Annotated in this window: 61 protein-coding genes, 1 tRNA gene and 1 pseudogene (2 of these 63 only partly in view); 26 read left to right on the top strand and 37 right to left on the bottom strand. The window is 67.1% G+C overall.

Annotated features, from left to right (window positions below; all coding sequences use genetic code 11):
- The 10 genes from AC0CH8_RS13715 to AC0CH8_RS13760 all read right to left on the bottom strand — a co-directional run.
- Positions 1-402: the 5' portion of an aldose epimerase family protein gene (locus AC0CH8_RS13715; RefSeq protein ID WP_465240491.1), read on the bottom strand. It extends 708 nt beyond the left edge of the window; 402 of the gene's 1110 nt are visible here — the first part of the coding sequence; it begins with the start codon at positions 400-402; its stop codon lies beyond the left edge, outside the window.
- 161 nt (positions 403-563) lie between these two features.
- Positions 564-959, bottom strand: coding sequence for a hypothetical protein (locus AC0CH8_RS13720; RefSeq protein ID WP_204198614.1), 396 nt, complete (start codon positions 957-959; stop codon positions 564-566).
- Between the two features lie 118 nt (positions 960-1077).
- Positions 1078-1701, bottom strand: coding sequence for a TetR/AcrR family transcriptional regulator (locus tag AC0CH8_RS13725; RefSeq protein WP_465240389.1), 624 nt, complete (start codon positions 1699-1701; stop codon positions 1078-1080).
- A gap of 42 nt (positions 1702-1743) precedes the next feature.
- A complete protein-coding gene (locus tag AC0CH8_RS13730; RefSeq protein WP_465240390.1) occupies positions 1744-3315 on the bottom strand; it encodes a flavin-containing monooxygenase in 1572 nt (523 codons plus the stop codon).
- Between the two features lie 65 nt (positions 3316-3380).
- The gene (locus AC0CH8_RS13735) at positions 3381-4370 is read right to left on the bottom strand and encodes an alpha/beta fold hydrolase (RefSeq protein WP_465240391.1); all 990 of its coding nucleotides are present in this window, start codon (positions 4368-4370) and stop codon (positions 3381-3383) included.
- Between the two features lie 124 nt (positions 4371-4494).
- Positions 4495-4845, bottom strand: a complete 351-nt coding sequence (locus AC0CH8_RS13740; RefSeq protein ID WP_465240392.1) for a hypothetical protein — start codon at positions 4843-4845, stop codon at positions 4495-4497.
- Between the two features lie 142 nt (positions 4846-4987).
- Positions 4988-5326 (bottom strand): c-type cytochrome, encoded by a 339-nt coding sequence (locus AC0CH8_RS13745; protein ID WP_465240393.1) that lies wholly within the window; start codon positions 5324-5326, stop codon positions 4988-4990.
- A 16-nt stretch (positions 5327-5342) separates the two neighbouring features.
- Positions 5343-6089, bottom strand: coding sequence for a cytochrome b (locus AC0CH8_RS13750; protein WP_465240394.1), 747 nt, complete (start codon positions 6087-6089; stop codon positions 5343-5345).
- Positions 6090-6155: 66 nt separating this feature from the next.
- Positions 6156-8222 carry a TonB-dependent receptor gene (locus tag AC0CH8_RS13755; protein WP_465240395.1) on the bottom strand — a complete coding sequence of 689 codons (2067 nt, stop codon included), beginning with the start codon at positions 8220-8222 and terminating at the stop codon, positions 6156-6158.
- 132 nt (positions 8223-8354) lie between these two features.
- A tRNA-Ser gene (locus AC0CH8_RS13760) sits at positions 8355-8444 on the bottom strand.
- 123 nt (positions 8445-8567) lie between these two features.
- Here AC0CH8_RS13760 and hspQ point away from each other — a divergent pair.
- Positions 8568-8945 carry a heat shock protein HspQ gene (gene hspQ, locus AC0CH8_RS13765; RefSeq protein ID WP_204198606.1) on the top strand — a complete coding sequence of 126 codons (378 nt, stop codon included), beginning with the start codon at positions 8568-8570 and terminating at the stop codon, positions 8943-8945.
- A 241-nt stretch (positions 8946-9186) separates the two neighbouring features.
- Here hspQ and AC0CH8_RS13770 read toward each other — a convergent pair whose 3' ends face one another.
- Positions 9187-11820 carry a TonB-dependent receptor plug domain-containing protein gene (locus tag AC0CH8_RS13770; RefSeq protein WP_465240396.1) on the bottom strand — a complete coding sequence of 878 codons (2634 nt, stop codon included), beginning with the start codon at positions 11818-11820 and terminating at the stop codon, positions 9187-9189.
- Positions 11821-12087: 267 nt separating this feature from the next.
- Between AC0CH8_RS13770 and rplU the strand changes: the two genes are divergently transcribed.
- The 3 genes from rplU (at position 12088) to AC0CH8_RS13785 (ending at position 13412) form a co-directional block, all read left to right on the top strand.
- Complete coding sequence (rplU, locus tag AC0CH8_RS13775; protein ID WP_055842092.1) at positions 12088-12393, top strand: 50S ribosomal protein L21; 306 nt, start codon at positions 12088-12090, stop codon at positions 12391-12393.
- A gap of 27 nt (positions 12394-12420) precedes the next feature.
- Entirely contained in the window at positions 12421-12690 is a 270-nt protein-coding gene (gene rpmA / locus AC0CH8_RS13780) for a 50S ribosomal protein L27 (protein ID WP_055842088.1), read from the top strand.
- 176 nt (positions 12691-12866) lie between these two features.
- Positions 12867-13412, top strand: a complete 546-nt coding sequence (locus AC0CH8_RS13785; RefSeq protein WP_465240397.1) for a GNAT family N-acetyltransferase — start codon at positions 12867-12869, stop codon at positions 13410-13412.
- On the opposite strand, the gene AC0CH8_RS13790 is transcribed toward AC0CH8_RS13785, so the two are convergent.
- Both AC0CH8_RS13790 and AC0CH8_RS13795 read right to left on the bottom strand, forming a co-directional pair.
- A complete protein-coding gene (locus tag AC0CH8_RS13790; RefSeq protein WP_465240398.1) occupies positions 13409-14044 on the bottom strand; it encodes a phosphatase PAP2 family protein in 636 nt (211 codons plus the stop codon). The genes AC0CH8_RS13785 and AC0CH8_RS13790 overlap by 4 nt on opposite strands.
- Positions 14037-14867: a formate/nitrite transporter family protein gene (locus AC0CH8_RS13795; RefSeq protein WP_465240399.1), complete on the bottom strand. Its 831-nt coding sequence runs from the start codon at positions 14865-14867 to the stop codon at positions 14037-14039. The genes AC0CH8_RS13790 and AC0CH8_RS13795 overlap by 8 nt, the downstream gene beginning before the upstream one ends.
- A 65-nt stretch (positions 14868-14932) precedes the next feature.
- Between AC0CH8_RS13795 and trmB the strand changes: the two genes are divergently transcribed.
- The 5 genes from trmB to AC0CH8_RS13820 all read left to right on the top strand — a co-directional run bounded on the left by trmB (position 14933) and on the right by AC0CH8_RS13820 (position 17590).
- A complete protein-coding gene (trmB, locus tag AC0CH8_RS13800) occupies positions 14933-15613 on the top strand; it encodes a tRNA (guanosine(46)-N7)-methyltransferase TrmB (RefSeq protein ID WP_465240400.1) in 681 nt (226 codons plus the stop codon).
- A 202-nt stretch (positions 15614-15815) separates the two neighbouring features.
- Positions 15816-16286, top strand: a complete 471-nt coding sequence (locus tag AC0CH8_RS13805; protein ID WP_465240401.1) for a response regulator transcription factor — start codon at positions 15816-15818, stop codon at positions 16284-16286.
- A gap of 94 nt (positions 16287-16380) precedes the next feature.
- A complete protein-coding gene (locus AC0CH8_RS13810) occupies positions 16381-16632 on the top strand; it encodes a hypothetical protein (protein WP_465240402.1) in 252 nt (83 codons plus the stop codon).
- A gap of 36 nt (positions 16633-16668) precedes the next feature.
- On the top strand, positions 16669-17142 hold the full coding sequence (locus tag AC0CH8_RS13815) for a hypothetical protein (RefSeq protein WP_465240403.1): 474 nt from the start codon (positions 16669-16671) through the stop codon (positions 17140-17142).
- Complete coding sequence (locus AC0CH8_RS13820; RefSeq protein ID WP_465240404.1) at positions 17087-17590, top strand: hypothetical protein; 504 nt, start codon at positions 17087-17089, stop codon at positions 17588-17590. The genes AC0CH8_RS13815 and AC0CH8_RS13820 overlap by 56 nt, the downstream gene beginning before the upstream one ends.
- 16 nt (positions 17591-17606) lie before the next feature.
- Here AC0CH8_RS13820 and AC0CH8_RS13825 read toward each other — a convergent pair whose 3' ends face one another.
- Both AC0CH8_RS13825 and AC0CH8_RS13830 read right to left on the bottom strand, forming a co-directional pair.
- Positions 17607-17969, bottom strand: a complete 363-nt coding sequence (locus tag AC0CH8_RS13825; protein WP_204198597.1) for a response regulator — start codon at positions 17967-17969, stop codon at positions 17607-17609.
- 80 nt (positions 17970-18049) lie between these two features.
- Entirely contained in the window at positions 18050-19102 is a 1053-nt protein-coding gene (locus AC0CH8_RS13830) for a GNAT family N-acetyltransferase (protein ID WP_465240405.1), read from the bottom strand.
- A gap of 63 nt (positions 19103-19165) precedes the next feature.
- Between AC0CH8_RS13830 and AC0CH8_RS13835 the strand changes: the two genes are divergently transcribed.
- Both AC0CH8_RS13835 and AC0CH8_RS13840 read left to right on the top strand, forming a co-directional pair.
- On the top strand, positions 19166-19618 hold the full coding sequence (locus AC0CH8_RS13835) for a DUF2721 domain-containing protein (RefSeq protein WP_465240406.1): 453 nt from the start codon (positions 19166-19168) through the stop codon (positions 19616-19618).
- Positions 19615-20055: a DUF4345 domain-containing protein gene (locus AC0CH8_RS13840; protein WP_465240407.1), complete on the top strand. Its 441-nt coding sequence runs from the start codon at positions 19615-19617 to the stop codon at positions 20053-20055. The genes AC0CH8_RS13835 and AC0CH8_RS13840 overlap by 4 nt, the downstream gene beginning before the upstream one ends.
- Here AC0CH8_RS13840 and AC0CH8_RS13845 read toward each other — a convergent pair.
- Positions 19995-21584 carry an amidase gene (locus AC0CH8_RS13845; protein ID WP_465240408.1) on the bottom strand — a complete coding sequence of 530 codons (1590 nt, stop codon included), beginning with the start codon at positions 21582-21584 and terminating at the stop codon, positions 19995-19997. The genes AC0CH8_RS13840 and AC0CH8_RS13845 overlap by 61 nt on opposite strands.
- Positions 21585-21730: 146 nt before the next feature.
- Between AC0CH8_RS13845 and AC0CH8_RS13850 the strand changes: the two genes are divergently transcribed.
- Positions 21731-22978: an MBL fold metallo-hydrolase gene (locus tag AC0CH8_RS13850; protein WP_465240409.1), complete on the top strand. Its 1248-nt coding sequence runs from the start codon at positions 21731-21733 to the stop codon at positions 22976-22978.
- 76 nt (positions 22979-23054) lie between these two features.
- Here the strand turns inward: AC0CH8_RS13850 and AC0CH8_RS13855 are convergent, their stop codons facing one another.
- On the bottom strand, positions 23055-23441 hold the full coding sequence (locus AC0CH8_RS13855) for a VOC family protein (RefSeq protein WP_204198591.1): 387 nt from the start codon (positions 23439-23441) through the stop codon (positions 23055-23057).
- Entirely contained in the window at positions 23438-24772 is a 1335-nt protein-coding gene (locus AC0CH8_RS13860) for an amidohydrolase (protein ID WP_465240410.1), read from the bottom strand. Before AC0CH8_RS13860 ends, AC0CH8_RS13855 begins: the two co-directional genes overlap by 4 nt.
- Positions 24773-24854: 82 nt before the next feature.
- Here AC0CH8_RS13860 and AC0CH8_RS13865 point away from each other — a divergent pair, with 82 nt between their 5' ends.
- Positions 24855-25673 carry an arylamine N-acetyltransferase family protein gene (locus AC0CH8_RS13865; RefSeq protein ID WP_465240411.1) on the top strand — a complete coding sequence of 273 codons (819 nt, stop codon included), beginning with the start codon at positions 24855-24857 and terminating at the stop codon, positions 25671-25673.
- 56 nt (positions 25674-25729) lie between these two features.
- Here the strand turns inward: AC0CH8_RS13865 and AC0CH8_RS13870 are convergent, their stop codons facing one another.
- Positions 25730-26557 carry a ferredoxin--NADP reductase gene (locus tag AC0CH8_RS13870; protein WP_465240412.1) on the bottom strand — a complete coding sequence of 276 codons (828 nt, stop codon included), beginning with the start codon at positions 26555-26557 and terminating at the stop codon, positions 25730-25732.
- Between the two features lie 121 nt (positions 26558-26678).
- Between AC0CH8_RS13870 and uvrB the strand changes: the two genes are divergently transcribed.
- Positions 26679-28877, top strand: coding sequence for an excinuclease ABC subunit UvrB (gene uvrB / locus AC0CH8_RS13875; protein WP_465240413.1), 2199 nt, complete (start codon positions 26679-26681; stop codon positions 28875-28877).
- Positions 28878-28880: 3 nt separating this feature from the next.
- Here uvrB and AC0CH8_RS13880 read toward each other — a convergent pair whose 3' ends face one another.
- Positions 28881-29387: a hypothetical protein gene (locus AC0CH8_RS13880; protein ID WP_465240414.1), complete on the bottom strand. Its 507-nt coding sequence runs from the start codon at positions 29385-29387 to the stop codon at positions 28881-28883.
- Between the two features lie 8 nt (positions 29388-29395).
- The gene (locus tag AC0CH8_RS13885) at positions 29396-29767 is read right to left on the bottom strand and encodes a PRC-barrel domain-containing protein (RefSeq protein ID WP_055843864.1); all 372 of its coding nucleotides are present in this window, start codon (positions 29765-29767) and stop codon (positions 29396-29398) included.
- A gap of 112 nt (positions 29768-29879) precedes the next feature.
- On the opposite strand from AC0CH8_RS13885, the gene AC0CH8_RS13890 reads away from it, so the two are divergent.
- Positions 29880-30392, top strand: coding sequence for a hypothetical protein (locus AC0CH8_RS13890; RefSeq protein WP_465240415.1), 513 nt, complete (start codon positions 29880-29882; stop codon positions 30390-30392).
- Positions 30393-30861: 469 nt separating this feature from the next.
- Entirely contained in the window at positions 30862-32289 is a 1428-nt protein-coding gene (locus AC0CH8_RS13895) for a porin (protein WP_465240416.1), read from the top strand.
- 36 nt (positions 32290-32325) lie between these two features.
- On the opposite strand, the gene AC0CH8_RS13900 is transcribed toward AC0CH8_RS13895, so the two are convergent.
- Both AC0CH8_RS13900 and AC0CH8_RS13905 read right to left on the bottom strand, forming a co-directional pair.
- Positions 32326-32760: a DUF2501 domain-containing protein gene (locus AC0CH8_RS13900; protein WP_465240417.1), complete on the bottom strand. Its 435-nt coding sequence runs from the start codon at positions 32758-32760 to the stop codon at positions 32326-32328.
- 98 nt (positions 32761-32858) lie between these two features.
- Positions 32859-34379, bottom strand: coding sequence for a fumarate hydratase (locus AC0CH8_RS13905; RefSeq protein ID WP_465240418.1), 1521 nt, complete (start codon positions 34377-34379; stop codon positions 32859-32861).
- Positions 34380-34493: 114 nt separating this feature from the next.
- Here AC0CH8_RS13905 and AC0CH8_RS13910 point away from each other — a divergent pair, with 114 nt between their 5' ends.
- From AC0CH8_RS13910 to AC0CH8_RS13920, 3 genes are all read left to right on the top strand, one after another.
- Positions 34494-37091 (top strand): EAL domain-containing protein, encoded by a 2598-nt coding sequence (locus AC0CH8_RS13910; protein ID WP_465240419.1) that lies wholly within the window; start codon positions 34494-34496, stop codon positions 37089-37091.
- A 389-nt stretch (positions 37092-37480) separates the two neighbouring features.
- On the top strand, positions 37481-39379 hold the full coding sequence (locus AC0CH8_RS13915; protein WP_465240492.1) for a ribonucleoside-diphosphate reductase subunit alpha: 1899 nt from the start codon (positions 37481-37483) through the stop codon (positions 39377-39379).
- A gap of 152 nt (positions 39380-39531) precedes the next feature.
- Positions 39532-39924, top strand: coding sequence for an endonuclease domain-containing protein (locus AC0CH8_RS13920; protein WP_465240420.1), 393 nt, complete (start codon positions 39532-39534; stop codon positions 39922-39924).
- Positions 39925-39995: 71 nt separating this feature from the next.
- Here the strand turns inward: AC0CH8_RS13920 and AC0CH8_RS13925 are convergent, their stop codons facing one another.
- Positions 39996-40247, bottom strand: a complete 252-nt coding sequence (locus AC0CH8_RS13925; protein ID WP_465240421.1) for a DUF2171 domain-containing protein — start codon at positions 40245-40247, stop codon at positions 39996-39998.
- Between the two features lie 56 nt (positions 40248-40303).
- On the opposite strand from AC0CH8_RS13925, the gene AC0CH8_RS13930 reads away from it, so the two are divergent.
- From AC0CH8_RS13930 to AC0CH8_RS13945, 4 genes are read left to right on the top strand one after another with little or no spacing between them, the layout of a single operon-like run.
- Positions 40304-40504: a hypothetical protein gene (locus AC0CH8_RS13930; RefSeq protein WP_465240422.1), complete on the top strand. Its 201-nt coding sequence runs from the start codon at positions 40304-40306 to the stop codon at positions 40502-40504.
- Positions 40505-40550: 46 nt separating this feature from the next.
- Positions 40551-41609 (top strand): ribonucleotide-diphosphate reductase subunit beta, encoded by a 1059-nt coding sequence (locus AC0CH8_RS13935; protein ID WP_465240423.1) that lies wholly within the window; start codon positions 40551-40553, stop codon positions 41607-41609.
- A gap of 1 nt (position 41610) precedes the next feature.
- On the top strand, positions 41611-42147 hold the full coding sequence (socA, locus tag AC0CH8_RS13940) for a type VI toxin-antitoxin system SocA family antitoxin (protein ID WP_465240424.1): 537 nt from the start codon (positions 41611-41613) through the stop codon (positions 42145-42147).
- Complete coding sequence (locus tag AC0CH8_RS13945; RefSeq protein ID WP_465240425.1) at positions 42125-42853, top strand: hypothetical protein; 729 nt, start codon at positions 42125-42127, stop codon at positions 42851-42853. The genes socA and AC0CH8_RS13945 overlap by 23 nt, the downstream gene beginning before the upstream one ends.
- Before the next feature lie 118 nt (positions 42854-42971).
- Here the strand turns inward: AC0CH8_RS13945 and AC0CH8_RS13950 are convergent, their stop codons facing one another.
- The 3 genes from AC0CH8_RS13950 to AC0CH8_RS13960 all read right to left on the bottom strand — a co-directional run bounded on the left by AC0CH8_RS13950 (position 42972) and on the right by AC0CH8_RS13960 (position 44244).
- Complete coding sequence (locus tag AC0CH8_RS13950) at positions 42972-43139, bottom strand: hypothetical protein (RefSeq protein WP_465240426.1); 168 nt, start codon at positions 43137-43139, stop codon at positions 42972-42974.
- 50 nt (positions 43140-43189) lie between these two features.
- Positions 43190-43528: an HNH endonuclease gene (locus AC0CH8_RS13955; RefSeq protein WP_465240427.1), complete on the bottom strand. Its 339-nt coding sequence runs from the start codon at positions 43526-43528 to the stop codon at positions 43190-43192.
- Between the two features lie 269 nt (positions 43529-43797).
- Positions 43798-44244 (bottom strand): ExbD/TolR family protein, encoded by a 447-nt coding sequence (locus AC0CH8_RS13960; RefSeq protein ID WP_204198572.1) that lies wholly within the window; start codon positions 44242-44244, stop codon positions 43798-43800.
- 287 nt (positions 44245-44531) lie between these two features.
- Here AC0CH8_RS13960 and AC0CH8_RS13965 point away from each other — a divergent pair, with 287 nt between their 5' ends.
- Positions 44532-44732, top strand: a complete 201-nt coding sequence (locus tag AC0CH8_RS13965; RefSeq protein WP_465240493.1) for a hypothetical protein — start codon at positions 44532-44534, stop codon at positions 44730-44732.
- Positions 44733-44802: 70 nt separating this feature from the next.
- Here the strand turns inward: AC0CH8_RS13965 and AC0CH8_RS13970 are convergent, their stop codons facing one another.
- The 4 genes from AC0CH8_RS13970 to AC0CH8_RS13985 all read right to left on the bottom strand — a co-directional run bounded on the left by AC0CH8_RS13970 (position 44803) and on the right by AC0CH8_RS13985 (position 48042).
- Positions 44803-45405, bottom strand: a complete 603-nt coding sequence (locus tag AC0CH8_RS13970; protein ID WP_204198570.1) for an outer membrane protein — start codon at positions 45403-45405, stop codon at positions 44803-44805.
- Positions 45406-45652: 247 nt separating this feature from the next.
- Positions 45653-46387, bottom strand: a complete 735-nt coding sequence (locus AC0CH8_RS13975) for an MliC family protein (protein ID WP_465240428.1) — start codon at positions 46385-46387, stop codon at positions 45653-45655.
- A 4-nt stretch (positions 46388-46391) separates the two neighbouring features.
- Positions 46392-46736 carry a hypothetical protein gene (locus AC0CH8_RS13980; protein ID WP_204198568.1) on the bottom strand — a complete coding sequence of 115 codons (345 nt, stop codon included), beginning with the start codon at positions 46734-46736 and terminating at the stop codon, positions 46392-46394.
- A gap of 64 nt (positions 46737-46800) precedes the next feature.
- The gene (locus AC0CH8_RS13985) at positions 46801-48042 is read right to left on the bottom strand and encodes a multidrug effflux MFS transporter (protein ID WP_465240494.1); all 1242 of its coding nucleotides are present in this window, start codon (positions 48040-48042) and stop codon (positions 46801-46803) included.
- 111 nt (positions 48043-48153) lie between these two features.
- Here AC0CH8_RS13985 and aat point away from each other — a divergent pair, with 111 nt between their 5' ends.
- The gene (gene aat, locus AC0CH8_RS13990) at positions 48154-48879 is read left to right on the top strand and encodes a leucyl/phenylalanyl-tRNA--protein transferase (protein ID WP_465240429.1); all 726 of its coding nucleotides are present in this window, start codon (positions 48154-48156) and stop codon (positions 48877-48879) included.
- Between the two features lie 35 nt (positions 48880-48914).
- On the opposite strand, the pseudogene AC0CH8_RS13995 reads toward aat, so the two are convergent.
- The 5 genes and pseudogenes from AC0CH8_RS13995 to AC0CH8_RS14015 form a co-directional block, all read right to left on the bottom strand.
- Positions 48915-49148: pseudogene (locus tag AC0CH8_RS13995) on the bottom strand (DUF2155 domain-containing protein); the annotation flags it as partial.
- A gap of 206 nt (positions 49149-49354) precedes the next feature.
- On the bottom strand, positions 49355-49750 hold the full coding sequence (locus tag AC0CH8_RS14000; protein ID WP_204198565.1) for an NADH:ubiquinone oxidoreductase subunit NDUFA12: 396 nt from the start codon (positions 49748-49750) through the stop codon (positions 49355-49357).
- Positions 49751-49807: 57 nt separating this feature from the next.
- Complete coding sequence (locus tag AC0CH8_RS14005; protein WP_465240430.1) at positions 49808-50296, bottom strand: DUF192 domain-containing protein; 489 nt, start codon at positions 50294-50296, stop codon at positions 49808-49810.
- Positions 50293-50910: a cold-shock protein gene (locus tag AC0CH8_RS14010; protein ID WP_465240431.1), complete on the bottom strand. Its 618-nt coding sequence runs from the start codon at positions 50908-50910 to the stop codon at positions 50293-50295. Before AC0CH8_RS14010 ends, AC0CH8_RS14005 begins: the two co-directional genes overlap by 4 nt.
- A gap of 29 nt (positions 50911-50939) precedes the next feature.
- The gene (locus AC0CH8_RS14015) at positions 50940-51509 is read right to left on the bottom strand and encodes a regulatory protein RecX (RefSeq protein ID WP_465240432.1); all 570 of its coding nucleotides are present in this window, start codon (positions 51507-51509) and stop codon (positions 50940-50942) included.
- An 84-nt stretch (positions 51510-51593) separates the two neighbouring features.
- Here AC0CH8_RS14015 and AC0CH8_RS14020 point away from each other — a divergent pair, with 84 nt between their 5' ends.
- Positions 51594-53354 carry a fatty acyl-AMP ligase gene (locus AC0CH8_RS14020; protein WP_465240433.1) on the top strand — a complete coding sequence of 587 codons (1761 nt, stop codon included), beginning with the start codon at positions 51594-51596 and terminating at the stop codon, positions 53352-53354.
- A 74-nt stretch (positions 53355-53428) separates the two neighbouring features.
- Here the strand turns inward: AC0CH8_RS14020 and AC0CH8_RS14025 are convergent, their stop codons facing one another.
- Positions 53429-53432, bottom strand: the 3' portion of a protein-coding gene (locus AC0CH8_RS14025) for an acyl-CoA dehydrogenase (protein ID WP_465240434.1). Its footprint extends 1712 nt past the window's final position; only the last 4 of its 1716 coding nucleotides appear in the window; the start codon falls outside the window, past its right edge; its stop codon occupies positions 53429-53431.

Below are 53432 nucleotides of genomic sequence, written 5' to 3' on the forward strand. Positions count from 1 at the left end.
CGACACGATTTTCCACGGCTTGCGGCTGAACCCGTCGGTGCCGCCGTGCAGCGTGTTGACCTTGTCGTTCAAGGGCAGCTGGTACGTCTTGCCGTCCAGCGTGAAGCGGCCCTTGCCAATGCGGTTCGCGAAACGGCCGACGGTGACGCCGAAATAGTCGGGCTTCTTCAGATAGCCGTCGACGCCGTCATAGCCGATCAAGACATCCGCCGACTTGCCCTGACGATCGGGCGCCATCAGCGACAGGAGCGTCGCGCCATAGGTGATGATCTTCGCCGACACGCCGTTGGTGCCGGTCAGCGTGACCGCCTCGACCTTGGTACCGTCCGGCAGCGCGCCGGCGGCCTCGCGCCGGGCGGTCGCGCCCTGCGCCGTCGTGGCGAGCATCGTGGTCGCCAGCATTGCCGCGGACACCCAGGCCGTCTTGGTGGTTCGACCGATCATATCACCCTCTCCGGTTGGACGCGTCATCGTCGTCCGTTCGGTGATGCTATAATCGGACAAATCGAAGCCGCGCAAGCAATGGTATCAGGGTCTCGGCCAGTAGTTCGAAACCGCTGCAATCAGGCGCTCAGCCGCTCCTCGCGGTGCAGGCGATCCGCCTCGACGCTGTCGACGACCAGCTCGTACTGGTCGGGGGTGTAACCGGCGGCGATGAACGCCTTCACCTCGCGCGAGGGAACGGTGTAGCCGTGATGCCAGCTGAGCACCGCGATCCGGCGCAGCGCCTCCAACTGGGGATCGGCGAGCCGCGGATTGCGAAAGCCGCCGAACAGCGTGCCCATCGCCATCGAGATGCGGCCCGGCTCGCGCAGCGACGACAACCGGTCGTTCCGCGCCAGCGCGACGACCGACCATTCCAGAGCGGAGAGCCGCGCGGGGACCGTATCGGCCTTCGGAAGGGTGAGAACCCGGTCGGCAGCACCGGCGCATGTCTCGGCAAATGCAAGGTAAGCCATGAGTGTTCTCCCTTTCCGTCAGCTTCTATACCAAGCGGTATAGATGGCGGTCATGGGATGGTCAACGGCTTTTGTACCGCATGGTACGATTTCTCGTACCCCTGCGCTACCGGCGTGCCTACCGGCTCGGCCACATCGCCAGACTGGTGTCGATCAGCCGCTCCAGATCGCCGCGGCTCGCGCCCGATCCAGCCTGCACCGCCATGCCCTGCAACAGCGCGTAGAGGTAGCTGGTCAGCCCGGCCGCATCGACGTGCGCAGGCAGGTCGCCATCCTCCTTCGCCCGCTCAAACCGGGCGACGAGCGCGGCCTGCGACGAGGCGCGACGCGCGATCACGTCCGCCTTGATCGACTCGGCTTCCGCGCCGCACGCCATCGAGTGGATGACGCCAAGACAGCCTTTGGGATCGCCATTGCTGGTCTGGCTTTCGAGCGCGCCACGCATGTAATATTCGGCGACTGCGCGCGCGGTGGGCTGGTCGAGCGCGACGCGCGTATATCCCAGCTTTTCCTGTTCGTAGAGATCCAGCGCCTTGTGGAACAAGGCTTCCTTGTTGCCGAACGCCGCATAGAGACTGGGCTTGGTGATGCCCATCGCCTCCGTCAAATCGGCCATCGACGCGCCTTCATAGCCCTTGCTCCAGAACACGCGGAGCGCGGACGCCAGCGCCATGTCGGTGCAGAATTCCCGCGGCCGTCCCTTCGAGGCGATAGCGGGTGCAGGGCTGAAACTTGCTTCCATAACGGCCGGTATATAATGTCCATATCCGGCAGGGCAAGCACCCTAACCCTTCGGCCTGCCCCGAAACAGCAGCGCCAGCCCGCCGACGACGCCCACCCCGATGGCGAACGCGACCGCCGGTTTCAACCGCTCGGCCGGCGCTGCATCGACGACGGCCTCGCCCGGACGCGTGAACGCCATGACGCCGTCGTCCAGCGGAGCAGCGGAGAGTGCGGCGAGGTCGAGCAGGTAGTTCTGGTGCACCCGCCACGGCGCGGTCGCCCCCTGCTGCGGCAGGATCGCGGTTGCGCGCGTGACGTAGCCGCTGGTGAAGCCCAGCATCGGCTCCCGCGCCACCGCCCAGTCGCGACGCGGCGTGCAGGTGGTGACGCCCTCCCGGTCCATATGGTTGAGCAGGCGGCAGGCGTAGCGCGCGGTCAGGTCGCATTTCAGCGTCCACGAAGCGTTCGTGTAGCCGAAGGCGAGCACCAGATTCGGCACGTCGCTGAGCATCATGCCCTTGTACGCCATCCGCTCCGCCGGATCGACGGCGCGCCCGTCGACGACCATCTCGACGCCGCCGAACAGCTTGAGGACGAGACCGGTCGCGGTGACGACGATATCGGCGGCGATTTCTCGGCCCGAAGCGAGCGCCAGCCCCGTCGGCGTAAACCGCGTGATCGTGTCGGTGACGATCTCCGCCCGCCCAGATTTCAATGCGTGGAACAGATCGGCGTCGGGGACGAGGCAGATGCGCTGGTCCCACGGGGCGTAGCGGGGCTCGAAATCGCGCGCGATCTCGTAACCCTCGGGCAGTTGCGCGGCGACGTTGCGCAGGATCGCGGCCTTCACCGTCGCCGGTTTGCGGCGCGCGAAGCTATAAGTGGCGATGCCGAGCAGGATACTCTTCCAGCGCGTCGCCCGGCCGGCGAGCGAGGGCGGCAGTGCCTTCTGGACCGCCTGCGCGAAGCCGTCCTGCGACGGGCGCGACACGATGTAGGTGGGCGAGCGTTGCAGCATCGTGACGTGCGCCGCCGTCTGCGCCAGCGCGGGCACCAACGTCACCGCGGTCGCGCCGCTGCCGATCACGACGATGCGCTTGCCGGCGGTGTCTAGGTCGGCGGGCCAATGCTGCGGGTGAACGATCTTGCCCTGAAAGGCATCGACATCCTGCCACTCGGGGGTGAAGCCCGCTGCGTAGTCGTAATAGCCGCTGCCCATGTACAGGAACCGGCAGGTCAGCGTCGTCCGCCGTCCGCTCTCCTCGACATCCAGCGTCCAGATCGCGCTGTCGGTCGACCACGACGCGCGGACTACGCGCGTATCGAAGCGGATGCGGCGGTCGATACCGAACTCGCGGGCGGTGTCCTCGACATAGCTGCGGATCGAACCGCCGTCGGCGATCGCCTTGTCACCGGTCCACGGTCGGAACGGAAAGCCGAGCGTGTACATATCCGAATCCGAGCGGATGCCGGGATAGCGGAACAGGTCCCAGGTGCCGCCGATCGCGCCGCGCGCCTCCAGGATCGCATAGCTCTTGCGCGGGCATTCGGTCTGTAGCCGATAGGCGGCGTCGATGCCCGACAGGCCGGCACCGACGATGATGACGTCGTAATGGCTGGGGGCCGTGGCCATGCCTGCAATCCTTCTTGAACGATGCGTGCGCCTTAACAGGTGGCGGATCGGCGACAACCTCGCTGTCAGCGCCGCAGGGCGTCCAACAGCGCAGCATCGAACCGTGCCGCATCCTCGACCTGCGGCGCGTGGCCCAGCCCCTCCAGCGTCACCAGCCGGAAGTTCGGCCAGCGGCCCGCGACCTCCCGCGCCGCCTCCGGCACCGTCCGGATTTTCGCGCCCGCGTGCGCGCTGGTGCCGCGGAACGCCGTCGTGTCGCGGTTGCCGATCAGCAGCGTCACCGGTGCAGCCACCCGCGACAGTTCCGCCGCCACCGGCTGTGTCTCGATCATGTCCGACAGCCGCGCCTGCGCCTCCCGCACAGTATCGCCGCCGCGACTGGCATATTGCCCCGCCAGCATCGCGACCCAGCGGTCATAGTCGGGCCGCCACGTCCCGTGATAATAGGTGCGTAGCTGGTACGCCTTGATCGACGCCGCGTTCGTTTTCGCCTCCTCGGCGCGAAGCTTGGCGAGCGGCGCATAGGGCACGCCCTCGGCCATCGTGTCGTTGAGGCCCAGCGGGTTGACGAGCACCAGCGACGCGACCGCCTTGGGGTACAACAACGCATAACGCGCCGCGAGAATGCCGCCGGTCGAATGGCCGACCAGCGTCACCGGTCCGGTCACGCCCGCCTGCGCGATCAGATCGCGCGTCATCGTCGCCAGCGCGGCGAAGCTGTACTGAAACCCGGCCGGCTTGGACGATTTGCAGAAGCCGATCTGGTCCGGGACGATGACGCGGTACCCCTCCCCCGCCAAACGTTTGGCGGTGGCACCCCACGTCGCCGCGCAGAAGTTCTTGCCGTGCAGCAGCACCAGCGTGCGGCCATTCGCGGCACTGGTCGGCGCGATATCCATATAGGCCATGCGCGCGCCCTCGCCGGCGACGAACCAGCGCACCGGATAGGGATAGGCGAAATGTTCGAGGTCCGCGCCGACCTCCTGTCCGGCAGGAGGCGCGGTCACGGCGATCGGGGAGGACGCGGCGGCGAGGAGGGCGAGGATGATGCTCATCCCCGCCCAACGCCCGGACGCACAAAGCGACCCGACAGCGAACTGCCGGGTCGAGGCTACGCTAGGGAGCTTCCTGGCGTGTGGGAGGGGCGGTCGCCGCGAAGGAAGCGACCGCGCGAGAGGATTACTGGATGTTCGCGGCGACGCCGTTGTCGAGCGTCGCGGCGTTGTCGAGCGCGGGGTCCGCGAAGTTCGCCGCGGCGTTGCCCGGCTCCTCGCCCGTCGCCGTGCCGTTGTCGGCGAAGTCGTCGTCGGTGACCGTCAGATTGTCGGCGACGGCGGTGTTCGATGCTTCGTCGGACTTGGAGCATGCGCCCACCGACAGGGCGGCGACGGCCAGGAGGGACGCGGCGATGATCTTCATGGAGTGAACCCTTTCACGATAGAACCTGCGGGAGGCGCGAAATGCCTCGCAGCGGGAACGGCGCACCGCACCGATCCGGCCGACGCTGTCGCCACCCGGTTCGCCCGCCACCTGCGGACGATCGGATCCGCGGCCTTGGTATCGAACGACGTGTGCGACATGCGCCACCTCCCGCCGCCATTCATATCCCATCTATTCAGTAGGGATTGCAACTTCTGGTTTGCGTCGGGCAAGTTCCGGTTGCCGGAACCGCTCAGTGCACCTGCGCGGCGCCGGGTCCATGATGTTCCGCCAGATAGCGGACGACCGCATCGGCCTGCTCCGGCGACAGCTTTGCACCATAGCCGATCATGCGCTCGACCGTCGCGCGCCAGCCGTCGAGGTCCATCGGCGTTGCCGTCGCCTGCTCCAGCTCGTGGCAGCCGGCGCAGGTGTTCTCGAACAGCGCCGCCGGGTCCGCTGCGGACGTCGAGGGATGGACGGCAACCGGCGGCTGCTGCCCGGGTGCGATCGGCGCGCCTGCGACGACGGCACTCAACATAGCGGCACACGGCGCAACAGTGCCGAACACCGCCTGCAACCCGTACTTCATTCTCGATGCTTTCCGTTCAGATACCGGATTTCCGGCGGCGGCCGATGCTCATCCGCGCCAGCTCGCGTTCGCGATCGACGAACTGGTGCTTCAGCGCGCCGGCGATGTGCAGCACCAGCAGGACGAGCATCACCCAGCCGCCCAGTGCGTGGAACGTCTCGATGCGCTCGTGCAGCTCACGCTGCTCGGGCACGCCCGCGGCGGTCCGACCCATCTCGTTCACCGGACCGATCAGCGGCAGCGCGACGACACCCCATAGCATCGTCGGACCCCGCTTGCGCGGCGGTTGTCCGCCACCCTTGCCCTCACCGGCCGGCCCGCCCTTCGACGTCGGGTCGGGCTTCAGCGTCGGTGCGGGCGGCGGCGGTGCGGGACGGTTCGCGGCTGCCCAGTCCGCACCCGGCGACCCCGCCGGCGGATTGGCCGACACCAGCGCCCAGCCGGAAAACGGCAGCAGCAGCATCGCCGCGTACAACAGGAAATGGACGACATGCGCCAGTCGATGCTCCCACCGGGCCATCGGCAGTTGCGACGGCGGCCGGTGCGTCAGCCGCCATCCGACCCGCACGACCGTCAGCGCCAGAATCGTGATGCCCGACGAGACGTGGAACACGAAGAAGCCGCGGGGCAGCACCGGCCGCAACAGCCCCGATGTAAGATTGTAGAGGATCAGCGCCGCGATCGCCCAATGCAGCGCAATGGCGACGTTCGTGTATCGCAACCCGCGCGACGGACCGCGCTGCGTATGTGCCAAGGTCGCCATCGTCAGTCCCTCGCTCGTTGCGGCTCGGGAATGATCCTCCGTCGCGGCAGCGTCAACGCCGACGTGTCAGCTTGGTCGGTAGCGAAGCCCCAGCCACAGCGTCCGCGGCGTCGCGCGTTCCAGAATGTTCGCGCCGCTGATCCCCGCCTCGACCCGCTCGTCGAACAGGTTCTCCGCCCGCGCCTCGATCGCCAGCCCAGCGGTGACCGGGACCGCCAGATACCCGTCCAGCGTTGTCGCCGGTGCCAGGCTGCGGCTGTTCTGGTCGTCCTCGAACTGCCGTGCGACGTGCCGTACCGTCAGCGCCGCTGCGGCGTTGCGATAGCGTGCGTCGACCGTCGCGGACACCTGATCCCGCGGCGTCTGCGCCGGCCGCAACCCGTCGAGCGCCGCCGCCGCACCCGACGCCTTCACGCGCGGTTCGACATGGCTCCACGATGCGCGAAGCCCGACCGGGCCGGGCCGCCACGACGCGTCGATCTCGAAGCCGTCCGACGTCACCGCGTCCAGATTCTGGCGGACTCGGTAAGTGCCACCCGCTCCGACGAAACCCACCAGCGGAAAGTTGCCCGGCCCTGCACCGGCCGTGACGTTGGCGATGGCGTCGTCCAGCCGGTTGAAGAAATAGGTGGCGGCGATGCTGACCGTGCGCGTCGGTGCGATCGTAACGCCGCCCTCGACACCCTTCAGTGCCTCGGGCGCCAGTGCGGCGTTGGCGCCGGTCGCGTCCGCCCCGACGCGGAAGGGGCGGTACAATTCGTTCAGTGTCGGCAGGCGCCAGCCGCGATAGGCCGCCGCGCGCAACGTCACGCCGTCCACCGCTTCATAGGCCAGCCCGGCGCGGCCCGTCGCCTCCGTTCCGTCGCGATCCGGAAAGCGCAGGTCGTTGATCGTAGGCCCGATCGCGATCGGCCGTTCCACCAGCGAGCCCTGCGCGATCCGCCACCAGTCGACGCGTCCGCCCAGCGTCAGCGTCAGCCGCCCGGCCTCGATGCTGCCATCCGCGAACAGGCCTAGCGTTCGGTTCTCGCCACCGGCGACGCGGCGGCGCGTGGGGCTGCCCGCGACGAAGGTATAGAGTTCCTGCGTTCGGCCCTCGACGTTGCGCACGTCCGCGCCCAGCCGGAGGGCGATCGCCTCGCCCAGCGGCGGTGCGACCTCGATGCGTGCGCCGAGGCCGGTCGCCGGCGTGTTGTACTGATCCAGCGTCTGCGTCGCCGTCGTGCGCGCCGCGTTGATGCTGGCGAAGCTCGATTCAAACACCCGCGTCTGGAGGTAAGCGAGTGCGGAGAAGCCCCAGCGACCACGCCCGACCAGACGAATGCTGGCGTCCGCGCCCTGCGACCGGTTGTCCGTGAACGGCGTGCCCCGGTCGCGACTGTCGGTGAAGGCGGCGGCGTTGACCTGAAGCTCCGTCGCGTCGGCGACCCGGATCACGGTGCGTGCGGCGAGCGACGCCTGTTCGAACGGCGCGGGCCGGTCGATCGGCCCGCGGTCCTCCTCGACGGTCGGCGTGAAGCCGTCGCCCCGCGCATAGGCCCCCGACAGCGTCAGGAACCCATCCTGCCGCACCAGCGCCGCCGATCCGCGCGCATCCACCGAATCGCGGCTTCCGTACGCGACGCTGCCCCCGAACGGCGTGGTCGGCACGGCGCTGTCGAGTTCGATCGTGCCCGCCAGCGCGCCCGGCCCGAAAAAGCCGCTGCCGCCGCCGCGCGTGACGCGCACCCGCCCGATCCGGTCGGTCGCATAGGCGGGGAAGGCCACCCAGCCGCCGAACGGGTCCGCCTGCGGCACCCCGTCCAGCACCAGCAGCGCGCGGCTGGCGGCATTGCCGCCGATGCCGCGCAGCGTGATGCCCTGGCTGGTGGGATTGGCGCTGCGGCTATCGGACCGGCGGAACTGCTGAAGCCCGGCGACATCGGCAAGAACGCTCTCCAGCCGGCCGGCGGCGTTGGCCTCGATTCGCTCGCGGTCGATCGTCACCACGTCGAACGCACGGTCGCCGGGCTGGTCGTCCAGCCCGCGACCAGTGACGACGATGTCGGGACCGCCCTCCGCTGCCTGGGTTTGCGCCAGTGCCGGCGACGCGCAGCCGGCCAGCAACGCAAGAAACGAACGTCTGAATATCATGCGATCAGCCCTGGCAACCGCGACGGCGCGAGGCACCTTATGGCCCTGACCGTTCACGCGATGCCTGATGCCGCGCCCGAGCGTGTACGGCAACCGCGGATTACCGATCCTATAGGATTTATATGTAGAAACTGGCGGAGAGGGTGGGATTCGAACCCACGGTACCCGTGAGGGCACGCCGCATTTCGAGTGCGGTACATTCGACCACTCTGCCACCTCTCCGCGGAGGACGAACGAGCCTTCGAAAAAGGCCGGTCGGTCGGTCGAGGGCGCGCCTCTAACGCAACATCGCATGCCCTGCAAGCGCCTGCTTGTGCGGCGCGGCGGAAACACTAGATTGGGGTCATGGCTCCATCCGAACTTCCGGCCGCCGACGGCCCCGCCCCCATCGCACCGCCCGTCTCGCACGCCCGGTTTGCGATCGGGGATGTCGTGCGCCACCGCATGTTCGACTTTCGCGGCGTGATCTTCGACGTCGACCCCGTCTTTGCCAACAGCGAGGAGTGGTACGACGCGATTCCGGAGCATATCCGTCCGCGCAAGGACCAGCCCTTCTACCACCTGCTCGCCGAGAACATGGAGTCGAGCTACGTCGCCTATGTCAGCCAGCAGAACCTGATCCCGGACGACACCGACGAACCGGTCGATCACCCCGCGATCTCCGGCCTGTTCACGGAATATGCCGACGGTCGATACGCGCTGAAGCGGGAACATCGGCACTAGGGTTTGGGGCGTTTGGTATTACGTTCCCGTTGAACGCACGCGGCTCTCGTCAGACGTCGTAACCCTGCCCATCACCGTCACCCCAGCGAAAGCTGGGGTCTCGTCGTCGAGAGGCCTTCCCTTGCATGAGACCCCAGCTTTCGCTGGGGTGACGAGTGGTGGGTTGCCCCTGTCCGCCCGACACAAGAAAGGCGGCGGGATCGCTCCCGCCGCCTCTTCATGAGCCACGAGGCATCGAAGATCAGAAGCTGATCCCCGCCCGTGCGTACAGGTACCGACCGTTGAACCCGAACGGCGAGAAGCTGGAATACGGGATGAAGTAGTTGTTGATCGTCGCCGCCGTGCCCAGCACCGGCAGGCGGGTCGGGTATTCGTCGAACACGTTGTTCGCACCCACCGCCAGCTCGATCCCGCGATACTCGCCGCGAACCTCCAGGTCGGTGATCCACTTCGGCTCCAGCGTCACGTCGTTGACCGCGGTCGATCCCGGCGACAGCACCTTGCCGTACCGGTTAGTCCGGGCCGTCACGCCGATCGCGCCCAGCGACCAGTCGGCCCCGAGGTTGATCTTGGTGCGCGGCTGGCCCCTCTCCAGCCGCAGCGACTCCTGCCGCCCGAACAGCGTCAGCGTCGGTAGCGTCGGCAGCACCGCACGATCGGTGATCCGCGTCTTGTTGTAGTTGAAGCCGCCGGTCAGCGAGATCTTGCCGATACCCAGATCGGGCACCCGGTAGGTGCCGACCACCTCCACGCCCTGCGTCCGGGTGTCGATGCCGTTGATGAAGAACCGCGCGGAAGTGATGTTGTTGATCCCCGCCCCGCGCAGGATGGCGACCACGCCCGCCCCTTGCAGGTTCTCCGTCACGACGATGCGGTCGTCGATCTTGATGTTGTAATAGTCCGCCGTCAGCGTGAAGCCGCGGAACGGATCGAGCGTCACGCCGCCGCCCAGGTTGAGCGACTTCTCCGCCTTCAACCGCTGCGACCCGAGCGCCACCGCGACCGGATCGCTGACAGCGAAGGTGCCGACCTCGACCAGCGTACCATTCACGTTGTTGGTCGCGAAGGACGAGAAATATTGCTGCTGGAGGGACGGCGCGCGGAAGCCGGTGGAGACCGAGCCGCGCACGGCGATGCCCCGGATCGGCGCGAGGCGCGCGGCGAGCTTGCCGTTCACCGTGTCGCCGAAATCCGAATAATGCTCGTAGCGGCCCGCCGCCTGCACCGTGAAGGCGTCGCTGATGTCGGCGTCGGCCTCGACGTAGCCCGCGACGCTGTCGCGCGACCGGTCGACCGCATTGGCCGGACGGAAGCCGGGAAAGCCCTGCGCGCCGGCCGGGGCGTTGTTGGTCGTCGCGAACGGTCCGGCGGCGTAGCTCTGCACGTCGCCCGCCACCAGCTTGTAGTTTTCACGCCGATATTCCGCGCCCGCCGCCAGCGACAGGCTGGACAGGAAGCCCACCTCCACCTGCTTCTGGAGGTCGAGGTTCACGACGTCCTGCGCGAACCGCGTGCCGCCGGCGTCGAAGCCCTGGTTGCTGTTCGGCCCGAACGACGTGTTGTAGCTGTTGGCGATGTAGAAATCGAAGCTGTTGTGGCCGCGGACATAGGACAGGTCGTAGTTGATGCCGCCGCCGAACTTGCCCTTGATCCCGACCGCCGCGGAATAGTCCGTCGATTCGCTGGTGATGAGCGGCAGGAACCCATCGGCGTAGAAGGGCTGGCACGTACCCGTGGCGTAGTTGCAGTTGCGCAGGTCCTGGATCGTGCTTCCGAACGCCGTGTCGACGCCTGCCGCACGACGATAGAAGGCCGCGCTCTCGCCGTCGCGCTTGCCGAAGCTGCCGAACATATACAGTTCGGCCGACGCGCCGAGATCGGCGCCCGCGTTCACGAAGAAGTTCAGATCGTCGGTCTTCGCGTCGCCGTAGCGGTGGTTGAGCCGGTCGAAGGTCAGCTCGCGCGGATCGACCTGCCCGTTCGTCTGGCGCGGGTAGATGCGGCGGGGATCGTAGCCGGCGCGGTTCGTCGCGTCGCGCCCGCGATATTCGCCGGTGAAGTTCAGGTAGCCCGATTCGCCCACCGGCAAGCCGATGTTCGCGGCATAGGTGATGGTCTCGCCGTCACGCGCCTTGCGGTCGTTGCCCGTCTCGTTCAGCGCAAACGTGCCGTCGGACGCGCGCACCACCGGCTGGCCGTTGGCGCCGGTCTGCACGCCCGATACGCCGGACACGTCCTGCAACGATGTCACGTACTTGCCGTAGGTCGCCTGAGCGCGGCCGCCTTCACGCTTCTTCAGCTGGATGTTGATGACGCCGGCGATCGCGTCCGACCCGTACTGGGACGCGGCACCGTCGCGCAGCACGTCGATGCGCTCGATCGCCAACGACGGGATCGTGTTCAGGTCGACCGCCGCCGAACCGCGCCCGACCGACCCGTTGATGTTGAGCAGCGACGACGTGTGCCGGCGCTTGCCGTTGACCAGCACCAGCGTCTGGTCGGGCGACAGGCCGCGCAGCGTCGCCGGGCGCACCACGTCGGTGCCGTCGGTGATCGACGGCTGCGGGAAGTTGAACGAGGGCACCAGCTGGTTCAGCACCTTGGCCGTCTCGGTATAGCCGGCATTGACCAGCGCATCGCCGCCGATGACGTCGATCGGCACCGGGCTGTCGGCGACGGTGCGCCCCTGCGCACGCGTACCGATGACGAGGATCTCCTGCCCCGGTTCGGTCCCCACCGCTTCCGGAACGCTCGGGTCGGCCTGCTGATCGGCGGGTGCGATCGTGGTCTGCGCGAAAGCGGGCGCGGAAAACGCCAGCGTCGACAGCGCCAGCGTGGATACGGTCAATGACAGGACGATGGTATTACGGCGCATGAAACCCCCTGATGTGGCGGTCGAGTTCGGCTCGATCCGACGTGACACTTGTATGACGACGCTCGCCGGGCTCAATGCCGCATCGGCACGTCAGCGTCCTTTTGGCCGCAGCCTGTTGCCGCACCGCAACATCATCGAAGCCGCGTCGACAACCGGGAATCGGCGCTGAACGGTTGACATGCGGAACCGATCGCCGTAGCTGGCCCTTCTTCCCCGGCGGGCATGTGCGTCCGGCGTGGGCTACGCATTTGGAAAGTGATGAGGGCCATGTTCGCAGTGGTGCGCACGGGCGGCAAGCAATATCGCGTCGCCGCCGGAGACAAGATCGTCGTCGAGAAGATTGACGGTGACGCAGGTTCGTCGATCACGCTCGGCGACGTGCTGCTCGCGGGCGAGGGTTCGGATCTGAAGAGCGTCGACGGGCTGACCGTCGCCGCGGAGATCATCGCGCAGGCGAAGGCCGAGAAGGTCATCGTCTTCAAGAAGCGCCGCCGTCACAATTATCGCCGCAAGAACGGCCACCGCCAGAATCACACGATCCTGAAGATCGTGTCGATCGGCGCGCAGGCGTAACCGGCTAGAAAATCGGAGCTATTCGACATGGCACATAAGAAAGCAGGCGGTTCGTCGCGCAACGGTCGTGACTCGGCCGGTCGTCGCCTCGGCGTGAAGAAGTTCGGTGGGCAGGAATGCGTCGCCGGCAACATCCTCGTGCGTCAGCGCGGCACGAAGTTCTATCCGGGCGTCAACGTGGGCATGGGCACCGACCATACCCTGTTTGCGCTCGTCGATGGCCGCGTGGCGTTCAAGCAGGGCAAACTCGGTCGCAAGTTCTGCTTCGTGGAGCAGATTGCGCAGGCCGCAGAATAACGGGCGACCAACCGGGTTGCCCACCAGGGTGACCCGGGTTCCGCACTGGAACCAGCTCTAAAAGGGAGACGGGTCATCCCGGCTCCCTTTTTTCGTGCTCCCTCCCCCGCGCCTGTCGCTGTCCCGTCATCAAGACGTGGCAGGCCCGGCGCGACGCGACGAGGAGACACGACGACATGTTCGCGCGGACGGAGAGACTGTTGCTGCGCCCGGCCTGGCCGGAGGACGCAGGCGCACTGGCATCGGCGCTGGCCGATGCGCGCGTGGCCCGGATGCTGGCCCGCATTCCGCACCCCTACACGCTGGACGACGCGGTCGCGCGCACGCTGGAGCCGCGTGCTGCGCACGAACCGCGCTTCCTGATCGATTCGCTGGAGAGTGGGACGCCCGTGCTGGTCGGCGGCATCGGCATCGCCGATCGCGACGGCCAGGGTCCGCAATTCCATTACTGGCTGACCCCCGCCGCCTGGGGTCGCGGCTACGCCACCGAAGCCGGCCATGCGGTGATTGCGATGGCCTGCCACGCTCTACCGTTGGCGCGGTTGGGTGCATGGCACTTCGCGGACAATCCGGCATCCGGCAAGGTCCTGCGCAAGCTCGGGTTCCGCCCGACGGGGACGATGATGCAGCGCCCTTCGGCCGCGCGGAACGATCCGGCGCCGAGCATCGAGTACGCACTCGATCTCGACGAGGAGCGATGCCCGGTGGCGATCGCGGCCTAGGTGCGAGTGGCGAGGGCTGGCGGTTCGAGCCTCTCGGTTCGATCCAGCGCACCCTTCACCGTCGCCTCGGCGATTCGAAGACCCGCGTTCGCGACCCGCTCCGCCGCCCAGCCGATCGCGGCCCCCGCCAGCACGTCGCTCCAATAATGCTTGCCGCCGCTCGGCTGAAGCGCGGCGACGGCGATCGCCGCCGCCTGCAACGGCAAGCCGGCCCGCGGCGATTCGGTCGCGACCGCCTGCGCCACCGCTACGGCCCCAGCGGTGTGTCCCGACGGGAAGGAGTTGAGCGTCGTATCGTCGGCACCGTCGCCCTTGCCGATATGATGCCCTCCGCGCAGCGCGCGCGCCGGGCGGGTTCGATCGATCGAGGATTTCAGCACGGTCTTGACCCCCGTCGCCAGCAGATGGCTGGCCAGCATCCGCACACCGCTGCGCGTCACCGCCGGACGTCGCGCCAGCGCCCCTACCAATATCGTCACGACGGAAATCGCGATCAGTGGCGGCTGATCCGCAATTTCCGCCGCTTTGCCGGCAGCGTCGATCAAGGGCCCGTTCTTGCGACGCGCGGCACGGTGCGTCGACGCCCGCTCGGCGCGTCCGATCTTCTTGATCGTCGTCTTCGCCTTACCCACCCGGTGCATCCTCCACATCACTTTTGACCTGCGCATGCGCCAGCAGCGCGAACAGCCCCGCGCCGCCGACGAGATTGCCGAGCACGGCTGGCAGGATCAGCGCGAACAGCGTCTGGACCAGCGTCGTCTGACCGGCGAACAACAGCAGGAACGCCTCGTCCGAACCGACCACCGAGTGGCTGAACCCGGCGATCGCAACGATATAGGTGATCGCGAGAATGACCCAGAACGCCTGTTCGCGCGCGTTCGGCAGCGTCCACGCGATGATCGCGATCAGGAAGCCCGCCGGGATCGCGTTCAGGAACGTATCCCACGCGCCGAGTTCCAGAATGCGGGCCGAGATCGACAGCGCGGCGTGCCGCAGCTCGGTATTGCCCAGCAATCCGGCGTCGATCAGCGCCGCCGCCACCGCCGTCCCGACCAGATTGGCGGCCAGCACAATCCCCCACAGCCGTAGCGTCCGCGTCAGCGCCCAGCGCGACGGGCGCGTCACCAGCGGCAGCATCGCGGTCACGGTGCTTTCCGTGAACAGCTGCATCCGGCCAAGAATGACGATCAGGAACCCGATCGGGTAACCTAGCGCCACGACCAGTTCGCTCCACGGCTCCTGCGGCAGGGCGCGGTGGATCGCCGCTTCCGCGATCAACGACGTCGTGATCGCCAGACCTGCGACCAGCCCGGACCAGAACAACGCCGCCGCCGGCCGCTTCAACTCCTCTTCGCCGGTTTCGCGGACGGTACGGTGAAGCTCGCGCGCGTCGGCGGCTTTCAGGTCCTCGACATCGCCGGTTTCGTCGGGGTCTGGCGTGTCGTGTTGATCCATTGCGCGACGGTAACGGTCCGGCTCGTGCTTTGCTCCGGCGGACGGCCGCGCTAAGGGCCGCCGCCATGAACGATCCCGCCGTCATCCGCCGCCTCTATGGCCGTCGTCAGGGCCACAAGCTGCGCACCGGTCAGGCCGCGCTGGTCGAGGAGCTGTTGCCGCAGGTCGCCGTACCGGACACGGGACCGCTCGACGCCGCGACGCTGTTCGGCAACGACCGGCCGCTGCATCTGGAGATCGGCTTCGGCGCGGGCGAGCACCTCGCCGGCCAGGCCGCGGCGCATCCCGACGCCGGCTTCATCGGCTGCGAGCCGTTCCTGAACGGCGTCGTCGGCGCGCTCAACCACATTCGCGACGAGGCGCTGGACAATGTCCGCCTGCACATGGGCGACGCGCTGGAGGTCGTGGAGCGCCTGCCGGACGCCGCGCTGGAGCGGGTCTATCTGCTCCACCCCGACCCCTGGCCCAAGGCGCGCCATGCGAAGCGGCGGATGATGAACCACGGCCCCCTCGACGCCATCGCCACCAAGCTCCGGCCGGGCGGCGAGTTCCGGCTGGGAACCGACGACCCGACCTATTGTCGCTGGTCGATGATGGTCATGAACCAACGCCGCGACTTCGTGTGGCAGGCGACCAAGGCCGCCGACTTCCTGACCCGCCCCGCCGAGTGGCCCGAAACCCGCTACGAGCGCAAGGCACGGCGGCAGGGGCACGAGGTCTGGTATTTCCGGTACGTCCGCGTCTGACGTGACGGCCGACCCCTCGCGCTTCTGTCGAGACATGGGGCCAAGCCATGTGCAATGTGCCGACATTGTAAAAACTTGCAGTCGAAGCGAAGGTCAGCGTGGGGCTCGGGAGCGATCTTGAAGGATGGATAGTGGCGTCGCGGTCATGCGCCCGGCGAGACGCTGGCAGCGCGGATCGCGCGGCGGCTGTCCGCCTTCGCCCATGACCGACCCGAACTTCGATCGGCTGACCCCGCGCCAGCGCGATTGCCTGCGCGGGCTCGTCGCGCTCAAGTCGGCGAAGCGGATCGGCAACGATCTCGGCATTTCCGAATCCACCGTCTACGGCCATCTGGACAGCGCGACCAAGGTGCTGGGTGCGCCCGACCGCGCCACGGCGGCGCTCTGGTTCCAGGCGCACGAGCGGCTGGCGGACCCCCAAAATCCACCCGGTCAACCTTCGCGGGTGGTTCCGACCGCACCCGCGGCGGCAGGGAAGCCGGCGTCGGCAGCGAGCGGTTCGCTGCGGCTTCCCTTTCGCGCCAAAGGATCGGCCCATAATGACCTCAGCCCCCTCCAGCGTCTCGCGTGGATCCCACTTCTCGCGCTCGCCTTTGCGGTCGGTTTCGGCATGCTCGCCGCGGGCCTCCGCTTCGTCACCGACTTCGTCGTCGCCGTGCTCCACCAGGCATGAGGATGCGGGTGCGGCCCAGCGCCTGTACCTGCTGCTGCGGGAATTCGAACAGGCGCAGGACGCCGCTTTCGCGATCGGTGGCGAAGTCGCGACGATGCTCGCGGCGGCGCAGGCGGAGCAGCGGCTGGGCGCTGCGGTCGGGCAGCCCGCGTTCAAGGCGTTCAGCGAGGCGCTGGTCCACCTGTCCTCCGCCCGCGGATCGACCATCGACGGACATCGCTCGCTGGAAAAGATCGCGCGCGTCTTCGGCATCGACTTCACCGCCGCCGACGATTTTGGCGACAGCCGCAAATACCCGCCGAGCGGCATGGTCGGCGTGCGCGCCGGGTCCTCCGTCGCGGCCTGATGCGACGCCGGCCGTATCGCGGTGGGGAGCGCACTGATGCTTCACATCCTCGTCTTCAACGTCGCGCTGATCGCCGTCGCCGCCTTCGCCCTCTGGGGCGGGGGCGCGCCGGAGCGGTGGGTGGCCGGGCTGATGGTCGCCGCGAACGCGGCGACCGCATTGCTGCCCTACGATCCGGCATCGACGTTCCATTCGCTCGACTGGAGCGGGTTCGGAGTCGATGCGGTGCTGTTCGCCGCCTTCACGGCGGTGGCGCTCCGGGCCAACCGCTACTGGCCGATCTGGCTGGCGGCGCTGCAAATGATATCCGTCGCGATCCACGTCATCCGCATCGTCGACCGCGCGCTGGTGCCGCTCGTCTATGCGTGGAGTATCGGGCAGATCGCCTATCCGCTGATGGCGCTGCTCGTCGCGGGCACGATCCGGCATCGGCGGCGCTGTCGGGAATTCGGTCATGACCCGGCCTGGAACGTCGACATCCACCGACGTCCGCCTGATCCGGTGGCCTGAGGAGGACAGGGATGCCCTCCGGCGTCTGATCGAGGCGCTGCGCAAGGTGTCGATCGCCGTCGCGCACAGTCAGGAGGCGTCGCCGGAACCGTTCGGCCGGATGCCGGCGCAAGGCCCGGACCAGCCCACCGATCTGGAAAAGGCGCGTGCGCTCTATCATCAACGCCGTGACCGCGACGCCGCGTTCGGCCGCTTCACCGCCGTCTTCAGCGAACCCGCATGGGATATCCTGCTGGACCTGTTCATCGCCCATGAAGAGGGGGTGGCCCGATCGACGATGGATCTGATCGCACGCCACACCGCGCCGGCGAACGGCCGGCGGTGGTTGCTGGTACTCACCGAGTCGGGTCTCGCCCATCGCTGGACCGCGCCCGAGAGCGGCGAGGAGATGGTCGGCATCACGCCGACCGCCGTCGAATTGATGCTGCGCTATCTGGAGGGGGTGTAGACGCTCGCCCGTCGGTTCAGGGCAGCAACGCCTCGATCGCTCGCGCCAGCTGCTCGCTGCCGAACGGCTTTTGCAGCAGCCGGCTGTTCGCCACGCCCTCCAGTTCATGAGCGGAGGCGCTGTCGCCGGTGATGTAGACGATGGGGAAGTCCGGCGAGATCTCCCGCGCGCAGCGGGCGATCTCCCAGCCGTCGAGGCCCGCCCCGATGCGGATGTCGGCGACCAGGACGTCGATATCGTCGAGCCCGCTGTCGAGCACGCTCAGCGCCTCGCCACCACTGCGGGCGCTGAGCACCTCGTAGCCACGATCGATCAGTCCTTCTTCGAGGAAAGCGAGCACCGTCGGATCATCTTCGACGATGAGCACGGTGCAGGGCATTCTTCGATTCTCCTGTGCGACGGCTGGCCGTCGTTATACTGCGCCTAGCCAAAGGTCCTTAGTTTTTGGTTGCCAGCCACTTAAGTGGGTTGCGACGGAGCGTGCGCAGGATCGTGCTGGCCGCTGCCGGTCCATATACCCACCAGCCGCCGTGCCACCGCCGCCGACACGCCCGGCCGCACCAGCAGCCAGTCGCGCATCGCCGGACCTTGCACCGCACCGATGACCTGCTTGTACCCGCTGTCCCCCGCGCCCCAGTCGACCGTCGCGACCTCGCGCGCCAGCATCGCCGACAGGTTGCGCCAGTACAGCAGCTTGCCCGGGGAGTGCTTCGCGAAAGCGGGATCGTAACTGTTGGCGATCGCATAGCAGGTCGCTCCGACCGCCATGTCGAACGAGAATGCCGCCGGCCGTCCGTCGACCGTCAGCAGCGCCGCGCGCATCATCGCCGCCAGCACCGGGTCGCGCGCCGCCCCCCGCCACAGCGCCAGATGCCCGTCATGCGTGAACTTGGCGTCGCGGCCATCGGTCCGCGCTGCGATCCAGCTCTTCCGCTCGATCTCGCCCAGCATGTCGAATGCCGCCGGCCAGTCGTGGGTGCCGAGGAAGCGCCATTCCAGCGCGCCATGCTCCGCCAGATGCTTTTCGTGAAAGCGGTTCTTCTTCAGCGTCGACGTGCGCGGCCATCCCCCCGCCGTGCGTAACGCTGCGATGTCGAGCACCCAACTGTGCGCCACGAAACGGTCCAGCACCGCCCAGCCCGCCGCTTGCGCCGCTGCGACCAGCGGCGCGACGGCGGGGTCGCCGTCCGGCACCGGCCCGATCCGGATCGCCCGCGCGCCTTGCGCCAGCATCGGCAGCGCCACTCGAATCGCGGCCGCATCGATCAGCGGGAAACTGCGCAACGGCCAGTAACACCCCGGCACCTCGACCAGCCCGAACACGCGCGCGCCACGCGGCACGACCGGCAGCGCAAGCCCGCCGTCCACCACCAGCGTCCGCGCCCGGCCCCGCGCCGCGGCGGCATACCAGGCGCGGCGCAGGAACCGGCGCGAGGCTGGTGCATGCTCGGCGACGGCATCGATCGCCTCGGGCAGCCCGTCGTGCCAGATTGCGGAGGATGGACCGTTCATCGCGCACTCCCTAGACAGGAAGTCCTTACCAAGCCCCGCCATCAAGCCAAAAAGGCATTGCGCATGATCCCGACCCTGCCCGGCGTGACGACCGTCGCCCAGACGATCGCCCTGTCGCTGGCACCGGTGTTCCTCCTCGCCGGTATCGGTCAGCTTCTGAACGTCCTTGCCGGTCGCCTCAGCCGCGTCGTCGACCGCACCCGCGCGCTGGAGGTGCTTCACCCCCGCTCCAGCGGACCGGAGCATGACCGGCACGTTTGGGAACTGCGCCTGCTCGATCGCCGCATCTCGATCATCAACCACGCGCTGTTCCTCGCCGTGTCGAGCGCGATCATGACCTGCATCGTCATTGCCTGCCTGTTCATCGCGACGCTGGCGAAGCTGCATCTGGCGACGATCGTCGCGCTGTCGTTCATCCTCGCGATGATCCTGCTGGTGGCCGCGCTGGTCAGCTTCATGATCGAGGTCCGCGTGTCGCTGCGCGCGATCCACGTCCGCCAGGAATTGCTGAAATGATCGAGAAGCGCGCACTACAGGCGGTGATCCTGATCGCCTGCCTGCTGCCGCTGGTCGTCGGCGGACAGGGCATCGTTCACGGCCCCGCGCCGTTCGGCCACCTGACCGACGCTCCACGCGATCTCGACAGCCATTTCCGCTACATTTCCGGCATCTTCTTCGCGACCGGGCTCGGCTTCCTGTCCTGCGTGCCCGCCGTCGAAACGAAGGGGGCGCGCTTTCGCCTGCTCGGCGGCCTGATCGTCGTCGGTGGGCTGGCGCGCGGCGTGTCGCTGATCGCGGTTGGGGTGCCCTCGACCGGCCACGTCCTCGGACTCGGGATGGAGACGATCGTCGTGCCGCTGCTGATGCTGTGGCAGGCGGGCTTCGCGCGCCGTTATTTGGCCAGTGTCACCGCCCCGTCCAGCCCGGCCCCCACGTCCGCACTCGGCAGGTAACGGGGCGCGACCCGCGCCTTCGTCAGTTGTTCATACGCATATCCCGCGCCCAGCACCGTCGCCTCGCCATATTTGTGCGCGATGAACGACAGCCCCACCGGCAGGCCGCGGACGAGCCCCATCGGCACCGTCAGGTTCGGATAGCCCGCCACCGCCGGCATTTCCGACGACGACGGCCCGCCATATTGGTCGCCGTAAACCGGGTCCGACAGCCACGCCGCCGCATAGGTGGGCTCGACCAGCAGCGTCGCCCGCGCGTCCGCCAGCATCGCGTCTATGCCCTCCGCTCCCGCCAGTCGCAGCGACTTGGCGCGCGCCGCCTTGTAAGCGGGATCGGTCAGCCCTTTCGTCTTCGCCGCCGCCTCGAACGTCTCCTGCTCGAAGAACGGCATCTCTGTCGTACGATTGGCGGCGTTGAACGCGATGACCTGATCCAGCGTGCGTGTCGTCACCGCCGGCGGCGTCGTCGCCAGATAGGTGTCGAGATCGGCCTTCAACTCGGTCTGGAGCACCAGCAACTCCGCCTCGCCCAGCCCGTCCAGCTTCGGCTGCTTCACCTCGACCAGGATCGCGCCCGCCGCCTTCAGCGTGTCGAGCGCCTTCTGGTAGGCGCGCGCAAGGTCGGCGGGCATCTCCGGGCGCACCACCCCTATGCGCAGGCCAGACAGGGCGCTGGTCGACAGACCCGCGGCATAGTCCGTCGTCTTCGCTCCCGCCGTCGCGGCATCCGCCGGATCGGCGGCGACCATCGCCGACAGCATCGTCGCGACATCGCGCACGGTCTTCGCCATCGGCCCCGGCGTATCCTGCGAATGGCTGATCGGGACGACGTGCGTGCGGCTGACCAGCCCGATCGACGGCTTCAGCCCGACCAGTCCGTTGATGGCCGACGGACACACGACCGATCCGTCGGTCTCGGTCCCCACCGCCGCCGCCGCCAGACTTGCCGCAACCGCCGCGGCCGATCCGGACGACGATCCGCACGCGGTACGATCCAGCGCATAGGGATTGCGGACCAGCCCGCCGATCGCGCTCCACCCGCTCATCGACCGGGTCGAGCGGATGTTCGCCCATTCGCTCAGGTTGGTCTTGCCCAAAATCACCGCGCCCGCCTTGCGCAGTTCGGCCACCACCGGCGCGTCGCGGCGCGTCATATTGTCCTTCAGCGCGAGACTTCCCGCCGTCGTCGCCATCGCGTCCGCGGTTTCGATATTGTCCTTGATGAGGATCGGCACGCCGTGCAGCGGTCCGCGCAGCCGCCCGGCCTTGCGCTCCGCATCCAGCGCCTTCGCCTGTTCCAGCGCATCGGGATTGATCGCGATCACCGATCGCAGCGTCGGGCCCTTGCGGTCCAGCTTGGCGATGCGTTCCAGGTACGCCTTCACCAGATCGACGCTCGACGCCTTGCCCGCCTTCAGCATCGCCTGAAGATCGGCAATCGACTGTTCCTCGACCGGCACGAACCGGGCCGCGACGGGAACCGGGGCGAGGCAGAGCGCCAACGCGGCAACGATCGACGAACGCTTCATCTTTTCCCCCGGGATCACCCTGTGCGGCCGGACAAAAGCAGCCGCTTCGTTGCAGTGCAACCATTTCGGCGGCCGAAATCGTCCGGCAATGTGAACTTGCGCAGGCTAACCTTCGTTAAACCGTCACCCGCACGTCAGGATCACACTTGCCCGCCACCGCAAAGACCTTCGGCAAACTCCTGTTACTCCTCGTGGTCGGAGTGTGCCTCGCCGCGACGATCATCCCCGCCTATCTCGACCGCGTCTACTATCAGGGGCCGGAGAGCGGCCATTTCGACGGCGAGCGGTTCGCCAATCCCGATGGCGACGACGACACGATTCGTCCGCTCGGCGGGGGTGGCCGCGCGTCGTTCTTCTGGCGCTATCTGACGGGTAGCGACGGGCGACCGGCATGGCCGACGACCGTCCCCGTCCGGACGACCCGCCCAGCCGAACTGCTGCCGTCCCTCTTGAACGGAGGTCAGCTAAAGGCCGCATCGCCGGCAGAGGTCGCGCGGACGCCGATGCGGGTGACCTGGATCGGGCATGCGTCGGTGCTGGTGCAGATACCAGGCTTCAACATTCTCACCGATCCGGTGTGGGCGGAAAAGGCCGGGCCGCTCGGCTTCGGGCCGCAACGCGTTGCCCGGCCCGGCATCGCGCTTGCCGACCTGCCGCGGATCGACCTCGTGCTGGTCAGCCACAATCATTACGACCATCTCGATCTCGCGACGCTGGAAAAGGTGTGGCGGCGCGATCGACCCATGATCGTCACCAGCCTCGGCAACGACGCCATCCTGCGCTCGCGCGGCATCCCCGCGGTTGCGGCGGACTGGCGGCAGTCGGTCACGGTGAAGGGCCGGCCCCGGATCGCTCCCGCACGCTATTGGAACGACACGATCCGCGTCGCGGTCACGCGCAACCACCATTGGGGCAGCCGCTGGTTCACCGATCGCAATCGGGCACTCTGGTCCAGCTTCGTGGTGCGCCTGCCGGGCGGCAACCTGTTCTTCGCGGGCGACACCGGCTTCGGCGATGGCCGCTGGCCGGAGGAGGCGGCGGCGCTCGGCCCGATCCGGCTAGCGCTGATCCCGATCGGCGCCTTCCGCTTCGTCCCCGGCCAGATGGAAAGCGGCAGCCATATCGGGCCGATCCAGGCCGCCGAAGTCCGCGCCCGCCTCGGCGCGGCGACCGCGATCCCGATCCACTGGGGCACCTTCCGCCTGTCCTACGAACAGTTCCGCACGCCGCCCGCCTTGCTGAAGGCGGTCATGGCCTGCCGCGGCCAACGCGGCTTCGACATGGCCCGGATCGGCCGCCCGGTGGACGTAGCCCCCTACGCCCCCTTCCACGAGCGTGGGACGGCAGGATTGACCGCATGCCTGAACACGCCGGCGGTCACGGCACTCCAGTAGATTGCGTGGCTGGGCCGTCGATTGCCACACCTCCCCGGCGAAGGCCGGGGTCCAGTTGCCACGAGGCTGGTGAGCCTCACCCCATCCGGTAGAAACACAGCTTGTTGCCATCCGGGTCGCGAACATACGCGCCGTAGAAATCCATCGTGTCCGGCCCGCGCGACCCCGGCGCACCGTCCTCGGTCGCGCCCAGTTCCAGCGCCCGGGCATATACCACATCGACCTGCGCCCGGCTTGCCATGCCGAGCGCGACCATCGTGCCGTTGCCGGGGTTCGCCGGCCCGCCGTCATAGGGCCGCGTGATCGCCAGCATCGGCTCGCCCCGCTTCGTCCCGTACAGCGTGAAGCCGCGCGCATCGGGTAAGGTGGACAGCCGCCGCCCGCCGAGCTCGCCGATCAAGCCGTCATAGAAATCCAGCGCCCGAGGCTGGTCGTTGGTGCCGAGCGTCACATATCCGATCACGAAACGGGTCCTCCCACGGGCAACAGGTCGAGCACCGCCGCCGTCATCGCCACCGCCCCGGTGACGATCGCCGGCTCCGGCGCGATCTTGAACAGCGGCGAATGATGCGACGGTACCGGCGGACCGCCATTGCGCGCGGCGTCGATCGCCGCCTGCGGCGTACCACCGACCGAAAAGTAATAGCCCTTCACGCCCAGATCCGGCTGCACGAAATAGGCGAAGTCCTCCGCACCCATCCCCTTCTGCCGAAAGACGGCGACCTTGTCCGCGCCCAGCGTGCGCGCCATCGTCGCGTTCAGCCGCCGGGCGAGCGCGGCGTCGTTGATCGTCGTCGGCGTACCCTCGGTCACGCTCACGACCGGCATCTTGTCCTCCGGCATGCCGTTCATCACGCCGACCCCGCGCGCGACCTGCCGGATTCCGTCGATCAGCTTCGCGCGCGTCGCCTCGTCGTTGGCGCGCACCGTCACCTGCAACTTCGCGACATCGGAGATGATGTTGTGCTTCAGGCCCGCGTGAAACGATCCGACCGTGATGACGCCGGGATCGAGCGGCTGGCGCTCGCGGCTGATGACACCTTGCAGCGCGATGACCAACTGCGACGCCATGTATACGGGGTCCTTGCCCATATGCGGGCTGGCCCCGTGCGCGCCGACGCCGGGCACGGTGATGTCGACCGAATCCGACGACGAATACTGGATGCCCTCCGACGCCGACACGGTGCCCGTCGCGCGTTCGGAATCGACGTGGAACGCCAGTGCGTATGCCGGCTTCGGGAAGCGCGTATAGAGCCCGTCCGCCAGCATCGCCTTGGCGCCGGCGACCCGCTCCTCGCCCGGCTGGACAACGAACACCACCGTCCCGCGCCAGTGATCCTTCAGCGCCGCCAGCCGCCGCGCGGTCGCGACCAGCGCCGTGATGTGCGTGTCGTGGCCGCAGGCGTGCATCACCGGCGCCTCGACCCCGTCGATCCCGACCTGCCGCGCAGTGGAGGCATTCGGCAGCCCGGACTTCTCCTCCACGGGCAGACCGTCCATGTCGGCACGGACCAGCACCACCGGCCCTGCGCCGTTCTTCAGCACGCCGACCACGCCGGTGCCGCCGACCTTCTCGGTCACGACGACGCCCGGCACGGCCTTCAGCGCCGCCGCCATGCGCGCACCGGTCTTCGCCTCCTTCATCGACAGTTCGGGATTGCGGTGGAACCAGTCCCACATCTGCCCCAGATCGCGGTCGTAATCCGCCTTCACCGCCGCGGCCCAGTCGGGCGTCTGGGCGACGGCCGGACTGGCCGCGGCGAACAGCCCGGCAACCGCGACGATGTAACGCATGGTCTATCCCCCTGATCGAAGGACAGCATAGCCGCGCTTGCGGCTGGCGCCAGAGGGCCCGCCGCGGTTAAAGCCTGATCCCATGTTCGACCTCGACGCCTATCTCGCCCGCATCGACATGCCGGCCCGCCCCACACTGGACGCCGCCGGGCTCGCCCGCCTGCAACTGGCGCATCGCCTCGCCGTCCCCTTCGAAAACCTCGACGCCGCGCTCGGACGCGGCATCGCGATCGATAGCGCGGCGGTGTTCGACAAGCTCGTGACCGCCCGTCGCGGCGGCTATTGCTTCGAACAGGACCGGCTGTTCGGCGACGCACTGTCGGCGCTTGGATTCACCGTGCGCCCACTGCTCGCCCGCGTGTGGCTCGGCATGACCACACCACCACCACTGACCCACACGTTCAGCCTCGTGACGATCGAGGGTCAGCACTGGATCGCCGACGCGGGGTTCGGCGGCAGCTATGCGCCGCCGATGCCGCTGGTCGACGGCGCAGAGGCGGTCGCGCCCGACGGTGCCCGCTTCTTGCTGGTGACCGAAAGCGACGGCTGGTTGCTGCTGCGCGACGGCCCCGCCGCGACGACCGACGGGCGCGGCGGCGGTGCCGGGTGGCAGCGGCAGTACAGCTTCACGCTGGCGACCGTGGAGCAGGCCGACCTCGCGCTCAGCAACCACTGGACCTCGACCGCGCCGGGCACGCGTTTCACGACGCACGCGATCGCCAGCATCGTCCTGCCGCACGGTTTCGCCGGCCTGACCGACCGCGCCTATCGCCGCCGCGCCGGCGACAACGAAACCGCCGACGTCATCGACGACCCGCGCGTCTACCGCATGCGCCTCGGCCTGATGTTCGGCATCGCCCTGACGAAGGAGGAGGTAGCCGCGCTGGGGCTGTTCGACTGACGCGCAACAGCCGATAGAGCCGTCACCCCGGCGTTCGCTGGGGTGACGGCCCTCGATTACCCGACGAACGCCCGCTCGATCACATACGTCCCCGGCTGCGAGTTCGAACCCTCCACGAAGCCCAGTTCGTCGAGCATCTTGGCCGTCTGGTGGATCATCTCCGTCGATCCGCACAGCATCACGCGGTCGTTCTCCGGGTCCAAATGCTGCGGACCCTGCAACCGCTCGGCGAACAGGCTGCCGTCCTCGATCAGGCCGCCGATGCGCTTCGACGTGTGGAACAGCTCGCGCGTCACGGTCGGCACATAGTGGAACTGCGTCGCCGCCTCGTCCGCGACCAAAGGATCGTCCGTCAACCGCGCCGCCAGCTCGTCATGATAGGCAAGGTCCGACACGCGCCGCACCGAATGCACGATCACCACCTCGTCGAACATCCCGTACACGTCGGGATCGCGCGCGAGGCTCAGGAACGGCGCAAGACCGGTGCCGGTCGCGAACATGAACAGGCGCTTCCCGCCCAGCAGCGCGTCGGTCACCAGCGTGCCGACCGGCTTTTTGCCCAGGTACAGCTCGTCGCCCGGCTCGATCAGCTGCAAGCGCGATGTCAGGGGGCCGTCCGGCACCTTGATCGACAGGAACTCCAGCTCCTCCGCATAATGCTGCGAGCAGATCGAATAGGCGCGCATCAGCGGCTTCTTTTCGCCCGGCAGGCCGATCATCACGAACTCGCCCGACCGGAAGCGGAAGCTGTCCGGCCGCTCGATCGCGAACGAGAACAGATGCTCGTTCCAGTGGCGCACCCACAGCACCTTCGACGTCAGGAACGCGGCGTTCTCCGGGATCAGCGCGGGCGCGCGCTCCACGGCAGTGACAGTGTCGGTCATCAAGCTTCCGATGTTTTGCGAACAATGCGCAATATGGGCGGGTCCGCTGCATTGCAACCATAGCGCATCTTGGGCACGCCCCACGTTGCCTGTTCCGCTCCCGTTCCCCATATTCGCCCGCATGGCCATCCAGATCCGCACGAACCTGTCCGAACCGGAAACCGACAAGAACTTCGTACCCCACCGCCCCGCCCGCCCGGAAAAGGTGGAGGGCGGCAAACGGTTCGAACTGGTCAGCGAATATACCCCCTCCGGCGACCAGCCGACCGCGATCCGCGAGCTCGTGGATACCGCGCTGACGGGGGAGAAGGATCAGGTGCTGCTAGGCGTCACGGGTTCGGGCAAGACCTTCACGATGGCCAAGGTGATCGAGGCCTTGCAGCGCCCCGCCCTGATCCTCGCCCCGAACAAGATCCTCGCGGCGCAGTTGTACGGCGAGTTCAAGTCGTTCTTCCCGAACAACGCGGTCGAATATTTCGTCAGCTATTACGACTATTACCAGCCCGAGGCGTACGTCCCACGCTCCGACACCTACATCGAGAAGGAATCGTCGATCAACGAGGCGATTGACCGCATGCGTCACTCGGCGACGCGGTCGCTGCTGGAGCGGGACGACGTCATCATCGTCGCCTCCGTATCCTGTCTGTACGGCATCGGCTCGGTCGAAACCTATTCGGCGATGATCTTCGACCTGAAAAAGGGTCAGACCGTCGACCAGCGCGAGATCGTCCGCAAGCTCGTCGCGCTCCAGTACAAGCGCAACGACGCGGCGTTCCAGCGCGGCAATTTCCGCGTCAAGGGCGACACGCTCGAACTCTTTCCCTCGCACTATGAGGATAGCGCGTGGCGGATCAGCTTCTTCGGCGACGACATCGAGGAGATCGTCGAGTTCGATCCGCTGACCGGCAAGAAATCGGCCTCGCTCAACAGCGTGCGCGTCTACGCCAACAGCCACTATGTCACGCCGGGCCCGACGATGAAGCAGGCGGCCGAGGCCATCAAGCACGAGCTGTCGGAGCGATTGAAGGAGCTGGAGGCGGAGGGGAAGCTGATCGAGCACCAACGGCTCGAACAGCGGACGCATTTCGATCTGGAGATGATCGCCGCGACCGGCAGCTGCAACGGCATCGAGAATTACAGCCGCTTCCTGACCGGCCGCCTCCCCGGCGAGCCACCGCCGACGCTCTTCGAATATCTGCCCGAAAACGCGCTGCTGTTCGTCGACGAGTCGCACCAGACGATCGGTCAGATCAACGGCATGTCGCGGGGCGATCACCGTCGCAAGATCACGCTGGCGGAATATGGCTTCCGCCTTCCGTCCGCGATCGACAACCGTCCGCTGCGCTTCAACGAATGGGACGCGATGCGCCCGCAGACGGTGTGCGTCTCCGCAACGCCCGGTCCGTGGGAGATGGAGCAGACCGGCGGCGTCTTCGCCGAGCAGGTCATCCGCCCGACCGGACTGATCGACCCGCCGATCGAGATCAAGCCGGTCGAGGAGCAGGTGCAGGATCTGATCGTCGAATGCCGCAAGACGGCGGAGGCCGGCTACCGCACGCTCGTCACCACCCTGACCAAGCGGATGGCCGAGGATTTGACCGAGTTCATGCACGAGGCGGGCATCAAGGTCCGCTACATGCACAGCGACGTGGAGACGCTGGAGCGTATCGAGCTGATCCGCGACCTGCGGCTGGGCGTCTATGACGTGCTGATCGGCATCAACCTGCTGCGCGAGGGGCTCGACATCCCCGAATGCGGGCTGGTCGCGATCCTCGATGCCGACAAGGAGGGCTTTCTGCGCTCCGAAACCTCGCTGATCCAGACGATCGGCCGCGCCGCGCGCAACGTCGACGGCCGCGTCATCCTCTACGCCGACCGCATCACCGGCTCGATGGAGCGGGCGATGAACGAAACCGGTCGCCGCCGCGAGAAGCAGGAGGAATACAACATCATCCACGGCATCACGCCGACGACGATCCGCCGCAACATCGGCGACATCATTTCGCACGTGTCGCAAGGCGATCAGGTCACCATCCCGATCGACGAGGACCGTCCGCACATGGTCGGCCACAACCTTCGCGCCTATATCGAGGATCTCGAAAAGCAGATGCGCAAGGCCGCCGCGGATCTGGAGTTCGAAACCGCGGGTCGTCTCCGCGACGAGATTCGCGCATTGGAGAACGACGAACTCGGCTTGCCCAGCCACGAACAGAAAGCGCCCGTCATGGGCCGCAGCAACGAGGGCAAGCCCGGCACCCGCAAGACCCGCTACGGCAAGGAATCGAAGATGCGGATGGGCGGTCGGCGCGGCGGACGGTAGCCTCTACCCCGTCATCCGCGCGCGGGCGTCAGCCGAGAGGCGATCCGCGCCGAAGCCCCACAATGCGTCGCCGGCGATCAGGAACACCGCGTCGCCCGACCGGATCACCCGGTCGGGCTGGGCTGTGCCGATCCTGACGATCCCGAACTTTGCGCCGCGGAGCAGGTCGATCGGACCCGGAACGACGATCCGCGGCAATAGCCCGTTCGCATCCCCGGCGAACATATCGGCTGACAGGACGGGAAGCCCTTCGTCGACCGGCAGCGACATCACCAGGTCGTCGGGCACGTCCAAAACCTGCCGGGCGAAAGTCACGAGCGTCGCGCCCCGCAATCGCCCGGTCGCGCAATCGATCCCGATCTCCGCCATCCCGCCGGGCTCATCGACGACCACGATCGTGCCCGTACCCCCGGTACCAGCGGGGCTTTCGAACGCGAACCGCACATAATCGTCGATCGCGACCGTCCCGCCCTCCCCCGACTTGATGCCGGCGACGCGCAGTAGGGTCACAGGCTGGCTTAGCCCGCGTTCAGGTCTTCGCCCGACACGCCATAATAGCTGGCGACCCGGTCGGCATAGGCCTGGTCGAACACGGGTGCATTGTTGGACCAGCTCGGCCCACCCTCCAGCAGGCGGCGATCGACGGTGATGACGTACAGGTCGCGGACGGGATCGAACTGGAGCAGGCCGAACGGCACCGGATAGAAGCTCTTGCCCATCCCCAGGAACCCGCCGAGCGACAGTACCGCATGGGTGGTGCGGCCCGATCCCTTGTGGACCATGAACGAATAGACCTGCCCCACCGCGTCACCGTCGCGGCTTTCCACCTTCAGCGTGTGCGCGACATTGGACTGGATCAGCAACTGGGTGGGGGCCTGCTCGGTCGACATGGGTTACTCCTGATGGTCGCCGGTCGAACCTGTGGCGCGCCCTGCCGGTTCCATCGCCGAACCGGGCCTCACGCGGGTTGAGCATCGCCGCCGCCCCCCGTAGACGAAGGCGATGCGTGCATCCCCCCTGCTTCTCGTGCTGGCCGTCGCCGGCTGTGTCGCCCCGCCGGTGCAGCGCGCGCCCGCCCCCGCCGCGCCGGTCGCGCTGCCTCCGCCGCCGAAACCCGTCGCGTTATCAGGGGATTGGCAGGACTGGCCGGTCACGCCCGGCACCTGGAGCTATCGCCGCGACGCCCGCGGCAGCCTCGCGCTGTTCGGCCGGACCGGCAGCGACGCCAGCCTGACCCTGCGGTGCGACACGACGGCCCGACAAATCTATCTGTCGCGCAGCGGGGCGGCGACGACAGCGCTGACGATCCGCACCAGCAGCGCGACCCGCGCGATCGCCGTCCAACCGACGGGAGGCACGCCGCCCTATGTTGCGGCCGCGTTCGCCGCCACCGACCCATTACTGGATGCGATGGCGTTCAGCCGCGGGCGAGTAGTGGTCGAGCAGCCGGGCGCGCCGACGCTGGTGATCCCCCCCTATGCGGAGGTCGGCCGCGTCGTTCAGGACTGCCGCTGAACGGTCCGTCGCATGAGCGGACGAATACCCGAAAAACCTCTTGTATCCGTGGCCCGGACACCGCACATTCCGGTTGTGATCGGGTCCGGTCACGTGGCTATCAACAAGCGAAAGGAGGTGATCCGATGTCTCATGGTTCAGCAGTGGGGTCGGTTCAGTTCGTTCGGGGGACTCGCTTCTAATATCCGTTTGAATCGTGTCGGGGGGTATCCTCCCCCAATCAACGGCACGACGAGGATGTCAGAAGCATCATGGTTTCCCGGGCTGGAGCTCTCCGGCCGCTGACCATGTTTAGGGGTTGTCGAGTCGCCGGGAGGCGCTCGGCAACCTCTTTTCATATCTAGGCTATGGCTGCGCCGATTCAGGGCGCGCGCGTCCGCCAGCACTTGCGGCATCGCCCAACGAGTCATAACGCCGCCCTTTCGACGGCACCTCGGTTTGCGAGCCGCCGTCGCTGGGGTAAGCGACGATGACACGGGGCGTCAGGCACTATCGCATCGCGCCCGGCGTGACGGCGATCACGCTCGTCCTCTGCTTCGCACCTCCCGCCGCCGCGCAGTCGGTGCAGGAACTGCAACGCCAGATCGACGAGCTGAAGACGATGGTCCGTCAGCTCCAGCAGGAGGCGCAGCAACGGACCCCTGCAACCGCGCTCGCGACGCCACCGGCAACCACGCCCGCGCCGCCGCAGGTCGCCGAGATACCACCGCCCCGCCCGATGATGACCGGGCCCGCCCAGGTCGCCGTCGCACCGCCCCAGCGCAAGGCGTGGTACGACCGGCTGCGCCTGCGCGGCTACACGCAGATGCGTCTGAACGAGACGATCTCGGGCGGCGACCTCGATATACCCTCGGGATCGCGACTACGCTCGGTTCATGACGGCGGTGTGACGGAGGCCGGCAATTTTACGTTCCGGCGATTGCGCATCGTCCTCGAAGGACGGGTCAGCGACGACGTCTCGATCTATATCCAGCCCGATTTCGCCACCCGCGTCGGTGGCCAGTCCGTCGGCGAACCACGGGAGGGGTTCGGCCAGATCCGCGACGCCTATGCCGACTGGTTTCCCGACAAGGAGCATCGCCTCCGCTTGCGCTTCGGCCAGTCCAAGGTGCCGTTCGGGTGGGAAAACCTGCAATCCTCGTCGAACCGGCTGACGCTCGACCGCAGCGACGGGATCAACAGCGCGGTCCCCAGCGAGCGCGAACTCGGCGTCGTCGCCTATTACACACCACCTTCGGTGCAGCGCATCTGGGATCGGTTGGCGGACGCCGGGCAGAAGCTGTTCGGCAATTACGGCGCGTTCGGCGTCGGCGTCTTCAACGGGCAGGGCATCAACCGCGTCGAGGTCAACAACGACCTGATGACCGTCGCGATGGCGACGTGGCCGGTGGAACTGGCGAATGGACAGGTGGTGGAGTTCGGCGGCGCGCTGCTCCGTAACCGGGTCCAGCCCGAAATCCGCACCGGCGGCACCAGTCCGACGGCGTTCCGGGACGAGCGCGTCGGCCTGCACGCGATGCTCTATCCGCAGCCGTTCGGCATCCAGGCGGAGTGGAACTGGGGTCGGGGTCCGGAATTCGACACGCGCCTCGGCGCGATCACCACCCGGCCGCTCGATGGTGGCTACATTCAGACGATGTGGCGCGTCGGTCACTCCCCGCTGGGGACGTTCATGCCCTATGCGCGGTGGCAGCGGTATCGCGGTGGGTGGAAGGCGGCGATCAACGCGCCGCGATTGGCGACGAACGAGCTGGAGCTGGGGATCGAGTTCCAGCCGATCGCGCCGCTCGAACTGACCCTCGCCTATTCGCGCATGCACCGGCAGGAGGCCGACGAGCGGCGCATCGGCCGCGCCGAAGGCAGCCTGATCCGCACGCAGCTTCAGTTCAATTATTGACCCCCGAACCGGCGCGCGGGCGTCGCAAGTGCCCCGTCACAGGAACGACCGCGCCCTGTTCAGCACCACCTTGCACACCTGATTCTTCACCTGACCACGCAGCGAGTCCAGCGACAGTGCTTCGCCGTTCGGCACCTGCACCTCACCCGCCTGCCCCGCCTTGTATTCGGGGGAGGAGGTGATCGCGCGCTTGCCCGTCAGTCGTCCCAGCACCCCCGCCGCGCCCGTCGACGATCCGGTCGCACCCAGCAGCCTGTTCTTGACGCAATAGCCCAACAGCCCGGCGGCGTTGCCCGCCCCGACCGAGCCGATCGCCGGCAGGCCGCTGTTGCCCAGCAATCCGCCCATCTGCCCCAGCAACCCGCCCCCCTGCCGCGCCGCAGGAGCAGAGGACGCGCCCATCTGCCCCCCGCTCTGCGCGAACGCGGCGGGACTCGACAGTAGCAGGGCGAGGGCGGCGATCGACTTCATGGCGCATACTCCGATGGACGCACCCAGAACGACCCGCCGAGGGCGGACGTTCCTGCTGCTCGTCGGTCCGCCGCCACCGCCAGCCGCGACGGCCGTGATCACGCGGGTGTCAGCAACCGCTCGCGCGCGATCTTCTCGCGCCAGACCAGCGGCGCGAGCTGGTGGACGTTCTGCCCCTCGCTATCCACCGCCACGGTCACCGGGAAATCGCTGACCTCGAACTCGTAGATCGCCTCCATCCCGAGATCCTCGAAGCCGATGACCTTGCTGCCCTTGATCGCGCGCGCCACGAGGTACGCCGCACCGCCGACCGCCATCAGATAGGCCGACTTCGCCTCGCGGATAGCCTCCGTCGCGGCGGGACCGCGCTCCGCCTTGCCGACCATCGCGAGCAGGCCCTGGTCGAGCATCATGCGCGTGAACTTGTCCATGCGCGTGGCGGTCGTCGGCCCGGCCGGTCCGACCACCTCCTCGCCGACCGGATCGACCGGCCCGACATAATAGATCACGCGGCCTGCGAACTCGACCGGCAGCGGCTCGCCCTTCGCCAGCATGTCGGCGATGCGCTTGTGCGCCGCATCGCGCCCGGTCAGCATCTTGCCGTTCAGCAGCAACCGATCGCCATGCCTCCACGTCGCCACCACGTCCGGCGTCAGCGTGTCGAGATCGACGCGGATCGCGGCCTTGTCCGGCTTCCAGTCGACCTGCGGCCAGTCGCTCAGCTTCGGCGTCTCCAGATAGACCGGGCCGCTGCCGTCGAGCGTGAAGTGCGCGTGGCGCGTCGCGGCACAATTCGGGATCATCGCAACGGGCTTCGACGCCGCATGCGTCGGCCAGTCGAGGATCTTCACGTCCAGAATGGTCGACAGCCCGCCCAGGCCCTGCGCACCGATGCCGAGCGCATTCACCTTGTCCATCAATTCGATGCGCAGCGCTTCGATGTCGTTCCTGGGGCCCCGCTGCTTCAACTGGCCCATGTCGATCGCGCCCATCAGCGATTGCTTGGCGAGCAGCATCGCCTTCTCCGCGGTACCGCCGATGCCGATGCCCAGCATTCCCGGTGGGCACCAGCCCGCCCCCATCTGCGGCAGCATTTCCAGCACCCAGTCGACGATCGAATCACTGGGGTTCATCATCTTGAACTTGGACTTGTTCTCCGACCCGCCGCCCTTCGCCGCGACGTCGACGGACACCGTCGTGCCCGGCACCATCTCCACGTGCAGCACGCTCGGCGTATTGTCCTTGGTGTTGCGGCGGGTGAAGGCGGGGTCCGCGAGGATGGAGGCGCGCAGCTTGTTCTCGGGATGCAGGTACGCACGGCGCACGCCCTCGTCGACGACCTCCTGCAAGCTGCGGCTGCCCTCCAGCCGGCAATCCTGGCCCCATTTCACGAACACGGTGACGATGCCGGTATCCTGACAGATCGGGCGATGCCCCTCGGCACACATGCGGCTGTTGGTCAGGATCTGCGCGATCGCATCCTTGGCGGCGGGCGATTGTTCGGCCTCGTACGCCTCGCCCAGCGCGCGGATGTAATCCATCGGGTGATAGTAGCTGATGAACTGGAGCGCGTCGGCGACGCTCTCGATCAGGTCGGTTTCGCGGATCGTCACGGTCATGCCCGGCGCTTTAGCGTCTCCCCGGCGCGCGATGCAAATGGCTGGCGGCAGTGGGGGCGATCGGCAACCGGGCCATCAGCAACCTGTTAACGCGGCGCATGATAGCCGGGTGGAATGTCCGTGGAGCTCCCCGTCCTACCCCCCGTCCCGCTCGCGGTGATGCTCGGGGTCGTCGAGGATGGGCGCACGACCCGCCGCGACGCCGCCAGGCTGGCGCTGGTCGCCGCCGCCTGGCCGGCGGCCCTCGCCGCGCTGATGATCGCCGCGACCGTGCAGATGATCGTCGAGGGCGGCAGCATGGCTTCGGCACTCTGGACGGCATGGCTGATGGCCGGCACCGGTGCGACGTTCGGCGTCGTGCACATGGCGCGGAATACGCCGCCGCATCGCCGCATCCGGGCCTTGATCGCTGCCGCCGCCGCGGTCGGATCGGCGATCCCGCCGCTGTTGTGGGATCACGGCGCGGCGACGGGCGGCAGCCAACTGGCTTGCGTGGTCGCGCTGATCGGCGCGGGCTGGCTCGCCGGTATCGTCCTCGCGCCCGTTCGCATCGCGACGCTGGCCTATGCGGGCGGTGCGGCGGTCGCACTGACGATCTGTACCGGCGGCGGCTGGCCCGCTTTGTCCGCACTCCTCCTGCTGCTCGCTCTAGGGTCGCTGACGTTGCGGCTGGTCTTCGCCGACCACGCCGCCGCCGTCGCCAACGATCTCGCCCACGGCGAAGGCCGGTTCGCCGCGAAGATGGTCGCCGAGTTCGAGGGTCAGGGGACCGGCTGGTTCTGGGAAGCCGACCGTCAGGGCCGCGTCACCTATATCTCGGGCAAGGTCGCGGCGGAGATCGCCGCCTTCGGTCCCCATCCGGTCGGGCGCGCACTGACCGACATCTTCCGCATGGACGCCGCCACGCCCGGCACGGAGCGGACGCTGGCCTTTCACCTGTCGTCGCGCACCTCGTTTTCCGACTATTCCGTCTGCGCCGCCGGCGATCGGCGCGGCGCGCATTGGTGGTCGATCAGCGGCCGGCCGGCGCTGGACGAACTCGGTCGCTTCTCCGGCTTCATCGGCTCGGGCGTCGATCTGACCGAAAAGCGCCGGTCGGAGGCGGAGATCACCCGGCTGGCGCTGTTCGACGGCCTCACCGGTCTCGCCAATCGTCAGCGCATGCGCTTCTCGCTCGACAAGACGCTCGCGCCGCCGCCCGGCCAGCGTCGCCCGGCCGCCCTGTTCCTGATGGACCTCGACCGGTTCAAGTCGGTCAACGACACGCTCGGTCATCAGGCCGGCGACGAACTGCTGAAACAGGTCGCCCAGCGCCTGCTGCGCGAAATCGGCGACAAGGGACTCGTCGGCCGGCTCGGCGGCGACGAGTTCAAGGTTTTGCTGCCCGGCGTCGACTCGCGGCCGATGCTCGCCGACCTCGCCCGCGCCGTGATCCTGGCGTTGTCGCAACCCTATTCGGTCGCCGGTACGTCGGTCACGATCGGCTGTTCCATCGGCGTCGCGCTCGCGCCCGATCACGGCGAGGATGCCGAGACGCTGGTCCGCAACGCCGACCTCGCCTTGTACGCCGCCAAGGCCGACGGGCGCGGCGTTCACCGCTTCTACTCCCCCGACATGCTGGCGGGTGCCCGCAGCCGCCAGCAGCTGGAGGACGATCTCCGGCAGGCGCTCGTCACCGGCGGACTGCACATCGCCTATCAGCCGGTCGTCAACACCAGCGACGAACGCATCGTCGGGTGCGAGGCGCTGGTCCGCTGGACCCATCCCGAGCGCGGACCGATCTCTCCGGCCGAGTTCATCCCGGTCGCCGAGGAGTGCGGCCTGATCGAACAGCTCGGCGAATGGGTCCTGCGCACCGCCTGCCTCGATGCGGCGGCCTGGCCGGGCGAGATCCGCGTTGCGGTCAACGTCTCGCCCATCCAGTTCGCCAGCGCCCAGCTTCCCGCCCTCGTCACCAGCGCCCTCGCCCGCGCCGGCCTCGCTCCGTCGCGGCTGGAGCTGGAGATCACGGAGGGCGTGTTCCTCGACGAGACGAGCTCGTCCGATCGCATGTTCCGCGCGCTGAAGGGGATCGGCGTCCGGCTGGCGCTGGACGATTTCGGGACCGGCTATTCCTCGCTCGGCTATCTGCGCACCGCTCCCTTCGACAAGATCAAGATCGACCAGAGCTTCGTGCGCGGCGCCGCCCAGCCCGGCAACCGCAACGCCGCGATCATCCGCGCCATCGTCTCGCTCGCCGACACGCTGGGGATGGAGACGACCGCCGAGGGTTGCGAGGTGCAGGACGAAGTGTGGCTGATGCGCGATCTGGGGTGCAGCCACATCCAGGGTTATGTCTATGGCCGCCCGATGCCGTCGGCCGACATCACGGCGCGGCTGGCCGACGACGCCGGCCCCACCGCCGCGTCGGGCTACCGCATCAGCCGCGCCCCCCGCACCCGCATGCTCCGCGCCGCCCGCATCGCGATCGACGGTGTGGAGGGCGACGTCCGCCTCCGCGACATCTCCGCCACCGGCGCGATGATCGAAGGGATCGCGATCGACGGCGCGCCACAGGATTTCGATGTCCTGATCGAGCTCGTGAAGGATCGCATGATCGCCGCCAAATTGCGCTGGGCGTCCGATGGCCGCGCCGGGATCGAGTTCGTCGAGCCCATCGACGTCGACCTCGTCACCAACGCACCGCAGCGCGCACTGCGCCGGGCGGGCTAACCCTTTCACCGGTTCCGGCCGCCGGTCACCGCCCCGTTTACGATCGATTAAATATTTTCGTTCGCGCTGCGTTCCCTTGCGCTTCGACGGGGCGGCGCGAATCCGTGCGTCGCGGCGGCGCGGCATCGAACCGATCTCCCGCAGATCGGCGATCCGCGCAGATCGCGCTTGCCTCGCCCGACCGAATGCCACAATCTCTGGGGGTAAGGTACGGATCGGGACCCTATAGCTGGTGTGATCGTTAAAAGTGTCGGGACAGGCTCACCGCTCCCGATCACTGCGCGACGACCGCGATGATCGCATTTTGTTCTCCACCACCGCCGCGTGCGGGTGTAGGCTAAGTGCTTGCCGATTCGAACGAACCGGAAACGAACAGGAGTGGCGTGACGATGGATTTCAGCAACGACCGGGGCGCGACGACCGACACCATCGAAGCAACGGCCGCACCCGCCGCCAAGGCCGCGCCGATCGCGCTCGACAGCCGCTCGGTCGCGCCGCAGCCCTATGCGCTGGAGGTCGACCATAGCCGCGACGCGCTCCTGACCGACTTCGGCAAGGAGACGCTGAACGACCGTTACCTGCTGCCGGGCGAGTCGTATCAGGACCTCTTCGTCCGCGTCGCATCCGCCTATGCCGACGATGCCGCCCACGCGCAGCGCATCTACGACTATATTTCGCGTCTGTGGTTCATGCCCGCGACGCCGGTGCTGTCGAACGGCGGCACCGGCCGCGGCCTGCCGATCAGCTGCTACCTCAACTCCGTGCCCGACAGCCTCAACGGCATCGTCGACACCTGGAACGAGAATGTCTGGCTCGCCTCGCGCGGCGGCGGCATCGGCACCTATTGGGGCAACGTCCGCGGGATCGGCGAACCGGTCGGCCTGAACGGCAAGACCAGCGGCATCATCCCCTTCGTCCGCGTGATGGACTCGCTGACGCTCGCGATTTCGCAGGGTTCGCTGCGCCGCGGTTCGGCCGCCTGCTACCTCGACATCTCGCACCCGGAGATCGAGGAGTTCCTCGAAATCCGCAAACCTTCGGGCGATTTCAACCGCAAGGCGCTGAACCTGCACCACGGCGTGCTGATCCCCGACGCCTTCATGGAGGCCGTCCGCGACGGTGCCGAGTGGATCCTGCGGTCGCCCAAGGACCAGTCGGAGCGTGGCAAGGTCGATGCCCGCGCGCTGTTCCAGAAGCTGGTCGAAACCCGCCTCGCCACCGGTGAGCCGTACATCGTGTTCGCGGATCACGTGAATTCGACGATGCCCGCGCATCACCGCCAGCTCGGGCTGAAGGTCTCGACCTCCAACCTGTGTTCGGAAATCACGCTGCCGACTGGCAAGGATCACCTCGGCAACGATCGCACCGCCGTCTGCTGCCTGTCGTCGCTGAACCTCGAGACGTGGGACCAGTGGAAGGACGAGAAGGGCTTCGTCGAGGACGTGATGCGCTTCCTCGACAACGTCCTGCAGGATTATATCGATCGCCACGAGCCGGGCATGGAGCGCGCCGCCTACAGCGCCGGTCGCGAGCGGTCGGTCGGGCTCGGCGTCATGGGCTTCCACTCCTTCCTTCAGGCGCGCGGCATCGCGTTCGAGGGGGCGATGGCCAAGTCGTGGAATCTCCGCATCTTCAAGCAGATCAACGCACAGGTGAACGAAGCATCGATGCAGCTGGCGGTCGAGCGCGGCCCCTGCCCCGACGCCGCCGATGTCGGCGTGATGGAGCGGTTCAGCTGCAAGATGGCGATCGCGCCGACCGCGTCGATCAGCATCATCTGCGGCGGCACCAGCGCGTGCATCGAGCCGATCCCCGCCAACATCTACACGCACAAGACGCTGTCGGGCAGCTTCTCGGTCAAGAACCCGTATCTGGAAAAGCTGCTGAACGAGAAGTCGAAGAACACCGAGGCGGTGTGGAATTCGATGCTCGAGAACGGCGGCTCGGTGCAGCATCTCGACTTCCTCTCGCAGGAGGAAAAGGACTGCTACAAGACCAGCTTCGAGATCGACCAGCGCTGGCTGCTCGAACTGGCCGGCGACCGCACGCCCTATATCGACCAGGCGCAGTCGCTGAACCTGTTCATCCCCGCCGATGTCGAAAAGTGGGACCTGCTGATGCTCCACTTCCGCGCGTGGGAGCTGGGCATCAAGTCGCTCTATTACCTGCGGTCGAAGTCGGTCCAGCGTGCCGGCTTCGCGGGCGGCGTCGAGGCGGACAACACCATCGCCAAGCCGAAGTTCGAGCTGGAAAGCACGGACTACGACGAGTGTCTGGCGTGTCAGTGAACGCTTAGGAGCAACAGGCTGTCCTCACCCTCCCACCCGGCCATGCCGGGCGGGCCCCTCCCTCTCCCAAGGGAGAGGGGTTGGTGACCAAGCCATGATCCCTCTCCCTTGGGAGAGGGAGGGAGCCGCGAAGCGGCGGAAGGGTGAGGACAATGCGCCTCTATGCGGATCAGCCGGTCGGAACCGTGCCGCGCGCCCGGCACCTCCGCCGCAACGCGCCCGGCCCGGAACGCACGCTCCTCCGCGCCCTTCGCAACGCGTTCCCACATCTGAAATGGCGTCATCAGGCACCGGTCGGCCCCTATTACGCCGACATCCTCTGCTTCTCGGAACAGCTCGTGATCGAAGTCGACGGCGATACCCACGCATATGCGGCCGACCACGACGCGGCACGGACGCGCTTGATCGAAAATCAGGGCTACCGCGTCCTCCGCGTCGCCAACTCGGACGTGACGCAGAACCTCGAAGGCGTCCTCACCCAGTTATCCTTCTCTCTGCGGAAGGATGAGGGCAGCCGCGCACAGGAAAAGGGCGGCACCGCATGACCGGCACCGCCCTCACCCTTGCGCCTGACGACGGCCCCTTCCTCTCCCACAAGGGGAGAGGAGGGAAAACGTCACTCGGCTTCTTCGAACAGGTCCACCGCGTTCTGCCCGGTCGCGCTCAGGCGCACCGTGTCGCCCTCGATCTCCGCGATCAGGCCGATCGGCAGATAGTGGTGCTTCTGCCCCTGCCCGTCCTCGGTGGACGGCGAGTCGTTCTTGGTCAGCTTGATGCGGTCGCCGTCGACGTGATCGACGGTACCGACATGCACGCCGTCCGCACCGATCACTTCGGCATGTTCCTTGATCTGGCTTACGTCGACCATTCGTCTTCTCCTCTAATGGGTTCGGCTGCCGAACGCATGGAAGGGAAGTTGGTCGCATGAGCTATAACGTCGTCGTGATGTACGTCGTCGCCGCGGTGCTGGGCATCGCTGGCATCGTCCTGTTGCTGCGCCTTCGCGGCAATCTGTCGGAGCGTCAGGTCTATGCCTATCGCATGATCGGCATCATGGCCGCCTCCGCCGGCATCGTCCTCGCCATGTCCGCCACCGCGATGTGGCGGTGGAGCATGGCGATATGAATTCCGCCCCTTCCCCCTTTCCCCTGTTCGCACCGGAGTAATCCCCATGTCCCTCCTTCACGCCTCCAAGCAGTACAAGCCGTTCGAATACCCCTGGGCGTTCGAGTTCTGGAAGCGTCAGCAGCAGCTGCACTGGCTCCCCGAGGAAGTGCCCTTGGGCGAGGATTGCCGCGACTGGGCGCAGAAGCTGACCGATCACGAGCGTAACCTCCTGACCCAGATCTTCCGCTTCTTCACGCAGGCGGACGTCGAGGTGCAGGATTGCTACCACGAGAAATACGGCCGCGTGTTCAAGCCGACCGAGATCAAGATGATGCTGACGTCGTTCAGCAACATGGAGACGGTCCACATCGCCGCCTACAGCCACCTGCTCGACACGATCGGCATGCCCGAGAGCGAGTATGGCGCCTTCCTCGAATATGCCGAGATGAAGGAGAAGCATGACTACATGCAGAATTTCGGCGTCGACAGCGACGAGGACATCGCCCGCACGCTCGCCATGTTCGGCGGCTTCACGGAGGGCGTGCAGCTCTTCGCCAGCTTCGCAATGCTGATGAACTTCCCGCGCTTCAACAAGATGAAGGGCATGGGCCAGATCGTCACCTGGTCGATCCGCGACGAGTCGCTGCACTGCGAGGGCATCATCAAGATGTTCCACACCTTCTGTCAGGAGCGTCAATGCCTGACCAAGGCGGTGAAGGACGACATCGCCGACGTGTGCCAGACCACGATCCGGCTCGAGGACAATTTCATCGACCTCGCGTTTGAAATGGGTCCGGTCAACGGCATGACGCCCAAGGAGATCAAGAAGTACATCCGCTTCATCGCCGACTGGCGCATGGGCCAGCTCGGTCTGAAGCCGATCTACATGATCGACGAGCATCCCCTGCCTTGGCTCGCGCCGATGCTGAACGGCGTCGAGCACGCCAACTTCTTCGAACAGCGCGCCACCGAATATTCGAAGGCCGCGACCAAGGGCCAGTGGAACGACGTCTGGGACTCGTTCGACAAGCGCCAGAAGGCGAAGATCATCCGCCCCACGGAGCAGGACCTGGGTCTGGAAACCGGCGACATGTTCTCGCGGGCTGGCGTGGCGGCGGAGTAAAATGCTTGATCCGAGGAGTGTCGCCAATGTTATTATTCAGGAGGCAATCCGCCGGGGTAAACCAGTAACAAATCTTAGCTTACAGAAGATCATCTATTTTATTCACGGGCGCCACCTCTTGGAAACAGGAGAGCCATTAATCTCAGGAACTTTTGAGGCATGGAAATATGGCCCCGTGAATGTTCCTACATATGATGCCTTGAGAGAATTTGGCTCTCAACCAATTACAAGGCTTGCCACCAGGAAGGATGTGAGGACAGGGTCAATATCGGTCGTGCCACTGCCAGATAATTGTGAACTGATCCAAAGGATTTCAGATCTTGCCGCACCGTTTATTGATCTGAGCGCTGGACGACTTGTGGAACTTTCTCATGCGCCTGGTAGCCCGTGGGACCGAGTCACAGCTGGGCGCCCGGAGAGGGTATTCGGCCTAAGAATGACGAATAGGACTATTGTTGAGTATTTTCGCCATCATAAAATTGCTGTTAAAGCCACCCCAAGGGTAGGAGAACCCGATGAAGAGTCGCCGCCTTACTGAAACGGATATTGCCAACCTTGCCTTTAAATCTGTGGATATGAAGCGCTGGAGATTGACATCTATCGAACGCCCGAAGCCAATTGTGGGTTCTTACGAGCCGTTTCGTCAACATAGCGGCGATGCGTGTAATGAACAGTATCCGCTACTTCAGGAAGAGAAAGCCGCAACTCCTCTCCAGACATTGGAAAATGTCGTTCGGAAGGCGTGTAAAAGCAATCCAGATTTGCTCGCCATGAATGTCCCCGTTGCACGTGCTACCCATGCTTATGCACTTGAGCACGGCATCCAAGCCCGCCGTGAGGATGTTCGCCGGCTAACCATGCCGTTCGGACACGCCTATGATTTCGGCATGCCCATGCTGTTCACCTACAATACTGGTCGAATTGTAGCTGCGTTTCCAGACCTGCGTAGAACGCAGCCGTTATCCGAGATAGGCAGGCGCTTCATCTTCTCGGCGATGCATCATAGATGGCGAGAAAACTATCCGGACCTAGCAGATATCGAGTTGGAACATTGGCGGTACCTCGATAACGACGCTCGGACAGTCCGATCATATTCCTGTTCTGAACAGGATCTTTTGGATTACGACGCGATTGTCGCGGACGTCAGGCAAACCTTTGAAATCTGGCATGAGGTTATCGAGCTTGCGTCGAGCGGACGGCGTCGTGATGGCGAAGATGCGGGGCCGCTATTTGCGCGAGGCTGACTAAGTTCTGCGGCGTATGATTAGGCAATTCGCCTGATCTTGATCAGCCGCAGCGCGATCATCTTGAGCGATCCAGTCGCGGATCGCCGCAAGGTCGTCCTGCGCCTGCGGCGTAAAGCTAACCCTCAAGCGAGAGGTTTCGCAGCACCTGCTCCACCGGGATCATCGCCGACCGATCGCGGCTCTGCTCCAGCCCTCGCTCGATCTTGGCCCGCTTCCACGCGGCGTAGCCCGGCTCGGTCGCCTCGCCATCGTCCGCGTAATCATGGTTAGCATGTGTCGCCATGCTTCCGAACATAGGCTGATCGGCACAGCGAGCAAGAGCCCGCCCCATCCTCACCGCCCCCGTCTCACCGGCACCGAAAAGTCCGCCGGCTTGTCCTCCACCCAGCGCAGGAAGCGCGCGATCGCGGGGTGGTCGCGCAGGACCGCCGGGTCGGCATAGGCCCGCGCCAATTCCCCGTTCGGCAGCGTCGCGTGGATCGTGCGGTGGCAGATCGGGTGGACCGGGGCGGTGACGCGGCCGCCTTCGCTCTTGGGCACCAGATGATGCCACTCCACCCGCGCGCCCAGCGGCCGCTCGCACAGCGCGCAGGTCGGCGGCGGTGCGGCTTCGGCGGCGGCGCGGGCTGCGGCCGCCGCCAGTCCCGCCTTGCGCTTCACCCTGCCCGTCATGCCCTGTCCATCATGCCCCGAATGTGGGTAGCCGCCGGGGTGCGGGGAAGAGGTATCGCTCACCCCGCACCCGACAGGCTCCCCTTCCCGCGGGGAGGGGTTGGGGGAGGGCTTCGCCGCGAGCGATGTCGATGCGGTGTCAGCCCAGCCCTGCGCGTTCGGAACCTGGTGGCTTCAAGGAAGAGCTCTCCACCAGCGGTATGGCCAAAATTCCACCCCACCCCGACCTCCCCTTGCCGGGGAGGGAGAAGGACGGAACCCCCAGCCCCTCACTCCACCATCCGCTCGTTCCCCACGAAGCCCAGCCGCGTGATGCCGGCGCGCTTCACCACGGCCAGCACCTGATCGAAGCGTTCGTACCGCGCCTCCGGATCGGTGTTCATCACCAGCAGCGCCTTCGGATCCGCCTTCAGCACCGCCAGCCGCGCCGGCAGGGCCGTGTCGCTCGTCGCCACGCCGTCCAGCACCGCGACGCCGCTGCGGCTCAGGTCCAGCCGATGCTCGATGCGCGGCTCGGTCGTGCCGCCGGGCGCAGGCAGGTCGATCGTCACCTTATGCAGCGTCGTCGGCAGGATCATGATCATCATCACCAGCAACACCAGCATCACGTCGATCAGCGGCGTGATGTTCAGCCCGCTGATCGGCTCGCCGATACCGGAGGCGGTGGCACCGCGGGCGGAAGCATAGGGGGAGGCGAAGGAACGTGAGCGTGACATCTGACGATCTCCCGATGAAGGTGATGATATTGCATCACGTCATCGGTGCGCCGTCAAGCGTCTCCAACATTCTCCATGCCTCGCTGTCCTACACCGGATGAGCCGCGTAAATGGTCCGGCTCCTCGACAAGGGCGGGAGCCGATCGTGAGCGTCGACAGCATCCGGGCCACCACCACCAAAACGCCGCATTGGACTAACCTTAGCCTAACCTTCCGATCCGAGGCAGACACCAATCTGCCGGCATCCGGTTCGTTAACCGCTGATCTGGCAGGACATTGCGGTGCCGATGTCCCGCCTGTTCCGCAGCCGCTGGTCCGCGCTCCTCTGGGCCGGCGGGATCGTCTGGACCGCCTATGACGTCGCCGACTCCGCCCCACGCGAACAGGCCGGCACCAATAGCTCGGGCAACGCGACGATCACCGACGCCGCGGGGGAAGTGGTCGACGCCGCCGACCTCATCGCGGTCGCCAACGCCGCCGGGCTGTAGCGCGCACGAAAAAGGCGGGGCGCGACCATCGTCGCGCCCCGCCCCGTTCCTCGCCGAAGCGACGGTGCGACTAGAAGTGGAACACCGCGCCGGCCATCGGACGGAAGCTGTCCGCGCCGCCGAAGGTCGAAACCTCGAAGCGGAAGCGCACGCCGGCGTTGCCGGTGATGCCCGCCAGACCGATGTCCTTCGGACCGACCTCGGCACCGACGCCGTAGGTGATCGCGTGGAAGTCACGGCTGTTGTTGCCGAAACGGTCGAAGTTCACCCACTGGTAGCCGACCTTGCCGTAGAACAGGCCGCTGTCGCCGGCGCGGAAGCCGAAACGACCCGCTGCGCCATACTCCCAATCGATGTCGCCCGACACGCCCTTGGCGGCGTTACCCTCGACGCCGACGAACACCGGCCCGAGCGGAACGTTCACGCCGACGATGCCCTGCACCAGGCTGCCGTCCAGCTTGTTGCCGCCGATCGGGGTCGCCGGAATGCCGTGACCCGGGTTGCGGTCGAAGCCTTCCCAGCCGCCCAGCACGGCGACGTAGGGCTCGATGCCGAATGCGCGGGTGCCGTCCGGCGCGCGCGCGGCGTCGGCGGGGATGGTGTCGTCCTGCGCGAAGGCGGGAACGGCGGCGGTGACTGCCAGAAGGGCGGCGGCGAGGGAGAGCTTACGCATCGAAAATGGCCTTGTTGGTTTAACTATCCGGTCGGTGTCGGGGTCGATCCAGACCCGATCCAGGCATGCAGAAGCGTTCAGTGACAGGTTTGTTGCAGCGCAAGGTTTCAAGGCGCGGCGCTTTTCGGCCTGTGTTGCCGGAACGACACGGTTCCTGTCACGCAGGTGAATAAACCATGTCAAAAGCGAGGCTTTCCGCCACTCCCGCCATGTTCCCGCCACATCGATCGCGGTCGGCGACGCGGCGCTAGACCGTGCGGCAGCGCACTATGGAACCGCCGCGCACCGACCAGTCGGCATCGCGGCCCTTGCCGCGCAACAGCGCGCCGTCACCTGAATAGGCGATCCCCGACGCCGCTCGCTGCTGCTCCAGGCGCCAGGTCGCACGCCCGGATGTCGCTACCGCCGTCTGTCGCCGATTGTCGAAAGCGACGCTCAGGATCGCCCCGCCGGTGCACCGATAGGTCGCGGCAGCGCGTGCGGGCATGGCCGGCGACAATTCGACGCGATCGATGCGCCAGCGACCGGTCGTGGCAGGCTCGCGGATCAACGCCGCCTCGCCGACATAGAGTTGCTGCACACCCTTGGCCGGGGTCGCGACGATCTCCAGCGGCACGGCCATGTCGTCGGTCCGGCCGTCCGGCACGGCGCGCCCGACCTCCGCCATGAAACGGTCGTAGCCGCGGCGCTCACCCTCCAGCCGGTGCGCCGACGCCGGGTCACGCCACGCCGCGCGGGCCGCATCCCAACGCCGGTCGAGCAAAGCCGCAAACATGCCCCGGACGACATCGCCCGCCGCTTGCTCGTCGGCGGGGATGGGTGCCACCGCCGAGTAATTGCCGATGTCCGCGACCGCGTCCCTGGCGACGGCGGACAGGTCGACGGTGTTGCTCGCCACTGCGGCGGACTCCACCCCGTTCGTACAGCCGGCCGCGACGATACCGATCGCGGCCGATGCGATGCCGATCAGGGCGCTGCGCACCCCGTCAGGGTTTCAGCGCGACGTCGTCGGCGTCGTCGAGGTCTTCGTCATCGTCGATGCTGCCGTCGTCCAGTTCCTCCTGAACGTCGTCTTCGTCGATGTCGTCCTCGTCCATCTTCACCGACGCATCGGTCTCGCCGACCTCGTCATCGGTCATGTCGAGATCGTCGATCGGCTCGCCCTCGCTGTCCTCGTCGCCGAGATCCGGGTCGAGGTCGGTCAGGACGATGCCGTCGGTCGGGCCGTTGCGCGTGGCCTCCAGGATCTCGGCGCGCTGACTCTCGTCATAGCCTTCCTCGTCCCAACCGTCGTCGCCGGTGCCGTGGCCGGGAATCTGCTGACCGCCCATGTCGTCGTCCTCTTCTTGATCTGTGCAAGGTCGAACGGCGGGATCGGCGTGGCGGTTCCGTTGCCTAGGCGCGGAACAATCGGCCGCGCTCGATCACGGCGACCAGTGCCAGCGCGATCACGCCGGCGATCAGGAAGCCTGCGACCATCGGCACGACCGATCCGTCGAACGCCTGCCCGATGACGGCGCCGATCAGGACGCCGGCGGTGATGCTGATGAAGCCCTGCACGCTCGACGCCGTGCCGGCGATCGCGCCCATATTCTCCATCGCCATCGCCGAGAAATTGGACGAGGCCAGCGCAAAGCTCGCCATCGTAATCGCCTGCAACACGGAAAACGCGATCAGCGAATCCACCCCCAGTCCGGCGAGCGTCCAGTGCACCGCGCCCGTCGCGATCAGCACCACCAGCGCGCTCTGGGCGATCCGCCGGGTGCCCAGCCGCATCACGATCCGCGCGTTGAGCAGGTTCGCCGCCGCCATCGTCGCCGCCGTCCCCGCAAACACTGCGGCGAGCAGCTGCGGATGGCGGAACACATCGAACATGATCTGCTGGATCGTGTTCAGATATCCGTACAGCGCCCCCAGCAGCATCGTCGCGGCCAGCGTGTAGCCGATCGACTGCCGGTCGGTCAGCGCGGTGCGCCACCCGGCGACGATCCGCCGCGGGTGGATCGGCAGCGCCGCCTCCGGCCGCAACGTCTCCGGCATGCGCAAGCCCAGCCACGCGAACATCACCGCCCCCGCCCCGGCGATCACCCAAAAAATCGTCCGCCAGTCGCCGAACAGCAGCACCGCCTGCCCCATCGACGGGGCCAGCACCGGCACGATCATGAACACCATGAACGCAATCGACATGACGCGCGCCATCGCCCGGCCGTGATAACAGTCGCGAACCAGCGCGATCGTCGCGACCCGGGTCGCCGCGACGCAGGCCCCGCCGGCCACTCGCGCCACCAGCAGCAGCGTGAAGCTGCCCGCCACCGCCGCGGCGGCATTGGCGACGACATAGCCCGCCAGCGCGAACAACAGCACACGCCGCCGCCCGTACCGGTCCGCGAGCGGCCCGTGCACCAGATGCGCAACGCCGAACCCGCCGAGGAATGCCGACACCACGAACTGCCGGTCGTTCGCGCTCGCCACGCCCAGCGCCTCGCCGATCGCGGGCAGCGCCGGCAACATCGCGTCGGTGCCCAGCGCACCCAGTGCCATCAGCGCCGCGACCAGCGCCACGAATTCGGCAAAGCCGATCGGCGCGCCGAGTGGCTCCACCGGAAGTTCCGGCGCGGGGTGGGTCTGGTCTGACATGATGCCCGCCCGTACCCATTCCTCGCCCGTCGCGGAACCCCGGCCGTTCATGACATCGATGGGACAGCCTCTTGCCGACCGTCGCGCGCATCGCCACGGTAGTTGCATCCGATGACCATGCTCGATCCCCACCTCGTCCTCGGCGCCTATTCGGTCGGCGTCTTCCCGATGGCGGACGCGCGCGATGCGGACGACGTGTATTGGGTAGAGCCGCGCCGCCGCGCGATCCTCCCGCTGGAGGGTTTCCACCTGTCGCGCTCGCTGCGCCGCCGGATCGCCGCCGATCGCTTCCGGGTCACCGCCGACGCCGACTTCCAGGCCGTGCTGCGCCTCTGCGCCGAAAGCGCCACCGATCGGCCGGAAACGTGGATCAGCACCGCAATCGAGCGCGTGTTCCTCGATCTGCATGATCGCGGTTACGCGCATTCGGTCGAATGCTGGGACGGCGACCGGCTGGTCGGCGGCCTCTACGGGCTGGCGCTGGGGCGCGCGTTCTTCGGGGAGAGCATGGTCAGCCGCGCGACCGACGCGTCGAAGGTCGCGCTCGCGTGGCTGATCGCCCGCCTGCGCGTCGGCGGGTTTACCCTGCTCGACTGCCAGTTCCAGACCTCGCACCTCGCCTCGCTCGGCGCGGTCGAGATCGACCGCGACGACTACGTTGCGTTGCTGGGCGCGGCGCTTTCGACCGGCGCGTCGTCGTCGGCGGGGCCATCGCCCTGGTCCGCAGCCGGGGCCGCTGATTTCGGCGCGCTCGACCGCTTGGTCGATGTCAGCGCCTCGGTATCCGCACCCTTATCGGGAAAGGACATCGTGCAGCTTTTGGTCCACACGTCGTAGATCGGGTGCTGTACCACGTTCAGGCCCGGCCGCTCCTTGAACAGCCAACCCGAAAACGCACGCCGCCACTTCGCATCGGAACCGCGGACGATCACCTGCGCAAAGGCACCGGTCAGTTGGTCCTGCTCCCACGGCGCGGTCTTCTCGCACGCGCGCAGCCGTACCACGACATCACCGATCCGCGTCGTCTGACCCGGCTTCAGCGTGATCTCGCGACTTTCGCCGTTACGCTTGTTCAGCAGGCCGAGCACCGCCACGCGCTGCGCCATCGGCGTGCCGCCATTGGCGACCGCGTCCTCGCCCGCGTCGATCGTCTCGATCCCGCTCGCCGCGGGTGGCGGACCTTCGGGAACGACCTGCTCGACGCGGTGAACGGGCGCAGGCGTATTCCGGTCTTCCAGCGCGCGATAGCCGAACCAGCCACCGACCCCCAGCAGCGCCGCGACCAGCACTGCCGCGGCGATCCAGCGTCGGTTCACCCCTCCGGCGTCCAGGCTTCATAGTCGCCCGTCGCAGCCGCACGCCGGCCGCCCTTCTCCAGCGACCCCGAAGGACGATAGGCGAGCGCCGTCCCGGTCAGGTTGGCGACCGCCGGCTTCTGCCACGCACGCGGCGCGGGCAGCGCACGATCGGGCACGTCGTCGACCTGATGATGCAGCCAGCTGAACCAGGCGGGCGGCACCCGGCTGGCATCGTTCGAGCCGTTGTAGATCACCCAGCGGCGCGGATTGCCGTACGTGTCCTTGCGACCTTCGAAATACACGTTGCCGAGCGAATCCTCGCCCATCTGCTTCATGCCGCGAAGACCGTAGAACCACGTGCCCCAGGAGGCGCCGTTCCACCAGGTGAAGGGATTGCGATTGATGCCCATGATGCGTCGCTTACCTCGCCTGCCGCCCACCTTCAACCATGACGGCTTCTACGATGGTCAGGGCCGGGGCATAGTCCACGACACCTTGTCGCCCTCGCCGATGCCCAGTTCGGCGGTACGCCCGCCGCGAACCTCCAGCACCGCGGCCACCGGCTCCCCCGACGCGATCGGCGTTTCGGAAAACGGCACCGTATTCTCGGCGATGCGCGCGATCGTGCCGTCCGCGCGGATGTAGACGATGTCGAGCGGGCTCGGCGTGTTCTTCATCCAGAAGCTCGCCTCCCGCGGCCCGCCGCCTTCCGCCGGGTAGGGGGCGAACAGCATCGCGAAATCGGGGGCGAGATTGGTGCGGAACATCAGACCCGTGGCCTGCTCCTCCTTGGTCCGGGCCAGTTCGGCGCGGAACACCTGCACGCGACCGTTCGCGGCGATCTTCACCGGGATCGTCGTGGTGCGCGACACGGTCGCCGCATCGCCGTCGCCGCGCGAACAGCCGGTCAGGGCCAGCACGCTCGCCGCCAAAGATAGCGTCATCGACCGCATCATGCTTCGTCCTCCGCCGCCATGTCTGACCCGTCGCTGAAGCCCTTACCGCCAAGGTCGTCGTTCGCGTCCTCGACCAGCACCGCGAGCGGCCCCTTGTCGCCGTCGACGATGCGCGCGAGCAGCGGCTGTTGCGGCTCGACCGACGGGACGCCGCCGCGACGCAGCGTCTCCATATGCACGAATACGTCGCGACCGTCCGACGATCGGACCAGAAAACCGTATCCTTTCAATCTGTTGAACCACTTCACGCTGACCGGTTCCAGCGGCCCCGCTGATTCGATCAGCGATGCGGGATCGATACGGCCGGCCACGGTCGGACGACGCGGCGGCGTTTCCTCGACGGCACCGGAGAGGTCGATGGCGACGATTTCGCGCGCCTGAAAGCCGCGACCGCGCTGCACCGCCATCGCCTCGACACGCGCACCCTCGGGCAGGCTGCGGCGGCCGTGCGGCTGCAACACGCTGAAATGAACGAGGATGTCGCCGATCGCCGCATCGTCGGCTACCGCGAACCCAAAGCCCCGGGTCACATCGAACCATTTGATGACGCCGCCGACTGCAACAGGCTCGGCGCCACTTCCGGGTTCGCCCCCCTGCTGCACGTCAACTTGCATAAGTCACCCCTGGCGCGGCCTGACTAGCATCATTCATCTTCGCTGCAATGCATCAGGTCGGTAAAACTATCCAGATCGTCACCCTCACGGGGCGCAGAATCGACGATCGCCCGCGCCAGCGCGAAGCCGTGACCTGCCCGGATCATCGTCGCCAACTGCTTCTGTCGCAACGGCCGGTCCGCTTGTGCAAGCGCGAACGGCCCGATCCGTTTCCGCTTCGCCAGCCGCAACGCGCTCTCCACCGCCTCCTTTGCCACGGCTGGTGCGACGGCACTGGCATCCGCTTCGCCGACACGCGCGGCGGACAGCGCCTGCCGCACCCGCCCCGCCCCCAGCCCGCGCCGGCCGAGCGCCGACGCCTTCGCTTCCGCCCAGGCGCGATCGTCGACATAGCCCAGATCCGCCATCTTCGCCGCCATCGCGACCGTATCGGCAGGCTCGCCCTCCCATCCGCGCTCGCGGATCTTGCGCTTCAGATAGTCGACCAGCTTGCCCTGTGTTGTGGCGAACCGTTCGACATAGCGCAGGGCGAGCCGCTCCAGCGACGCGGCGTCGAGGGGCGGAATGGGCCGGGCATCGGCACGATTGGGGCGTCGCATGGCCTTGATTGTGCCACACTGGGCCGTGAAGAGGAACGTTGGCGCGTTTCGCGCCGGAAGACCAAGAGAAGGCAAGACCCGTCGATGACCGAGACGCAAACCCCGATGGACGCGCCCCAGGCGACGCCGACCGAGGATTCGCTGCCCCGCCGTTACGCGGATTTCGCCACGCTGGGCGAGGCTCTGGATTACGCTGCATCCGGTAAACGCGGCCTTAATTTCCATGACGCACGCGGCACGCTGGTGCGCGGTTACCCCTTCACGGAGCTGCGGACGGACGCGCTCGACGCTGCCCGTCGCCTCATCGCGGCCGGTATCAAGCCCGAGGATCGCGTCGCGCTCGTCGCCGAGACGTCCGCCGAATTCGCGGCCCTGTTCTTCGGCGTCGTCTACGCCGGCGCGTGGCCCGTGCCGCTGCCGCTGCCGACGTCGTTTGGTGGCCGCGACAGCTATATTGAACAACTGCGCGTCCAGCTGTCGAGTTGCGATCCGTCGATGCTGATCTACCCGCCCGAATTGGCCGAGATGGCCGGCGCGGCGGCGGCGCTGGCGAATACCACCGGCGTTGATTGGGCCGAATTCGGCGCGCGCGCGGTGCCCGACGTGGCGCTGCCCGCCGCGACTGGCGATCAGGTCGCTTACCTGCAATATTCCAGCGGCTCGACCCGTTTCCCCCACGGCGTCGCCATCACGCACGAGGCGTTGCTGAACAACCTCGCAGCGCACAGCCACGGGATGCAGATCGACGGTACCGATCGCTGCATCAGCTGGCTGCCCTGGTATCACGACATGGGCCTCGTCGGCTGCTTCCTGTCGCCGGTCGCCAATCAGGTGTCGACGGACTATTTGAAGACGGAGGATTTCGCTCGCCGTCCGCTCGCGTGGCTCGACCTCATCAGCCGGCACAAGGGCACCGCGCTCAGCTATTCGCCGACTTTCGGTTACGACATCTGCGCGCGTCGCATGTCGTCGCAGACCAAAGCGTCGGATCGGTTCGACCTGTCGCGCTGGCGCGTCGCCGGCAACGGTGCCGACATGATCCGCCCCGACGTGATGCAGTCGTTCGTCGACGCCTTCGCCGATGCGGGTTTCAAGGCGTCGGCGTTCCTCCCCAGCTACGGGCTGGCGGAAGCGACGCTGGCGGTGTCGATCATGCCGCCGGGCGAGGGTATCCGCGTTGAACTGGTCGAGGAAACCGAACTGTCAGGCACGCACGACAACGGCGCGAACGACAATGGCCGGCCGCAGCGGTTCCGCGCGATCGTCAATTGCGGCAAGCCGGTGCGCGACATGGTGGTCGAGATCCGTCAGGAGAACGGCACGCCCCTGCCCGATCGTGCGATCGGCAAGGTCTGGTGCAAGGGTCCGTCAGTCATGGTCGGCTATTTCCGCGACCCCGCCGCGACCGAGGCGTGCATGCAGGACGGTTGGCTCGACACCGGCGACATGGGCTATCTGTCGGACGGCTATGTCTACATCGTCGGCCGCGCCAAGGACATGATCATCGTCAACGGCAAGAACCACTGGCCGCAGGACATCGAATGGGCCGTCGAGCAGATCCCCGGCTTCAAGGCCGGCGACATCGCCGCCTTTGCGATCACCACGCCGGGCGGCGAGGAAACCCCCGCCGTCCTCGTCCAGTGCCGCAGCAGCGACGATGCGGAGCGCACGCGCCTCCGCGATGCGATCCGCGAGCGGGTCCGCTCGGTCACCGGCATGAACTGCGTGGTAGAACTGATCCCGCCGCGCACCCTGCCTCGCACCAGCTCGGGCAAGCTCAGCCGCGCCAAGGCCCGGAACCTGTATCTGGCGGGCGAGATCAAGCCGTACGATATCGCCGCCTGATAGACGGGGGTCTTCCGCGTCCGCCGTCACTTGCACAAAAGGGGTGACGGCCGACGCGGCTCGGCTAGCAAACGCTAC

This window comes from Sphingomonas sp. AC435 (genome assembly GCF_979253005.1).

What these genes read in the sequence shown, in the direction of transcription:
- AC0CH8_RS13720 (WP_204198614.1), bottom strand. Translation starts at nt 959, where the DNA reads ATGGCTTACCTTGCATTTGCCGAGACATGCGCCGGTGCTGCCGACCGG.
- AC0CH8_RS13725 (WP_465240389.1), bottom strand. Translation starts at nt 1,701, where the DNA reads ATGGAAGCAAGTTTCAGCCCTGCACCCGCTATCGCCTCGAAGGGACGG.
- AC0CH8_RS13730 (WP_465240390.1), bottom strand. Translation starts at nt 3,315, where the DNA reads ATGGCCACGGCCCCCAGCCATTACGACGTCATCATCGTCGGTGCCGGC.
- AC0CH8_RS13735 (WP_465240391.1), bottom strand. Translation starts at nt 4,370, where the DNA reads ATGAGCATCATCCTCGCCCTCCTCGCCGCCGCGTCCTCCCCGATCGCC.
- AC0CH8_RS13745 (WP_465240393.1), bottom strand. Translation starts at nt 5,326, where the DNA reads ATGAAGTACGGGTTGCAGGCGGTGTTCGGCACTGTTGCGCCGTGTGCC.
- AC0CH8_RS13750 (WP_465240394.1), bottom strand. Translation starts at nt 6,089, where the DNA reads ATGGCGACCTTGGCACATACGCAGCGCGGTCCGTCGCGCGGGTTGCGA.
- AC0CH8_RS13755 (WP_465240395.1), bottom strand. Translation starts at nt 8,222, where the DNA reads ATGATATTCAGACGTTCGTTTCTTGCGTTGCTGGCCGGCTGCGCGTCG.
- hspQ (WP_204198606.1), top strand. Translation starts at nt 8,568, where the DNA reads ATGGCTCCATCCGAACTTCCGGCCGCCGACGGCCCCGCCCCCATCGCA.
- AC0CH8_RS13770 (WP_465240396.1), bottom strand. Translation starts at nt 11,820, where the DNA reads ATGCGCCGTAATACCATCGTCCTGTCATTGACCGTATCCACGCTGGCG.
- rplU (WP_055842092.1), top strand. Translation starts at nt 12,088, where the DNA reads ATGTTCGCAGTGGTGCGCACGGGCGGCAAGCAATATCGCGTCGCCGCC.
- rpmA (WP_055842088.1), top strand. Translation starts at nt 12,421, where the DNA reads ATGGCACATAAGAAAGCAGGCGGTTCGTCGCGCAACGGTCGTGACTCG.
- AC0CH8_RS13785 (WP_465240397.1), top strand. Translation starts at nt 12,867, where the DNA reads ATGTTCGCGCGGACGGAGAGACTGTTGCTGCGCCCGGCCTGGCCGGAG.
- AC0CH8_RS13795 (WP_465240399.1), bottom strand. Translation starts at nt 14,867, where the DNA reads ATGGATCAACACGACACGCCAGACCCCGACGAAACCGGCGATGTCGAG.
- trmB (WP_465240400.1), top strand. Translation starts at nt 14,933, where the DNA reads ATGAACGATCCCGCCGTCATCCGCCGCCTCTATGGCCGTCGTCAGGGC.
- AC0CH8_RS13805 (WP_465240401.1), top strand. Translation starts at nt 15,816, where the DNA reads ATGACCGACCCGAACTTCGATCGGCTGACCCCGCGCCAGCGCGATTGC.
- AC0CH8_RS13810 (WP_465240402.1), top strand. Translation starts at nt 16,381, where the DNA reads ATGCTCGCGGCGGCGCAGGCGGAGCAGCGGCTGGGCGCTGCGGTCGGG.
- AC0CH8_RS13815 (WP_465240403.1), top strand. Translation starts at nt 16,669, where the DNA reads ATGCTTCACATCCTCGTCTTCAACGTCGCGCTGATCGCCGTCGCCGCC.
- AC0CH8_RS13820 (WP_465240404.1), top strand. Translation starts at nt 17,087, where the DNA reads ATGACCCGGCCTGGAACGTCGACATCCACCGACGTCCGCCTGATCCGG.
- AC0CH8_RS13825 (WP_204198597.1), bottom strand. Translation starts at nt 17,969, where the DNA reads ATGCCCTGCACCGTGCTCATCGTCGAAGATGATCCGACGGTGCTCGCT.
- AC0CH8_RS13830 (WP_465240405.1), bottom strand. Translation starts at nt 19,102, where the DNA reads ATGAACGGTCCATCCTCCGCAATCTGGCACGACGGGCTGCCCGAGGCG.
- AC0CH8_RS13835 (WP_465240406.1), top strand. Translation starts at nt 19,166, where the DNA reads ATGATCCCGACCCTGCCCGGCGTGACGACCGTCGCCCAGACGATCGCC.
- AC0CH8_RS13840 (WP_465240407.1), top strand. Translation starts at nt 19,615, where the DNA reads ATGATCGAGAAGCGCGCACTACAGGCGGTGATCCTGATCGCCTGCCTG.
- AC0CH8_RS13845 (WP_465240408.1), bottom strand. Translation starts at nt 21,584, where the DNA reads ATGAAGCGTTCGTCGATCGTTGCCGCGTTGGCGCTCTGCCTCGCCCCG.
- AC0CH8_RS13860 (WP_465240410.1), bottom strand. Translation starts at nt 24,772, where the DNA reads ATGCGTTACATCGTCGCGGTTGCCGGGCTGTTCGCCGCGGCCAGTCCG.
- AC0CH8_RS13865 (WP_465240411.1), top strand. Translation starts at nt 24,855, where the DNA reads ATGTTCGACCTCGACGCCTATCTCGCCCGCATCGACATGCCGGCCCGC.
- AC0CH8_RS13870 (WP_465240412.1), bottom strand. Translation starts at nt 26,557, where the DNA reads ATGACCGACACTGTCACTGCCGTGGAGCGCGCGCCCGCGCTGATCCCG.
- uvrB (WP_465240413.1), top strand. Translation starts at nt 26,679, where the DNA reads ATGGCCATCCAGATCCGCACGAACCTGTCCGAACCGGAAACCGACAAG.
- AC0CH8_RS13885 (WP_055843864.1), bottom strand. Translation starts at nt 29,767, where the DNA reads ATGTCGACCGAGCAGGCCCCCACCCAGTTGCTGATCCAGTCCAATGTC.
- AC0CH8_RS13890 (WP_465240415.1), top strand. Translation starts at nt 29,880, where the DNA reads ATGCGTGCATCCCCCCTGCTTCTCGTGCTGGCCGTCGCCGGCTGTGTC.
- AC0CH8_RS13895 (WP_465240416.1), top strand. Translation starts at nt 30,862, where the DNA reads ATGACACGGGGCGTCAGGCACTATCGCATCGCGCCCGGCGTGACGGCG.
- AC0CH8_RS13900 (WP_465240417.1), bottom strand. Translation starts at nt 32,760, where the DNA reads ATGAAGTCGATCGCCGCCCTCGCCCTGCTACTGTCGAGTCCCGCCGCG.
- AC0CH8_RS13905 (WP_465240418.1), bottom strand. Translation starts at nt 34,379, where the DNA reads ATGACCGTGACGATCCGCGAAACCGACCTGATCGAGAGCGTCGCCGAC.
- AC0CH8_RS13910 (WP_465240419.1), top strand. Translation starts at nt 34,494, where the DNA reads ATGTCCGTGGAGCTCCCCGTCCTACCCCCCGTCCCGCTCGCGGTGATG.
- AC0CH8_RS13915 (WP_465240492.1), top strand. Translation starts at nt 37,481, where the DNA reads ATGGATTTCAGCAACGACCGGGGCGCGACGACCGACACCATCGAAGCA.
- AC0CH8_RS13920 (WP_465240420.1), top strand. Translation starts at nt 39,532, where the DNA reads ATGCGCCTCTATGCGGATCAGCCGGTCGGAACCGTGCCGCGCGCCCGG.
- AC0CH8_RS13925 (WP_465240421.1), bottom strand. Translation starts at nt 40,247, where the DNA reads ATGGTCGACGTAAGCCAGATCAAGGAACATGCCGAAGTGATCGGTGCG.
- AC0CH8_RS13930 (WP_465240422.1), top strand. Translation starts at nt 40,304, where the DNA reads ATGAGCTATAACGTCGTCGTGATGTACGTCGTCGCCGCGGTGCTGGGC.
- AC0CH8_RS13935 (WP_465240423.1), top strand. Translation starts at nt 40,551, where the DNA reads ATGTCCCTCCTTCACGCCTCCAAGCAGTACAAGCCGTTCGAATACCCC.
- socA (WP_465240424.1), top strand. Translation starts at nt 41,611, where the DNA reads ATGCTTGATCCGAGGAGTGTCGCCAATGTTATTATTCAGGAGGCAATC.
- AC0CH8_RS13945 (WP_465240425.1), top strand. Translation starts at nt 42,125, where the DNA reads ATGAAGAGTCGCCGCCTTACTGAAACGGATATTGCCAACCTTGCCTTT.
- AC0CH8_RS13950 (WP_465240426.1), bottom strand. Translation starts at nt 43,139, where the DNA reads ATGGCGACACATGCTAACCATGATTACGCGGACGATGGCGAGGCGACC.
- AC0CH8_RS13955 (WP_465240427.1), bottom strand. Translation starts at nt 43,528, where the DNA reads ATGACGGGCAGGGTGAAGCGCAAGGCGGGACTGGCGGCGGCCGCAGCC.
- AC0CH8_RS13960 (WP_204198572.1), bottom strand. Translation starts at nt 44,244, where the DNA reads ATGTCACGCTCACGTTCCTTCGCCTCCCCCTATGCTTCCGCCCGCGGT.
- AC0CH8_RS13965 (WP_465240493.1), top strand. Translation starts at nt 44,532, where the DNA reads ATGTCCCGCCTGTTCCGCAGCCGCTGGTCCGCGCTCCTCTGGGCCGGC.
- AC0CH8_RS13970 (WP_204198570.1), bottom strand. Translation starts at nt 45,405, where the DNA reads ATGCGTAAGCTCTCCCTCGCCGCCGCCCTTCTGGCAGTCACCGCCGCC.
- AC0CH8_RS13980 (WP_204198568.1), bottom strand. Translation starts at nt 46,736, where the DNA reads ATGGGCGGTCAGCAGATTCCCGGCCACGGCACCGGCGACGACGGTTGG.
- AC0CH8_RS13985 (WP_465240494.1), bottom strand. Translation starts at nt 48,042, where the DNA reads ATGTCAGACCAGACCCACCCCGCGCCGGAACTTCCGGTGGAGCCACTC.
- aat (WP_465240429.1), top strand. Translation starts at nt 48,154, where the DNA reads ATGACCATGCTCGATCCCCACCTCGTCCTCGGCGCCTATTCGGTCGGC.
- AC0CH8_RS14000 (WP_204198565.1), bottom strand. Translation starts at nt 49,750, where the DNA reads ATGGGCATCAATCGCAATCCCTTCACCTGGTGGAACGGCGCCTCCTGG.
- AC0CH8_RS14005 (WP_465240430.1), bottom strand. Translation starts at nt 50,296, where the DNA reads ATGATGCGGTCGATGACGCTATCTTTGGCGGCGAGCGTGCTGGCCCTG.
- AC0CH8_RS14010 (WP_465240431.1), bottom strand. Translation starts at nt 50,910, where the DNA reads ATGCAAGTTGACGTGCAGCAGGGGGGCGAACCCGGAAGTGGCGCCGAG.
- AC0CH8_RS14015 (WP_465240432.1), bottom strand. Translation starts at nt 51,509, where the DNA reads ATGCGACGCCCCAATCGTGCCGATGCCCGGCCCATTCCGCCCCTCGAC.
- AC0CH8_RS14020 (WP_465240433.1), top strand. Translation starts at nt 51,594, where the DNA reads ATGACCGAGACGCAAACCCCGATGGACGCGCCCCAGGCGACGCCGACC.